This is a genomic window from Mesorhizobium sp. B1-1-7, assembly GCF_006442705.1.
GTDB classification, from domain to species: Bacteria; Pseudomonadota; Alphaproteobacteria; order Rhizobiales; family Rhizobiaceae; genus Mesorhizobium; species Mesorhizobium opportunistum.
Window position 1 is genome coordinate 1 of the sequence record NZ_VFWQ01000030.1, and the last position, 43,106, is coordinate 43,106.

The window sequence follows — 43,106 nt, forward strand, 5'->3', positions numbered from 1 at the left end:
TGGAGCGGGTAGCGGGAATCGAACCCGCGCGTTCAGCTTGGGAAGCTAGTGCTTTTCGTTGGCTTTCAATGCGTTGCATGTAAAACAGGTCAAATCACGCCTTAAACAAAACAATGGCTTAGCTGCCGATTGTAAAACCATTTCGCGCTCATTTCTCACCGGCCAGCATCGCCGCCGCGCCCGAATTGCCCGGCAGCGTGATGCCGATGGCGACGTCGCGCGAGCCGCACATCGGGCAGCGGACCTTGCCCTTGAGGTCGGAGACCAGACAGGCGCGGCCGCGCGTGATCATGAAGGTCATCAGGTCGAGATCGTAGCGGAAGCCGCATTCGCGGATGCTCTTCAGGCCGGCGCGGCGGCCCCAGGTGCAGCGGAAGTGAATGCGCCCGCCGGCCTGCCAGACGTCCCTGACCGTCTCGATCGCCATGCCATCGATCAGCCCCGGCCGGGCGGAGGCAGGCCCGGACCCGACATCGGCGCGGCGTGCGGACGCGCGTAATCGATCGGCCGATCCCTGAGCAGGTTCGCCGCCTCGTCCATCTGCCGCTTCAAGTCGCTGATCGCATCGTAATGCGGCCGGAAGGGCGTCAGCGACCTCAGCGCGTCGTCAAGCGCCATGTGCAGCTTGAACATCTGCTGCTCGATCAGAGCGAGGTGACCTTCCGAAATGGCATCGTGTCGGCGCCGGCGCGGCATGTTTTTCGTTCTCCAATGGGCGAGAACGAAATAAGAACAAATTCCTTTGCCAATCGTCAAGCCCCGTCAGTCTTCCTCGCGAAAATCCTGCAGCGAGGCGTGGCGCAGGTCTTCCTCGCCGCGCAGGTGCTTCACGCGGCCGACCAGGCCCGGCCTGACCCATTGCGTCGCCGGCCGCTTTTCCTTGATCACAGCCTTGGGCGGCGGCGGCCCGGAGCGCTCCTGGACGCGCTGCCATAGCCGTTCGCGCATCTCGCGGCCCACGGTGATGAAGGCCGAGCCGACATAGCGGCCGGTGCCGCGATCGGCCATGAGAGCGAAGGCGGGCTTTCCGGGCTCGCGCTCGACGCCGAGCAGGTCGAACTCGTCGACCGCATAGGCCTTCGTCTTCAGCCATGCCGTCGAATTGCCGCTGCGATATTTGCTGTCCTTGCGCTTCGACACCATGCCCTCTAGCCCGGCCTCGTCGATCAGGTGGAAGATCGCCTTGGCCTCGCCGGGCAGCGCTTGACTGAACTGGATGTGCTTGCCCTCCGGAATCAGCGCCGCCAGGATCTCGCGCCGGTCTTCCAGCGGCATGTCGCGCAGATCGTGGCCGTTGAGGTGCATGAGATCGAAGGCGACGAAATAGAGGTCGTGCTGGCGCCGCGTGATCGCCTTGCGCAGCGCGCCGAAGTCGGACACGCCGGCGTCATTCAGCACGATGATCTCGCCGTCGATGATGGCGCTTTTGACATCGAGGTCGGCGGCTTCCCTGGCAAGATCGCGGTATTTCGATGTCCAGTCGAGGCCGCGGCGGGTGAAGATGCGCACGCCGCCGGCATCGCGCACGATCTGCGAGCGGTAGCCGTCGAACTTGACCTCGTGGCTCCAGCCGTCGCCCTCCGGCGGCTTGTCGACCAGCGTCGGCAGCAATGGCGGAATGAACTTCAGACCCATGCACTCGTACCCAACAACGCGAATCAAGCCGCGGCGGCCAAAACCGTTCCGGAACATTTTAGGTAAAATGCATGTTGGAAGGGTTATGAAAAACGATCCAGCCTGTCGCGACGCACTAACCCTCATCCGGACCACGATCGAAGAGCACTGCCCGCCGGGCGTGCTGCCGAGCGAGGAAGCCGTCAACTGTCTCTACGCCCCGACGATATTCGGCGAGGCAGAGGCGATATCGAGAGCGATCGTCGCCACGGTCGAAAGACTGACTGCCGAGAACAAAAAAGCCCGCCCCGGCGAACCGGAGCGGGCTCATGATGGCGAGTGAGGCGGCGTTGCCGGGCGCGGATCACTTGGCGCGGGCGATTTCCTTGGCCAGATCGCCAATGTCGCGGCGCAGGTCGGCCACCTCGTCGACGAAGCGGCTGCCGACCTCGGCCAGGCGATAGAGCGCCTGGCGCTGCTTTTCATTGTCGGCGCGGCCGGCGCTCAATTCGAGCGTGTAGCCATCGATAGAGGATGCCAGCTCCCTGACGGCGCTGTTATCGACGAGAGCGCCGGCGACCTCGACCTGACGTTCCGCCGGCGTCGCCGTGCCACGGCCGAAGCGGAGGCCAAGCATGGCCAGCAAGCCGAGCAGCGCCAGCCCCACGAAGTTGGCGATGGGAACCAACTGTTCGGCCGGAATGCCAAGAATCATCAATGCCTCCGCTGCGCAGCACCGACATCAGCCCATGCTCGAAAAAGGTTCCACATCTCGATCGTCATGAAGGTGAGGTAGACGACAACCCCGGTTCCGGAGCCGTGCGCCGTCAACACGGCAACCAGGACGCCGAGCGCGATTTGACCCCAGAACACACAGGACGCGACGGAGGCTCCCGCCCTGAAATGCGGCGAGTAGCGGAAGCCCTTGAAGGTGCCGTTGACGATCAGCGCGCCGAGCCGCAACAGCCCGGCCAGAAGGCAGACATTGGCCCAGAAGAACTCGTCGCCATAAGTCGCGATGACGGCCATCGACGGCGAGCGGTCGAAGGTGAGCGGGTCGAGCGCCAGGCACCCCGACCAGCCGAACAGGGCACCGGTCATGATCCATTCGGTGACACGCATCCCGAAATGCTGGCGGATGCCGCCGGCGATGCGCAGCACGATCACGTCTTCAGCTCCGCCCGCCGGCCGGCGCTCGCCTGGGTGTGGCGGTCGCATTCGGCGGGCGTGTAGAGGCCGATGGCGCAGCCTGGCGCGACCGTGTGGTCGATCCGGTTCTGGTCGGCCAGCGTTTTCCCTTGAGCGCCGGCGAGGCTGCTACCGATGGCCGAGCGCAGCCCCGGAACACCGTTGACGCCGGAAGTCCCACACCCCGCCAGCATCGACGCAATCGTCAAGAGAGCGGCTGGCCTCAATGCCTTTTTCAATCGCATCCTGGTTGTCCTTTTCTATTCTGGCGCGCAGCTCGTCGGCGCCCTGGTGCTTGATGAGATGGTAGCCGCCGATAACGGCACCGGAGATAGCGAGCGCGATCGTCGCCCAAGCGACGATGCCGGCCAGCGGCCGCGGGACGCCGATCAGGCCGGCGATGATGGTGATGAGCGCGCTCACAGGAATATCCACCACATGCCGGCGATGCCGGCCGCCAGGCCGACAAGGAAGCCGGCGATCACCGGCAGCGCCTGTTCGATCACCGCCTCGAATACCTCGCGCATCAGCGTCGAGCCCCGCTCTGGAAGGCTTCGACGCCCTTGGCCTCACCGTGGCGCGAGACAAGCACCAAGGCCCCGGCGATGCCGGCGATGCCTGCCAGCCAGACCCAGCCGGGAACGTCGCTTGCGATCGATGTCAAGGGATCGATGTAATCCTTGGCGGCAGGAATGTTGTCGAGCGCGCCCTTGAGCAGCGCGCCGGCCGCCGCCGGAATGCCGACGATGTAGCCGCCGATCTTGGACAGCCAGTTGGCCTTCACCTCCGGCACCTTATCGCGCACGACCTCCGGCGCGGCATTGGCGCGTTCCGGCGCGATGGCGCGCGGCTTGGCCTTCTGCAGGGCAAGCAGCATGTCGTCGTCGATGCCATCGCCGGCAGGCAAGCTGTTGTCGGCGCGGAAGGCGCGAATGGCGGTCGCCGTCATGGTGCCGATCTTGCCGTCGACGCCGCCGACCTCGGTATAGCCGAGATCCTTCAGCTGCTGCTGGACGCGCGTGATCGTGTCCTTGTCGACGACGACGGCCGTCGCATCGGCCGGTTGGTCGGCCGGCGCGGCGGCAGGGATAGCGGCCACCTGTGCCGCCGGCGAGAATGGCGTGTCCCTGATCTTCTGCCATTTGGCGAAGGCCTCCGCCATTTTGGCGTCGTAGCGGTTCTGCTTGTAGCCGGGACCGTTCCAGGTGCGGGCGATGACCGGCCAGCGATGCGCGCGCAAATCGTCGTCGATCTTCCAGGCGACCAGCAGCCGTACCGTCGCCTCGAGGTGATTGGCTTCCGAAGCCATGAAGGCGCTCACCATCGCCTGCGGCGAGGTATAGCCGGCGTCGCGATGGTTTTCGGCCAGGATCTGGGTCGAGCCCCACGACGCCGACATCAGCGCGATCGTCTCGTCGATCGCCATCGCCTTCACCAGGCGCGGATAGCTGTCCTTGGGATAGGGCTTGGCGCCCCACTTCGGGTAAGCGAGGCCGGCCTTGACCGCAGCGTCGCGCTTGGCGCCCTTGCCGAGCAGCCGGTAGAAGACATGCGGCTCGAACAGCATCTTCGGCCGGCCGGCCGCGTCGAAGCCGGATCCGGCCGCCTCGACGTCCATAAAGGCGTGCAGCTCATCCTCGCCAACGCCGATTTCGGCGCCGATGCGCGTGATGTCGATGTCATGCAGGCGCACGGCCGCGCCCTTGAACGAAGTGTCCATGGGAGATTCCTTGGGTTGTGGAGCGATTGGTTTCAGATTAGGGAGCTAAACAGCAGGTCACTGCGCGCTGGAGCTTGCTCGATGACAAAACTTTGGCTGACGTACGCTTGGGTAGACAATGAAGCCGAGGAGGTCGACTTTATTGCTCAACAACTGCGCTCACTCGGCATAGACGTCCATCTTGATAGAACGCACCTGGTCAGAGGACAGCGTCTATGGCCGCAGCTAGCTGACGCTATTAGCAACCCAGCAAAAACGGATGCACTAGCCTTCTATGTTACCGAAAATAGCTTGCGCAGCGAACCCTGTCGTGAGGAGCTGAACTATGCTCTCACCAGGACGCTTGACGCTCGCACCGCAGGTTTCCCGATAATCGGCATCTTCCCTAGAAAGATCTCGCCCGAGTTGATCCCACCGGCCATTCGGTCGCGCATCTACGTTCATTTGACCGAATCTGATTGGGACAAACGGATCCTGGAAGCTGCCATCAGGGTTCCACCCGGACCAGGTGGGCGGCACATAGCGCCCTTCCATTTGGCATGGGTCAAAAATCGTGGGGGCCAGTACATACTTGAGGTGCGACCAAGAGCGGGAAGGTGGTACCCGTTCATCTTTTTGCTCAAAGAAGCCGAGCGCGTTCTGTTACAACTCGGAATGCACGGCCCATCTGGAGAGCCCCCCGCAGGCTCCATGACTTCTACAGCTGAACTGCGACCTCACGAAGGATATTCTGGCATTGAGATTCACCAGGCGGTCGACGCAACGATGAGCGCATACTTGGTCTTCTCGGGTCTGCCGAGCCAAGTCGTTTTCGGACAGCGCGGACAAATGTATTCAGTGGAGCGGGCCGGCAATTGGTGATGCGCGATGAATCGACCGCGGTGCGTTGACGTTGTGCCCTAGCATGTAGAGTGCTGCCAGCAGTAATTCGAATGCCGGCGTTAGGACGATGATCTCTTCAAGGCTCCATGCCAAGATCATGGCGACCCCGACAAAAACGCCCTTCCACAGGTCCGATGTCAGCGCGGCCTTTGCGATCTCACGCATCGCAATCCAGACATAGGCAATGTATGCCAGCAGGCCGACCAGGCCGAAGTTCACCGCAACCCACAGGATTGAGTTGTGCGGGTTCCAGGTGATGCTGTTGTCCATCTCGACAAGATAGACTGAGCGTGGCGCGCCGATGATCGGGTGAAGCCTCAGCGCATCTACGCCGGAGTCCCAATATTCCAGCCTCGCCATCAGCGATGAAGAGCCCGGAATGTGCGGGATCAAATCCTGTCCTAAATACAAGGCGGCCATCCCAAGGCCGCATAGAGCCGCCAAGATCGTTGCCATCCTGACAGCAGGCACCTTCCGACGAAACAGATAGATCACCGTCACCGCCGCCAGCATGACGATGCCGAACCGGGATAAGGTCAGAGCCGTCATGACGCCGAATGCAGCGGCAGCAAACGGCAACCCGGAAAATAGTGTCACCGCGAAGAGAAACACCATGAAAACGGCGATGTAGTTCGACAGTCCAAGCAGGGTCCGCGCCCTGTTTTTCAGATCATAGAAAGCCGTATCGTTGCCACCATCTTTCGGCGAGAACGCTTCTCTTCCTGCCGGTGCCGCCGGCTGTACGGGCTGCGACGCTGGCGGGACACTTTGCGCGACTGGGGCTTGAACTGCCGGAGCGGGCTCGACGGTGTTCGCCGCCCTTTCGGCAGCATACGTTGCCTCGACGTTGGATGCGTCCTGTCCGGGCAGTAGAAACACGCCCTTCGGTGCGAAGCCGATCATCAGCAGCATGATCAGCGCCGTCAGGGCACCACCCGTCACCATGGATCGGAACGTCAGCCGATCCGTCAGTCCCTCCCCTCTGATGCCCAGGATGGTCAGACCGGCGAACATGGGCGGCATCCAAACGGCCAGATCAGCCTTCCACTGGAAAGATGGGTCGTGAAAATTGATCAGGAACTGAACGACGATGATGGCGCCGAGCGCCAAGAGCGGAAAGGCCGCCGAGGGCAACCGCAGAGTGAGCTGCGAACGATCCAGAAACAGAAACGGCAGGAGCAATATGCTGATCGGCAGCGTGACCTTCCAAAGCCACACGCTGCCCAGAAAGATCGCTCCGACGAAAAGCGCCGTCACCCAGATTCGAAAGCCCATTTCCGTCCTCCCGCTGGAGGCCCAGATACATGTGCGCGATAGGGTCGTAAAGCTTTTCTGATTCCGTCTATTCGATGAAATCGCATTGGCGGCTGGTCCCTGCAAAATGCGCTTTCATCTCGTCATAGTTTGCGAGGACAGCGCGCTGTCCGCCCTCACGCTGTCGCTTGAATTTGCTCACTACGGGTTTGAGGCTGGAGAGGCCTAGGAAGTCGAGAACGGCGGGAAAGTCGGCGGCGATGCGCTCATAGGTGATGTGAAGCGATGGGAAGCCGCCAGCTATTCTGGCCAGTTCGGCGTTTTGTCGCTGCCAGACATCGAAATACTGCGCCGCTTCGGGCGGGTTTCCCTCGACACTCGTGATCCGATACCGGCCGGACTGCGATGTCCATTTGTTGTTGGCTGCCGCAAGCTTCAGCGAGATATACTGATCCAGCATGTTCTCGCGGGAAAGGCGGATGAGCTTGTATTCGAAACGCTCTAGGCCTTCAACGATTTCAGGGTGCCGTTCTATGGCTCCGAGCGGAAGCTTGAAGCCTACCGCTGCGCCGGGCAGACGGTTTACGATCTTCTCTAAATACGCGGTCGGGGTTGCGCATCGACTGTTGCAGAATGCAACCGCTCGGCCTTTGACTATATCACCGATCCGGCTGACTTTCGGCGCGAAAAGCTCGCCTTCGCATGTGGCATCGGGATGATCATCGATCAATCCAGCCAGATAGCTCGACCCCTGTCGGCCTAGAAATAGAATTGCGAACTTGTTTTTCTGCATGGCAAGTGAGACATACAGCAAGCTATTTGGTGCGCAACCAGCGTGAGGTCAGTTATGCTCAACAAACTGCAAAATGTCTGCAGCGACGCCATTCGGTGGCTCAAAGGCGATCGCAGGATCCCCGAATATCATGGTGACGGGCGATCCAGCGATAGGGCCGGGCTGAAGGCGATCAAGGAAGGCAAGACGGTGATAATCGAAGGCGAGATCTACGAATTCAAGCCGCGCCGCTAGTTGATCGGGCCAAGCCACTGCCCCTTGAAGTAGGTGAATGCAGCGCTCCCCTGGACGGTCAGCGTCGTGGCCGTGGTGCCGAAGGCGAACAGCTCATAATAGTCGGTTCCCGAAGCGTCATCATAGCATGTGACCGTTGGATCGAGCACGCCGGTCCCGCTGGAGTGCAGGAAGGCCCCGCACTGAAGTATCGCCCCGTTCTTGTAGATGGCGCAGGCGAATGTTCCTTGGTCGCCTATGCCGGCGCTAAAGCGCGCCGATGCCGCGATGGCGATGCGGCCCTTCGGTGGCGTCCAGCGGTTGTTGGTCACTGCGTCGAAGTAAGCGCCGATATCCTGGGCTTCGGAATTCAATGCTATCTTGGTCCACGTCGCCGTAGCAATGCCCGTCTGGTCAGCCGACTTGGTGACTGAGCACCGCGGCGGCGCCCAATAATTGCGGAGCGTAGACCCGCCAGAAGCTACCGTGATCGCAAGGGATGTCTCGCCCGCAGCCAATCGGTTGCGTTCACCAATGGTGACGTTCGCATTATCCAGATTGACGTGACCGAGCTGACCATCCGCAATGTCGTTGTCATCAATGATGTGATCACTTCCAACTCCAACAAGGGCAATAGCATAATTGGCGCCTACGAATCCTCCGCCAATTTCATCAAGCGGATTGATGGTGTTCCTGTACAGACGGATGTTGGTACATCCCGACAAAGTCACAAGAGCGCCGGAGCCGCCGGTATAGCTGCCGAGATACGATGGCGTTTCCGCCCAATTCTCCTCTACGATCGCTCCGGTAACGCCGATCAGATAAATGCACTCCGCAAGTGCTGACGTGTTGTTATTGCGGATGACAAGCTGGCGCGCGCCGGTCTTGAGCACATTGACGATGATGCCATTGGCACCGTTCACCGTGTTTTCTATGATTGTGATGCTGTCGCCGCCATCGAAGATGCGCAGACCATTGTCAAACCAGTTGCGACGCAACGTGCAGGAGAAGATGCCTAGCGTGCTGCCGCGACTATCGAAGTTGGCCCCCATGCTAAGGCCGGACGCAAAGACACCTTCCATAATCCAGTTCGATAGGTATTCCGAACCTGTTGGCAAATAACTTATGCCGTACGACGTCGGATTAGCAGCGGTCGAGATTGCTGAGAAATGTGCAAAGCCCCACCAGGTATTGTTGTTGGCAATGCCGGTCGATGGCGCGATGTTGATAGCGTTGCCGTTGTTGTTGCTGATGCCTGATGTGAAGGCGCTGACGCCATACAGCTTGATGTTGCTCGACACTGTGATCGGCGCATCAGTCGGGTAGATTTCCGGCAGAAACAATTCGCCAACGAAAAGCTGCGCGACCGCGACCGCGACTTGCAGCGCAGCGACGTTGGCCGATCTGCTCGCTGATGCCGCGGCGCCATAGAACCTGGCGCTATGGCGATCAAACCTACGCTTCCACGCTCCGACGGTTGCCGCAATGGCATCTGCCTTCGCATAGATGCCGCCAACCGTGTCAACGGCTATGTGGGCCGAGTAATCGCCAAGCGTCCAATCCCAGTCGCTGCCGTCAAAATGGCCTGTGGTCGCAACGGTTGTGTCAAGCGCTTTCAGCGAAGCCAGGCTAGAGACCGGAATGACGCGACCGCCCTCAAAAGAAGTAAGCAGCTCGCGGATCTCTGATTTCTTCGGACTGTACGGTCCTGACGATGGCACACCATCGATCACATAATCACGAAAGATAGACGCTGCAGTGTCGACCAAAGCGGCCTCCTTTGAATTTATTGCTCGAAGCGAACTGATGAAGTGGCAGGTCAGGTGACCGTCACCGATCCCGTGGCGACACTCGCCGACTCGATGCCGGAGGCGTTTGCGGCCTTGATCCAATAGAAATAGGTGCCGGCGGCGAGGCCGCCGTCCTGATAGGAATCGTTGGTTGAAGGCGGCCCGTATTCGGTGCGGACGAGCACGGCCGTGCCTTCGGTGTTGACCGTGTTGCGTCGGATGTTGGCCGCCACATAGTTCGCGCTGTTCGGCGACTTCCAGCCAAGGTCGACGGTTCCCGCGCCCCCGGTCTTGGTTACGTTGGTCACCACGCCCGGCGCCGTCGGGTCGGCAACCGGCGTGACTTTCTGGCTGGGCGTCCATGCGCCTTCGCGGCCGGTCAGCGTCACGAAGCGGACCTGCGCCTCGTATTGAACTCCATCCGAAAGCGCGTTGGTGTTGGCCGTAGTGGCATCGTTGCTGATCGCCACCACGGTCCAATCGCTGTCGGAAACCTTCTTGTACTGGCCCTGGATGATGAGCGCATCGGACGGCGCCGCGTCGAACGCAAGCACGCCATAGGGAACCTGGGCGCTGCCAACGGTGATGCGCGATACGCCAAAGGAGAAGCCGGAAGGCAGGGGAATCGTCTTGTCGACCGTCGTCTCTTCCGAGATCGGCGCCGTGCCTTCCTCCATCATCGCATCCCAATCATAGGCCTGCGATGGCATAGACTGGACCTGCAGCGAAACGCCGGTCAGGATCTCGCCCTCGCCGATGTTGAAGCGGAAGTCCTGCACCTCGAAGACCTCGTCGATGCCGAACAGCGGATAGGTGATGCGCACGAAGCGCTTGCCGAAGGCGGCCAGCGCCCGAAGATTGCACTGGAACACGCCGACCCATGACGGGTTGGCGCGGTAGGCAGCGAGCTTCATGAGCCGGCGGGCCTGGCCGTGCGACGGCGCCATGTTGAAGGGGAGGTCCTGCGGAATCTCGCCGCGGAGTGCGACATCGTCTTCGTCGATCCACTGGTCGGCATCGGTCGACTGATAATCGTGGAAGGGCGAGGTGAAGGTGGAGCGGATGATGTTAGCCGTCGTCAGCACGTCGCGGCCGCGCGCGACTTCCGAGAACCCTGTTATGGCGTCGGCGTCGAGGATGACGGTCGGATCTTCCCATGTGCCAATATCGAGCGTCAGGCCGCCGTCGGCCGTCGGCACCAGCCTGCCGTCGCAGGCGGCCGTCATGCGCGAGAGGACGTCGGCCGGGCGTTCGTCGAGCTTGTAGGAGCCCCAGATGCGGTAGCGCTTCTCGGTGCCGCCGGATTTGAGCGGCACGGCCTCATTGCAGCGGTTATATGCAGCAAGCCAACCAGCTGCCGCCAACGGCGTGTCGATCACGCTTGCCGGAAGGCGCATGCCGTCCGCGTGGACGATATAGTCGCGCGTGATGTCCGCCGCGTTTTCGGACCAGATATTCGTGCCGGTGCCGAGGCTGTCGACAAGCGAACCGCGCGCCACGACACGATAGAGCGTGTTGGTCAGGTTCGGAAAAATATCGGTTATATCGTTGGAGCCGACGGCCTTCTGGATGGCAAACAGGGAAGATACACCGTCCCCGCGGTGACTGGCATCCCACTCGGGAAACTGAGCCGTGAGGGTCGTATAGGTTGTCTCTGTCGACAGGCCCAGACGCGACCGGATCTGCACCTTCGAATTATATGGCGCGGACGTGACGACATTGCTGCCGTTTACCGTGGCCAGGTTGTCGTCAATCCAATACTCCTCGATCGCATCGAGCTTTCCAGTGCCGAGAACGATGACCTTGTAGAGATCGCCATTCTTGCTCTCGACGAAGGCCCACGGTCCGGAAGCCTTGACGCGCCCATAGTGGCGCACACGCGGCGCAACGGGGTTCTTGACCGACGTCTGCACATCCTGCGGCTTGGGAGGGTCGGGACGGAACAGTGAGCTGGCAAGGTAGGACAGACCAACGGCAACGCCGATCTGAATGGCGCCGACGATCGCGCCGACGGCAATGCCCAGCGCGGCGCCACTGACACCGATCGAGGTGAGGGCCAGGAGAACAAGGCTTTCGAGGCCCATTATTCGACCCTCCAGGCCTTCCAGAACCTGTCGACAGGGACGGCTATCGCGCCTGTGTCATGGCGCGAGAACCAGCAGTCGCCGGCATGGATCGCAGGGCACATCACGCCCTTGTTGCTGAAGATGAGGCCGACGTCGCCCGCGATCGGCGTCGCCGTTTTCCTGAAGCCGCCGGCGCGAGCCGCCCGGTTGACGAGCACCGCAAACATCTGCGGAACCGCAAGCCATTCTGCTGCATCCTCGGCATTGCGCAATTGTCGCCCGAAAGCCGACACCGGCGACACGCCGGCCATCCGCCGGACCCAGCGGTCGATCGTTCCGCCGCAGTCGGTGATGCCCTTCTCGTAAGGACGCTGCATCTCGAGGGCGATGTAATCGCGCACCGCCTGCAGCCGCTCCGCCTCGGTCATGTCAGTAGTCCGGATAGGTGACTGTTTTCATCAGGATCGAACTGACGAAGCCGAAGAACTTGTCGCCCGGCGAACGAGCCTGCTGGTCGCGGTCGGTGTAGCGGCCATAGGGCGGGCGCGAGCGGTTGAAGAAGGCGTTCTCGGCGACGATGGCGATCGACTGGACGGAACCCTGATCATCCTGCGCTTCCGAGCGGCTGACCTTTGGCGGCTGCATGAAACCCCAGAAAATCGGGATCGGATTGCCGACCGGCTGCCAGTCCGGATCGAACAGCTGCAGGTAGACGGTCATCAACTGCTGGTCGACCAAGGGGGTGTCCTGCAGCGCCTTGGCGAGGAAACCGAGCGCCTGGTCGGGCAGGCCGCTGACCGAAACCGTGACGCTGTCGGAAGCACCGTTGCCGGAGAGGCCAAGCCCTTCGACCTGCGCCATGCCGCACATCGGCAGGTAGGTGTTGCCGCCGACGGGTAGCCTCGTGTAGCCATTCCAGGCGTATTCGGCGCCGGAAGCGAAGTCGAACTTCACCAGGATGCTGACATGGACGTTGCTGGCCGTCAGCAGCGCCAGCTGTTCGGGCGTGAAGAAATCCATCACACGTCCTCGATGAACTGAACGGTCGGCGTGCCGAACTTGCGCAGGCTGAGCTCGAGGTCCATGCCGTCGTCGTTCAAGAGCCGCATGCGGCAGACCGGATCGTCGAAATCGAGCCGGTCGCCGGTGGCGACGGCATCGCGCAGCGGCGGCCGGATGGTCATGGTGCCGGTAACCGGATCATAGCTGCGGATCCGATAAAGCCTTTCTCCGACCGAGAAATGCTGGCCCGGCTGAATGTCGCCGGCATAATTCACGACAGCCGTCAGCGTGGTGGCGCGGATGTCTGCATCAGCCGCGGCAATGACGTCAATCACGGCACCGATCGCATAACCGGATCCGTCGCTAAAGAATGCACCGTCGCTGTGCGGAACCGGCTCATACAGACCGGCCGCCACCGCTCCCTCCGGAACCGGCTGCCAGGCCCGGCAGAGCGGCACCACGATCGAGCCGAGCCGCCCCTCGAGCAAGGCAGCGATGGCCCGGTGCGCCAGCACCGCATTGCGCTTGTTGACGACGATCGATCCATAGGTCGCCTTCCAGATGCCGGCATCGCTCGCCACCACCTGCGTCGCGCCGCTGACCGACGCCGGGCCGGCGAGGGAGCGCGGCGCCAGGTCGAAGGAGACGTCGCGCGCGACCAGGACGTCGCAGGGCCAGCGGATGCTCACAGCGACCGGCTCTGCGCTTCGGCGAGATAGCCAGGCATGCCCTTGCGCACAGCCTTCGTGCTCTTCTGCACCGCAACCTCGACGATGGTGCCGGAATGGGTCTGGATGCGCTGGTCGGCGATCTGCGACATGCGGCCGGAATCGTCCTGAAGAACGACGCGCACCGTATCCTTCGAGCCGCTGCCTGTGCGTGCGCCGCGAGGCAACACCACTTCGCCGCGCTGCAGAATGGCCGGCACCTCGCCCGGCTGCAGGCCGCCGGCGACACCGCCGCCATGCATGCGACTGGCGACGGAGAAGGTCGACGCCGGAACCGCGCGGCCGTGGCCATAGCCATCGACGCCGGCGACGCCGCCGGAATGCAGGATGCCCGGAATGAGCAGCCCGCCAAGCAGGCCGCCGCCACCGCCAAGCCCGCCGAGAAGACCGCCGAAACCGCTCGACGGGAAGAGGGCGTTGAGCGCCATCTCCTCTAGCTTGTCGGCGATCTTGCTCAAGACGTCGGCGAATATCTCGCCGGCATCCTTGCCGGCACGAAGATCGTCGATGATGCCGCCTAGCACGCTGCGGCCAAGCTCGTTGATCTCCTGCTGCTGATCGACGATCTTCTGGTTCGTCTCCTTGAGCTGGTTTCCGGCCGCAGACGCCTTGGCATAGTTTTCGGCCAACGTGGAAATCTGGGCGGCCAGCTCCGGGGTGACCTCGACCCCTTTGGCATGCGCCTCCGCCAGCAGTTCCGCCTCGATGCGCGCCTTTTCGGCGGCATATCCGTAATCCTTGATCAGCGGATTGAGCTTCGCCTGCGCCTCATACTCGGCGTTCAAGGCATCGATCCGCTTCTGGATGCGATCGGTGGACCCTTCAAAAAGGTCCTGGGGCGTTTTGGCCGTCACCTCGGAGCTGGCGCGGCGCTGCGCATAGGCGATGGCGTCGTCGACTGTACGGCCGCCGCCGAGGATCGTCGGATTGGCTTTGATCGAGGCAGAGGAGATCAGGCCTGCCAACGGCGTTCCGGGCGCCGCGCTCAACACCTTCGCTGCATCGCCAGCGCCAAGGAAATGCGCCAACTGCAATGCCGCTTCGTCGACATGCACGCCGGCGGCCTGAAGAACCCTGGCGTTCTCGGTCGCATACTGCCTGATGAGACTGTAGGAAATGTCGGCGTTCTTGCGCAGGTCGAGGATGGCCTGTGTCGACAGGGTGGCCGCCTGCTGCGGATAGTATTTCCTAAACAGGTTCAGCCACGTCGATTCGATGAACTGGCCGACACCAGAGGCGCTTGAATTGGGATTGTCGCCGCGTCCCTCGGCCTTGTCGACCCGCTGGACGAACGCATCGATCGCCGACGTCAGGCTGCTGATCGATTGCCCCACATCTTCGAATGAGGGGCGGGCGTCAGGCACCGGGGCATTCGACGGCAAAGGCCCGGTTGGCCCCTGGAAGCGCGGATCGCGCGGATCGAAGATGTCAGGCTCAGTCGCCCTGACAAACGATTTTCTCGCCTCGTCGGCGTTCTTTGCCGCCTTCTGCCAATTGTCGGCCAGACCATCGACCGTATCGGAAAATTTCTTGAGATCGGGCAGCGGCAGGGCTTGATAGACCTGATTAAGGGCCGCCTGCAGCTCCTTCACTTCCTTGGTGCTGTCCCGGTTCTCGCCGATCGCCTTCTGCAGTTCGGCGAAAGCTTTCTGGATGCGGGCGAGACCATCCTCCTGCGCGCCGGAGGCTCCAATCTCGTCATAGAGGTTGGCAACTTGCGCCGTCAGCCCGACCAGTTCCTTTTTCGCGTCGGCGAAAAACGCTTCGATGGTCAGGTTCGTGGCCGATTTGGCATCGGACAGGTCGAGCGCCTTGGCGCGGGCTTCGGCGTAGTCACGAACGGCCGGCAGCGCGTCGCCCCATTTCTGGGCGACCTTGTCGATCAGCTCGGCCTCCTGCTTCAGCGTTTCGGCGCTCTTTGCGCCACCGCTGGTCACGGAGGAAAAATATTGCACGGCATAGCCGATCAGCGTGATCGTCGCGATGGTCGCCAGTGACACCGGGTTGATCAGCGACGTGAACGCGCTGCCGAGAGCCTTTACGGCGCCGGCAGCACCAGCCTGGCCGATGACCTGGTTGATCTGGGTGCCCTGCTGCAGCGCGATCGTCAGCGGTGAGGCACCGCCCTTCAGCTGCACGGCGATGTCCTGCAGCTGCGAAGCAAGGTTAGCGGTCTGCAGCGACGATCCCTTCATGGCCGTCTGGATATCCTTGGCGCCGCCCTGAATCACCGTGAAGGCGCGCTTTCCGCTCACCGCGGTCTTGTCGAACGCGCCGGCCGTGCCGTTGCCGAGCTGGTCGAACTGCTGTTGGATGGCAGTCGTCGTCGCCTTGGTGTCGCCGGTCAGCCGCTGCAGTGCGCGCTGGATCTGCCTGGTATCGGCAGAGATCGACAGGATCAGGTCTTCGGTATCGGCGGCCATCTCTCGCTACTCTTTGATCCAGTCCCACAGTTCATCCCGTTCCTTGGCCGTCAGGGCCTTGTCGGCGTCGGGATCGTTGGCGGCCTGGTAGCCTTCGAGGGCAGCCAGGAACTGCCACATGCTCATGCGTCTGACTTGCTGCGGGCTGAAGCCGAGGACGGCTCCGTTGCCGTAGATGGCTCCGAACCGGAACTTGCCGTTGGGGAGTTCGGCGGTTCGCTCTGATCCGGAGCCTCGGATTTTTTTCCGATTTCCTCCTCCGGCGCGCCGGCGACGGCGGCGCCCAGGACGAGCTGCGCCAGCACGAGACTTTCGAGCGGCGGGCGCGACTGGACGTAACTGCGGACCAGCTTCAGCGCCTTGATCGGCTCCAGTCCGCCGCCGATCAGGCCGAGCCGGATGACATTGGCGATGTCGCCGACGCGCCAACGGCCGGTGACCAGGCGGTCGAGAACCACATAGGGGCCTGCATCGCAGGCCTCCTGCAGTTCCTCGAGCTCGCCCCACGCCAGGCGGAAGCGATAATCGCCGTCGGCGAAGGCTTGAGTCGTCGAGGCGTCGCGGCTCACGAAACGACGCGCACCATGGCGCCGTCGGACTGCAGCGACACGTTGGCGGTTGCCCGCTGCGCGTTCGGCGCCGTGGCGGCGAAGCTTTCGACATGCATCGAGCCGGTCCAGGTGATGGTCTTGGACGGGAACTCCCATTCGACCTTCACATGCACGGAATCGACGCTCTCCCAGGCGTTGAGCCAGGTCTCGACCGATTCCGATGCCAGCACGCCTTCGCCGCTGATCGACATCGACAGCGAGGTGGCGTCGCGGCCGAGCCAGTCGACGGCATCCGGATCGTCGCAGTCTGGAAGCTGGAATTCGTTCAGCGCCTTGGTCAGCGTCATCGAACGGGACGTGAAGCCGCAGGGAACGGCGAAGACCTCCGGAGACGCGCCGTCCCCGAGCATCACCTTGACCTTGCCGCCCTTGATTGTGGTCGGGGCTGCCATAGCATTCTCCTGTTGTTTGTGGATCGGCGCGAACGGATGCGTCGGCAGGCGCGCCCCTGCCAAGTTTCACGGTTGTTCCGCGAAGGCCTCGAAGCTCATGCGGGCCCGGTTCGTCAGCCCGTCCGGGTCTTCCGAGAAGACCGTCTGCCGATGCTGGAAATAGACCAGCGCGTTGTCGGTCAGCGCCAGGTCGGTATCGCGCAGGGCGCCTCGCACGGCATCGCTGATGCGCTTGGCCTCCGGAAAGCCGACGGCGCGCGACCAGACGTTGATGTCGAGCGCGATCGAGAAGCCGGTGATGCAGTCGGCATCGTCCGACAGTTCGTCCATCGGCCCGAGCGTCACATAGGGAAATATCGCATTCGCCGGCACGCGGTCATAGACGCGCTGGCCGATCAGCGCCGTCACGCCGGCGACGGCCTTCAGGCGGGTGACGATCGCCCCTTGCAGTTCGAGACTTGGCGACGTCATCCGGACCTCTCGACAGCGTCGATCAGCTCTTCATTCTGGTCCGTCAGACTTTGTTGGTCGGCCTTCGCCTTGCGGACGGCCCTGTTGACGGCGCCGGCGATGCGGCGGCGCAGAGCCTTCCTGTAGGCGCGATAGGTCGGAAATATGTGCGGCCGTGCCGCCATCTTTACCGTGCCGAATTCGAGGAACCGCCAGATGAACTCGCCGAAGATCCCGGTGGCGTTCGGGTCTTTCGTCGCGATCAATTCATTCCCGGTTTTCGTCGTCTTCACCTTGCCGCCGATCCTGCGATCGGCGGGGCGATTGGAGAGGCGATCAGCCTCGATCGTGCTCGCATAACGACCGGTGTTACGCGGCGCGCGAGGCCTGATCCTGTTGGCAAGTTCCTTGGCGCCTTCGAGCTGCTCGCCGGCAACCTCTTTCTCGACGTTCGGCAGAAGCGCATTGAGCCGCCGATAAAGCGCCTCGCGGCCTTCCCATTTGACCTTGGGTCTCATGCGGCAACTCCGGATTCGACCGTCAGATAGACCCATGCCGGATCCGAGACGCCGTCGACCGCGGCGATCGCATAGACGGTGCCGAGCCTGGCATCGCGCATGCGCCAGTCGGTCGTAATCTGCCTGGTCTGCGAGGACGAGCGCACATAGACGCCGAAGATGTTGCGCCCCTCGAGGCGTGCGGCGATGACGGCTTCGGAGCCGCCGCGGCTGCGCAAGTCCGCCCGGCACTGGAAGCGCTCCTCGAAATCGCCGGCAACGGTGTTGCCGTAGCCGTCGTCGACGGCGGAACGGGCGTCGAAGGCGACGCAATGGCGAAGCGAGCCGGCGTCAGGTTTCGCCATTGTCGACCTCGCCCGGCGCGCGCTTCGGATTGGCCGACTTCACCGCCTTGCCGGCGCCCAACGCCGCATCCGCGCAGGCGCGGGTGACGTTGAGAACCATGCCGGCCTTGTAGGCCGTCGTCGACTGGGGAATCGGCTTCCAGTCGAAATCGGCGGTGAAGCGCACCCACATCAGTTCGCGACACCGGGGAACTGGTAGTCGAGCGTCAACACCGACGCTGACTTTGCGAGCCCGATCAGGCAGACATACTCGCCAGCGCCGACATCAGCGGCGGGGCAGATTTTGCCAGGGGCATCGGAAAGATAGTAAGCGGCGCCGGGCGTGAGTGCCGCACCGGGGGTAATATCGCCGGACTTCTGGTACTTGATCGGCTGGTTGAGAGCACCGCCGTTGAGCGCCGTGCCGATCGCCTTGCGGGCTTCCGCTGTGGCGGAGTTCGAATCGGCCAGCATCAGCTTTTTCGTGGTGCTGTTGAGGTAAATCTGGTCGCCGGCGGCGATGACTTCGCCGGCGGAAGCGGAATCGGTGCCAGCATTGGTGCCGGCAACGACATTGGCAGGGGTGATGACGAGATCGGCCATGGGAATGGTCTCCGTTGAGGGGTGAGGGGGCTACCAGCGCCGGTATGGCGACAGAAGGTATTGCGAGCCGAGCGGAAGCTCTGTCACCAGGTCGCCAAAAGCGACCGCTTCGCGATTTGCGTAGAGGTGGCCGACATGCAGCATGATCGCCGCTTTGATCGGCTCCGGCACCGCATCATAGCCGGCGATGTAGCGGATCCTGACCGAGTCATGGTCGAGCCGGGCGGTCGGCCAGCGCTGCCCGTAGACCGGCGCCAGCTGGTCCTCGCCGACAATCCTGTAGGAAGTGTCGTCGGCCGTTGTGTCGACGCCGTCGGCGTCGAAATATTTGACCGAAACGATCTGCTTGACGGGCGGGCAGCGAAGCGAAATGCACTCGCCTTCGTGATGATGGAAATCGTTGAAGCCGCAGAAGCTGGCGCGCCGCATCTCCAGCGTCTGCACGCCGATCGAGCGGCCCAGCCAGCCGGCCGGGCCGTCGATATTGCCCTGCACGGCCGCGATCAGGGCCGTGATGAGGCTGTTGTCGTCGTCAAAATCGACATTGAGACGCGCCTTCGCCTCGTTAAGCGAGACGACAGGCGAAGGCGGCGTGATGACGACGACGTTCATGGTCAATCGACCAGGATGTGGAACAGGCCGGTCTTGGCCGCGCCGCCCTGTGCCAGCACGATCTTGAGCCTGTCGACGATGCCGATCTTGTCCTGAATCGCGGTGCCGCCCGCAGCATAGAGCGAAGCAACGCCGGCTTGCGAACTGACAGGAGCGCGCGGATAAACCGCAACCGAGGCGTTGACGTTGGACTGGGTCCAGACGTTCTCGCCGGTTTCGTCGCACGTCATGGTGAAGTCGACCCCATCGGTGTAGCCGTTGGTGCCGTCCTTGACGTAGATGATGCTGTGGATCTTGCCAGCCAGCCGAGGGCTTTTGACGGTGGCGTTGCCACTCCCGTCCGTCGTGACGGGGACTTTGAAACGTCGCATGAAAGGTCTCCTTTGGAGGTCTGGCGCGAAGCGCCGGTGAAGAGCGGGGGGCTTATGCCTTCCGCTTGGGCTTGGCCGAACTCTTGGCCGGGGTCTTCGGAGCGGACTTCACGCTGCCCGAGATCGGAGTGCGCTTCGGCTGGAAATCGGCGTTGGTGATGCCTTCCTTGACCTCTGCGGCCGGTTCTTCGGCAGCCGTGGTTTCGGAGGCGACATAGCCCTTCCTGGCCAGGTCCTTATAGCGCCGCTCGTCGACCTCGATCTGCTGGCCGACAGTTGTGATGACGCCGTCGGGACCCATGTGCGGCTTGATGACGGTCGTCTTGATGAGATCAGACATTTTCAGTCTCCATGGGTTGGAGAGCCGACGCTAAAAGCGCCGGCCCCCGTAAATGCGCGACGGTCAGATCAGAAGCCGCCGTAGACGAAGCTCTGCGGGCGGAAGACCGCCAGCGCCAGGCGCTCTTCGGCGCGGATCGTCACCATGTTCTTGGTGAAGTTGTCGCCGTCTTCGGTCGACACCTGGACGTTGGCGTCCTCACGGTCGAAGACCTGCGCCGCCAGGTTGAAGGCGCCGACCATGAACTGACCGGCCGGCATCGCGTTCGTATCGACGACGGGCAGACCCCACATGCTCGGCTGCAGGTTCTGGCCGGGATTGCCGAAGATATAGCGGCCGTTATTGTCCTTCAGGGTCTCGATATCAGCCCAGTCGATCGGGTTGAGCACGATGCCGGACGCGGCAAATTCGGCAATGCGGACCTGCAGGATGGCGCGGCGAAGAATGTCTACCTGCTGATCGTCGGCCTTGACCAAGCTGGTGTCGAACGCCGTTGCCTGCGGGATCAGGCCCTCCAGGTTCTGGCCGGTGCCGTCGCCGGCGAGCAGCTGCTGCTCCTCGACATACTGCAGGCCATAGCGAAGGCGGCCGTCGATGTAGGACTGCAGAAGCGGGATGTCCGACAGCACCTGCGTGGATGCTTTGATCCAGTGAGCAAGCGTTCGCACCGGCGTGTCGACCAGGTCCATCGACAGGTCGGACTGCGGCTTTGACGCGCCTTCGGCGACTGGCGCCGCCATATTCTGGAAGCCGGTTTCCTGGACGAACTGGATCAGGTTCGACCCTGTGCGTCCCTGCAGCAGAAGATCGCGCACCGTCATGCGCCGGTTTGGCGGCGTGATGATGCCGGCCAGGCGGTCCGGCGCGATCGCGTTGCCGACGCCGCCCGTGCCGGTCGTGGAACTGGTGACATTGGTCACTGCGGCGTTCATCGTGATCGACTTGAAGGTCATGCGGGCGGTGCCGCGCCCTTCAGCCTGCAGCTTCTTGAACGTGTCGCTGTCGGTGAAGCTGGCGCCCGTGCTGCGCAACAGGTCGAAGTCGCCGCCGGCGCGCCTGGCCTGCTTCTGCTCCATGTCGAGCAGCCGCGCGTGGATGGCGGCGTTGCCTTCGACGATCTTTTCGATTGCCGCTTTCGTTTCGGCGGCGACGGCACCGGCAGCCTTGGCTTCGCCGTTGGCTTTTTCGACCAGCGCCTTCAATTCGTCGTCGCGCGCGGCGAGCTTGGCGAGCAGTTCCTGAAATTCCTTGTCCATCTCTTGTTTTCCCTATTTGCCCAGACGGGCCATGAATTGCTGGAGAGACGCTTTCGCGTCCGGTGACAGGCTTCGCGTCTCTTCCTGCCCAGGCTCACCCTGGAGCGCGCCCTTGCCGCGCGAGACGAACGCGGTCGCAAGGGCGTTGGGGAAGCCTGCCTCGCGCAGGACCTCCTCGATCTGTGAAAGCTGCGGAGTATCGCCGGCGGCGAACATGCGGCGGGCGTTGGCGGCGGCGCCGAGCCGGGGCGACGAAGCGCCGAGCCGCTGGAGGGTGTCCCGCATCGTGCCGATGCGATCGGCCATGCCGCGCTTGACCAACTCGGCGGCGCCGAACATACGGCCCTTGCCGTAATTGTCTCGGACGGTCGCCTGCGACACACGGCGGCCAGCGGCGACGGCATTGATGAAGGCGCCCTCGGCTATGTCGACACGCTGCTGCAGGTAATCGTGGGCTTCTTCCGACAGTGGATGGATGTTTGCCGTCTCGGCCTTGTAGATGCCGTTCTTCGCCCGGATCAGCGTCGGCTTGACGCCCTCGTTTTCGAGCATCTTGGAAATGTCCTGATGCACCGAATAGACGCCGATCGAGCCGGCCTCGCCGCCGGGCGTCACAACGACCTCATCCGCCTGGGAGGCGAGATAGTAGGACGCCGATGCGCTGAGGCTGTCGACCTGCGCGACGATCGGCTTGACGCCACGTGCATTGCGGATCTCGGCGGCCAGTTCATCGACGCCGTAGGTCCCGCCGCCGGGGCTGTCGTGCGAGAAGACGATCGCCTTGACCGCCTCGTCGGCCAGTGCCGCCCGAAACTGTTGCGCCAGCGCCTCTGTCGAGGTGCCGCCGCTGATATCGGACATCATGCCCATGCGCTGCGAGATCACGCCATGGACGGGCAGAATGGCGATGCCGCCGCTTGCGGCTGGCGCATTGTCGGTCCGGCGGTCGCCGATCCTCGCTTGCAGCTCGTCGTCGGACAGCGTACCGCCACGCGCCTTGAACATCAGGAAACTGGCGATGGTTTCCAGCTTTTCCGGCTGCATGGCCCAGGGTTGGCCGGCGAAGGCCGCAAGGATGCGCAGATAGAGCATGGGAATCCCCTCAGGCGGGTTTCTTGGCAGGTTCAGGCTTTGGCTTCGGCGCTGGCGGATGCCCGAAGCCGTCCGGCGTCTGTGTCGGCGGCACTTTGCCGAGCAGTTCGAGCGGGACCAGGTTGGATTGCACGGTCAGAATGTCGCCGCCGGGCAGCGGCGGATCGTTCTCGCGCTTGCGCATTTCGTTGCGTGTCTTGAGGCCGTTCTGCGCCTGGACGGAGTAAAGGGCCGCGCGGCCGGCGCTGTCGGCCCGCAGGAGCGCGTCGACATTGTGCTCGACATAGAATTTGGCGCGCTCCGCGGGCGTCAGAAGCTGCTTTTCGATCGCCTGCTCGATGCGCTGTAGTTCAGGGCCGAGATAGAGCGTCAACCAGGCAAGATTGATCTGCTCGACGCCGGAGCCCCACATGGTCTGACCGGCGGCCGCGTGTCCGATCAGGATCGGAAACATGCCGAACCAGCGGCAGATTTCCTCGACGTGAAAGCCTCGTGTTTCCAGCAACTGGGCATCTTCCGGGCTCATGCCGAGCGCCTTGAAGTCGAAGCCCGGCGGCAGCGGCATGACCTTTCCCGAGCGTTGGGAGCCGGAGAACTTGTCGAACAGCTTGACCAGGTCCTCGCGCTGCTCCTGCGTCGTGCGCGCACCCGGCGAATCGACCGCGAAGCCGGAAACCTGCAAGCCATGCGCGAATGTGCGGCCGGCGACCTCGTCGGCCGCCAAGGCCGTGCTCAACGTTTGCCTGCCGTATGAGATCGTCGACAGGCCGGTCATGCCGCCGGCGCCAAAGCCGCGCAGGTGAAAGACCTTGTCTTCGCCCCATCCTTCCTGCGGACTGTGAAAGCCGGTAACCGAATCGGCGAAGCGGTAGCGGCGCTCGCCGCTGCGCGGATCGCGATAGACCGTGACGCAATCCGGGTTGAGCGGGATCAGCGCGACCAGCTGATCGCCATTGTAGACCTTCTCGGCATAGGCGTTGCCGCGCAGCTCGAGCGCGGTGTATTGCCCTTCCCAGAATTCCAGCGCAGTCTGGTCGGCGTTCGGCTGGTCATGCAGCAGCGCATAAAGACGGCTGTCCTGGACGAGCGAACCGTCCTTTTTTTGGTGCACCTTCAGCGGCAATGAGGCCTTGGTGCGCGCATTCAGGCGAATGCAGGCCCAGGCAGTGGCCAGTTGCAGCACCGCATCCGGAGAAGTGGCTTTGCCAGACCAGGTGCCATGGTCATGGTGCCAGCTCGCCGGATCCGTGAGCTTGACCTTGCGGCGGCCGAAAATGCCGTCCCAGATACTCATGCGTGCATGACCGGGCTTTTGAGGTAATCGCTCAAGTCGAGAACTCCCGTAGCTTCCGGATTCCAGCTCATCAGGATCGCCGCGCAGAGCATGGCAATCACCGGGTCGATCTTGGTTCGGCCGGCCGCCTGCTTGGTGGCCATGTTGCCGTTGCCCTTGACCTCGATCTTCACGTTGCCGACCGACCAGGCCATCATTGCCGAGCCGTCATGGCTGATCGAATTGTCGCTGAGCTTGTGTTCCAAGCCCCACAACGCCGGCGAGAGGGCCGGGCCCTGGCGCAGGCGGTGCAGCATCGGGCCCTCAATCTGCTCCAATGCGAGCGCATCGACGAAAGCCGCGATGTTGTTCGGATCGAAGCCGACGGCGTTCTTTTCAGGCATCAGGCCGGCGTCGCGCAACCGAGCGGCGATGGCGGCGATCCGCGCGATGTATTCGGACACCTGGCAGAAGGTAAGCGACCCTTCCGCTTCGAAGTCACGCAGCCGCGGCGCGATTTCCTTGCGTACCTCGAGCACCTTCGGGTGCGCAAACGCATGGGTCCAGACCAGCCAGCGCCGCGTCACCTTTTCGCGGCCGATGACACAGGCGCCGAACAGGTCGTCCAGGCCGCCGCCATCTGCTCCCATCACTGCAACTTCGGAACGCTCGATCAGCGATTCCAGCGTCAGCGTTTCGTCGGCGCAGCCGTCCCAATATTCGGCGCCGCGCCAACCCTCGTCTCCAAGGCCGACACCGATCTCGATGTTGAGATGCTGGCTTGCCCATATCTGCTCGGTCTCCTTGGTGGCCGAGCCGTTATTCTCATAGTCCGCCGCGAGCCGTTGGGGGTCGATAGATCGCCCGATGTTGGGCAGCAGATACTTCCAGTTTCGGCGGTCGCGCCAGAACGTCTGGTCGCGCTGCTGGTCTGGCGGGAATTCGTACAGTACGGGCAGGAGGATCGGTTCGCTGCCGCTCTTGCCGTCGCGGATCTTGCGAGCCTTGTCGAGTTCGGTCTTCCAGATGCCGGCCGGCTGTTCGTCCGACTGGGTGGTGATCATCAGAAGCTGGCCGCCTTGCATGGTGATGCCGCCGCCTCTGATCTGCTGCATCACCGCCGCGGCCTTCGCTTTCTTGCCGAGCTCGTGCACCTCGTCGATGATCGTCAGGATCGGAATTTCGCCGGTGACGATCGAAGTGTCGAAGGATTTGACGTCGAGCTGCGTGCCGGTTTTGCGGCGCTCGATGCACTTCAGGTGATCCTGCACCTTGAAGATGGCGTCGAGCCGTGGATCGAGCCGGATCATGCCCTGCGCTTGGTCGAAGCACCGCTCCGAGATGTTCTGGCTGGGCGCCACGATCAGCATTTGGCGGTTCGGCGCTTCCTCCATGAAGAGCGCCGTCAGGCCGAGCGCGGCGACATAGGTCGTCTTCGAGTTCTTCTTCGGGACCATGCACAGCAGCTCCCAGACGAGGCGCTGCTTGGTCTCCGGATCCTCGCTGGCGAGGAAGGCACATAGGATATCGCGGAACCATTCGCCGCAAGCTTCCGACAGCGGCGGATTTCCCGGCACGTCCGGCAGCTTGAGCCGGTTGAAGAACGCCAGGGCCTTCGCCGCTTTGGCCTGGTTGAGCGGCACGTCGGCCATGGGCGTCTGCCCGGCCTTGATGCGCTCCCACCAATCGGGGCAGGCGAACCGCGGCAGCGCCTCAGTGACGTGCATTCTGCGCAGCTTCGCTTTCCAGCTCGGCCATCAGGTCGGCATCGGCCGCATGGGCGCGCTGTTCGTCGATCATCTTCTTGCCGACTTTGTCCCTCGAGGCCGACGTCTCGCCGTCGCTGCTCTTGCCCATGGAAGCCTCGATCGACATGCGGTCGTTGCGGTCGATCATGGCTCCGAGTTCGCGCAGCGCCGTGACATTGCCGGCGTTCGCCTGCTCCAGCGCGATCTCGAACCGCCTGGCGTCAAGGCGATCGCGCATCGCGTCGCGTTCCTTCATGTCGGCTCTAAAATACCGCTTCAACGTCGCCGGAGAGACGCCAAGCGCATTGGCAATCCGCTGGTTTGCCCAGCCCAAAGCCAGCAACAGCTTGACTTTGTTGCGATCTTTTTCGGTCGGCTCATACGGGGGACGGCCCCGGTTGCCGAAGCCCTCACGAACCGGATGACCGAAGAGGTCGAAATTCGGCTCCATGCGAAAAAAATCTCCAAATGGGGGAGCCGCGGGTCCGGGCGGGATGGGCTTCCAGACTTTCGACCCACCCCCCCAGGTCGGTCGAACGGGTCAGTACCAGACCCCTCGCTGGTCGAGGCTCGCCTGCTCGGCCTTCTGCGCCTCGCTGTCGTGCCATTCCTTCGAGACCGCCATCAGGTTGGCCTCGTCCCAGAACAGCTCTTCGTTGCCGCGATGCTCTTTGTCGTGGTGGATGACCGGGCTGTTCGGGGCAGGGTGCTTGCCGATCAGCAGCACGCCTGTCTTGCGGCAGGTGTAGAGGTCGCGCACCAGGATGCGCTCACGCAACCGCTGCCAGCGCTCGGTCTTGTACCAGCGCCGCCAAGGCGCTGCGTTACTGCTCATGCCGGAATCTTGTCCATCGCGGGGAAGCTGGGGTGCTTCGCCTGGGGCTGATGGCGCGGTCCACCTTTCGGCGTGCGACTCTTTCAGCTCGTCCTGGGGGAGACTCGCTAATCCAGTTTCGTGACTTCCGCAAGGTCGAAGCCGATGGCCGTCTTGCGTCCGAATATGTCGACCTCGACAGACACCTTGCGCTTGTCGCCGAGCATCAGCACCACAGCCTCGAAGCCGGCGAACGGACCGCTGTCTATCGCCACCTTGTCGCCTGCCTTAAGCGCATTGGTCAGCACTGCGAACGCTGCCGGATCATTCTCGATACGTGCTTGAAACTTCACGATTTCCTGCTCTTTGATCGGACTTGGATTGTCGCATCCACCGATCGGACCGAGCACGCCTTCGATGGTGCGAAGGCCTGCCCATGTCACCGGGCAGGACACCACTTTGACGAAGATGTAGCCAGGGAAGGATGGCACTCGGACAGGGTCAAGAGACTGATGCTTGCGACCGCCACGACGCTTCGGCTCGGCCTCCGTGTGCAGCATGACGCGCTCGACGTTTGCCACTCCGAGCGACTTATCCACAGCAATGTCGGCCCGATCCTCGACGCGAAGCACGTACCAATGCGCCTCCGGGCCATCCAACCCGGCCGCTGCCAGCAGCGCCTGGTCGCGCCGGCGCAGTGCGATTCGCCGATCGCTCTTCTGCCAGGCGCGGTCGACGTTCATCACTTCGCCGGTCGAGCGGTCGATCCAGACATGTTCCCGCTCACTCAGCCGCTTCACGTCCGCCCGCATCATGGTTCCCTCGCACCGCCTGTTCGAAAGCTTCCAGTCCACCCGGTCCGCCAACCGGGAAGTAGACGCCACGCATCGTTCCGGGGTCCGGCAGCCACGGCCAGCCGCGCAAGTCGTGCTCGGCCTTCCATGCCTTCCAGACATCGCTGTTGACCGGCACGAACTCGCAGAGCCTGCCGAGCTCCTCTTCGGCCTGTCCGTAGCCATGAATGCCCATGCCGCGCGTCTCGGCCGCATGGTGCAGTGCGTTGACCATCGGCCAGCCGCTGCGCATCAAATTGCCCTTTTCCAGCGTCGCCCGGTCGAGCCTGCCGTTTTCTATGGCGCTCTCTTCCCAGGGCTTCAGCTGAGTCGGCGGCGCCTTCGGTCCCGTCACCAGGTCGCGCATCCGCATTGCCGCCCACACCGGCCCGAAGGCCGGCGCATATGTCGGCTTGTCCGGCGGCGCCACCTTCGGTCCGAGCCGCTGCCAGCGCTTCTCGGCGAGGTAGATCGCGAAGGCGCAACGTCCGCCAGACGCCTTCTCGGCGGCGAGGTATTCGGCCATGCGATCGGCTGCGGCGTCGCGTTCCTCAGCCGTCAGCGCCATCGCCTCCTTCAGCGCCGTGCGACCGCTGTCGGCGACGAAGCTCGGCCAGTTGGGGTGGACGCGCTTCAGCCAGCGCTCGACGGTTTTCTGATCTTCTGGCTCGCGTCCGCGCTCTCTCTCTGAACTACTGTCAGTAGTTACTGAACCATCAGTATTTACTAGTGTTGGTTTTGCCGTCGACGGATTCACCGTCGACGGGTTTTCAGTCTGCGGCAATGATGCAACACTTGGTGCTACGCCGCTGCTTTCACGCAACTCCCTCGGCTCATCGAAGATTACCAGCGACAGCTTGCCGAAGCGGCCATCCTCGCGCTCCTGCTCCTTTTCGGCATAGCCATGCTGCACCAGCTCGTTGACGATGCGACGCGCCTTGTCACGTCCGCAGCCGCCGCGCCGGGCGATATCGCCGAGAATGACAGTCCAGTTGTCCGGCTTGGACAGCAGATAGCCCAACAGCCAGCGCGCCTCCATGGAAAGGCGCGCGTCCTCGAAAACGTGGTTCGGAACCGTCGTATAGCGGGCATTGCGGACGCCGCGCCGTATCGTGGCTTCGTCGCTCACTCCGCAGCCTCCAGCGCCAGCTCGCGCCGCACGTTGCATTTGGCGAGCAGCTGGATCATGCGCGGCGGCACGCTGTTGCCGACCAGGTGATACTTTTCGGTCTTGGTCAGCCGCCGCGTCTTGCCGTCGATGGTGATCTCGTCGGGAAGCGCGCCGGGCCTGAAGCCGTGCGCGGCGGCGCCTTCCTCCGGCTCCAGCATGCGGATGCCGATGTCGTCGATGTAGTGCGGAACACCCTTCACCATGACCTCGACAAGGCCGTAGCGGGCCTTACCGGTCAGCGCGCCGAGCGGCTGGCGCACATCGTCATCCTGCTTGCCGGAGCCGAAATAGTGCTGGAGGAAACCGAGGATCAGGTGCGAATGGCCGCCGCCTTTACCACCACCGGTCGACATGGCGGCAAGCGGTTCTTCGATGGAGCGGCCAGCGACGTTGCTGCCGTACATGCTGCCCAGTGTGGCGGCGACCATTGCGGTCTTGCCGGAGCCGCCCACCGTCACAGTCGGCGCAGGCTCGTCTATGTCTGCCCCGACGCTGGCGCCGAACTGGCGCTGCAAGCTGACGGCAGCGACGCCCTGCGTCGAGCCGAGCGTCACGATGGTCGACAACGGATCCTCGGCGGATCGCCCGGGCTCGCCCGTGTTGTGTTGCGCCAGGAAGGCCGCCACCATGGCATGCTTGCCGCCGCCGGCCACCTGCGCACCGATCGGCTCTTCGATATCGAGACTGCGCGGCGCCTGGCCCTCGCGCTCGCCATAGCCGGCCTGCACCAGGCTCGCCGCCACAACCGCATGCCGCGGCGCGCCGGCCATGACCGTATCCAGCGGTTCGGTCGGCATGGTGCCGTCGCCGTTCTGGTTGAACTTGGTCAGATGCGCCGCAACCAGCACACGGTCTTCCTTGCCCGTCGTGGTGCCTAGCGGTTCCTCGAGGTCGCGCGGCGAGGATTGCGCGGCCCGTCCGCCGGCACCGACGATGGTCGCTCCCATGATGGCGATGCCGGACGAGGTGTGCAGCGTATTGACCGGCTCCTCGACGGATTGGACGCCGTTGCGTCTGGCTGCGCTCTGCTGGTCGGTTCGGATCAGCGCCGGCGCAACAACCGACATCTCGCCGCGATGCGCCGTCGTCAGCGTCCGCAGCGGCTCGGTCGCGTCATGCACCCGATCACCGCCCGAATGCGTGATCGGCACGATGAACGGCTTCGCCGCCTCGACCACATAGCGCATGACGCCGCGCGCGGTGCGCCGCAGCGTCGCCTCCGCCAGCGGCTTCTTGCGGCCGAAGATCGACTTCACCGGCAGCGACCAGTCGATGATCGTATGCGCGCCGATCCACGGCTTCAGCCCGAGCTGCCTGGCCACCTTGCGCGGCGCATGGGTGCGCTCCGGCCACGCGATCGGCCGCCCGTCGCTGCAGGCTTCCATGATGTCGGTGTCGGCTTTGCTGGGCTTGGCGCGTTCCAACGGCATCGCTGCCGCGATGCGCTCGACCTCCGCCAGCAGCATCTCGCGCACCACAGGCGCAAGCTTGCGGGCAAGGGGATCGACGCGGGTATCGAGAGGAGCCGTCATCGTCAAATCCTGTCGATGATACTGAGCAGCGTCGCAGTGGCGCCGGCCATCGGCATGGTGCCGGCGAGATTGCCGCGATGCCGCTCCTTGGCCATCGTATCGGCCAGCACGTCGAGATAGGCCTCGCCCTCTCCGAAGGCGGCGCGGCGGCAGCATGTGACGAAGACGTCGCGCCAGCGCATCAGCGTGAACACCGGAGCAGTAAGCAACACATTCGCGCGCGCCGCGTCGTCATCCGCATCGCGCATCGCCTTGACGTAGCGGTCGAGCGAGTTTCCGGTCACTGCCGCAACGCCTCGATAACTTCGTCTGGACTGATGCAAATCTGATCAGCCAAAAGGGCCATCAGTTCCGGCTCTTCACCGTCCTGCGTCAGGATAATCGTCCGCTTACCGGCGCCAGCCATCCACCCGAGCTCGAGGTGAGCCGAGCGACCGCAAGGGAGCAAAAGCACACCCGTATCGGCCCAGCGCATGGCCGAGAAGTCAGCATTGAAGCCTTGCGCCGCCCGTGGATGCGTCAGAAGCGCATGTCGATATTCAGCAGCTGTGAAGGGCGGCGCGAGCGCAATGTCCTTCCAGCCGAAGCCGGTCGAATTGGGAGGGTTGCGGAAGTCATAGACCTGATGACCGTTCTGACGAAGCAGATCGACCATCCAGGGCTGATGAGGATTGCGCCAAGACGAGGCAAGGTAGATGCGAGCCATTATTGCCGAACTCCTGTTTCAGTGCTTTTCCCGTGAAACGTCAGGCCGCGACGCGGCCGTTTGCGCGGTGGCGGCGCGCCGAGCGCCGGCCGGTAAAAGGCTCGGGCATCGAGCCCAGCCCAGTCGCAGATGGCGAAGACCTTTTGCGCGGCGATGTCCTGCCCGGCCATGATGCGAGACAGGTCGGGTGAGGTGACGCCGATCTCGTCGGCCAGCGCGCGCCAGCCCCGGCCGTCATATTCCAGCATCGGCCGCAGCTTGCGGCCGAGCGCGGCGGTGTCATAGGCGGCAAGCGCGCCGCGCCGGATCGGCCGGCCCTCGCGCGCCTTCAGCTCTTCGGCCCGATCGTCCATGCGCATGCGCTTTTCCAGCGCCCTGCGCAGGCGCGCCATGGCGCGCACGATGGAGGGATCGGCGTTCACTCCGCCGCCTCCACCTGGTCGCCGTCTTCGCCATCCTCTTCCCAGCCGTCGAAGAAGCTTTCGGGCAGTGCCGCAGGCTTGCTCTCCTCGATCTCCGGGATGCCGAGCATGTCGAACATGGTCGGGATGGCGCGCTTGGCTTCCGCCTCGCGGCAGTAGCGGACGCCGTCGCGGAAATAGGTGTCCGATAGCTCGGAGGCCTGCCCGCGACGGCCCTTCAGGATGGCGCGGTAGGGCACCGTCATCAGCCCGCCGAACGGGTCGTAGACGATGTCGCCGGGGTTCGAATAGCGGTCGATCAGCCGGTCGACGATGTCGAACTGCAGCGGGCAGACATGCTTTTCGAGGTTGCGGAACGCCTGCTCGCCGTTCAGCGTGCGCATGCGCACCACGTCGGTCCACACGCCCGGATCGGCCGACGGCGGATCGAGCGTCATGTAGGTCTTGGACAACGCGTCGCGTGCCGCCAGCTCCTCGCCCAGCTGCACGTGCTTCTCGAAATCGTAGATCGCGCCTTCGAACTGTTTTTGGAACAGCGCCCGCAGCGGCTTCGGCCCCAGCCGCACAAGCTCGCCCGTGGTCAGCAGCCGGTCGCCCGACGACGGCCAGAAGGCATGCGCGTCGAGCTGCCAGCGCGCCAGCGTATAGCCGCTGCCCGGCACCTGCGCGCGCCGGTCGCCGTCGCTCCAGCGCATGGTCAGATCGTCGCTGCGATCGTCCTGTGTCTGGCCGCGCCGCTTCGTTCCGGCGGCATAGACAAGCGGCTTGTCATGCACCACCGGCTCGTCGGCATAGCCGCGCGACAGGTCGCTCTGCGGCCGGCGGAAGAGCAGCACGTATTCCGGACAGCCGACGCCCATCTTGGTGGCGTCCTTCATCATCTCGGAATAGGTCAGCCGATAGGTCTGGTTGTTCTCCTTCACCACGTCGGTGACGACGGTGATCATGCCGCAATACTGGAAACCGTGCTGCAGGTAGTGGAAGATCGCTTCGGCATGGAAGGGCGAGACGGTCGGCACGCCTTCGCCGGTCACCGAGCCGAACAGCACCCGGTCCTTGACGTGGATGCAGGCGAGCCGGCCGGGCTTCAGGATCCGGAACAGCTCCGGCGTCAGGAAATGCATCTGCGCCCAGAAATGGCCGTTGTCGTCGGTGTGGCCGAAATCGTTGTAGCTCGCCGTGTATTCGTAGTGGTTGGCGAACGGCACCGAGGTGATGATCTCGCCGACGGACGCCGATTGCGTCATCCGCGCTTCCAGCACCGCATCGTTGTGCGCCACCACGAAGCTGTCGCCGCGCTCCTCGCGCCGGGCGACGCCGATCGAGCGCTGCAGCACGTCGTCCAGCGGCAGGCCGTCGAGCCCGTAGCGGCGGATGATCTCGGCCATGCGCGCCATCAGCCGCTCATGCTCAGCCCACTTGCCCTCGAGGTTGCGGCGCACCTCGCGCTCGGCTTCGGAGAAGATGATGTCGATGCGGCATTCATGGCGCTGGCCAAAGCGCACGATGCGGTGCACCGCCTGGATGAAATCGTGGAACTTGAAGCCGACGCCGACGAACACCGCCCAATGGCAATGTTTCTGGAAATTGTTGCCGGCGCCCGACATCTCCGGCTTGGTGGCGAGATACTTGAACTTGCCGTCCTTGAAGCCGATGGCGTTGGTTTCGTTCGCCTCCAGCCCCTGCGTGCCGTAGATCGAGCGCACGCCCGGCACCATCGCCTCGATCGCCCGCCGCTCGTCCTCGAGGTCGTGCCACAGGATGCAGTGCGCCTCCGGATCCTGGGCAAGCAGCTTGCCCATCCGCTCGATTCGCGCCGCCAGGCTGTCGCGCTTGGCCGCGCTGGCTTGCGTGACGCCGAGCGCGGTGTTGCGGATGAGCAGGCCTTGCCCGTCGCGGTCGTAGCCGGCCGTGCTGTGATCGATTTCCACCTCGTGCCAGTTCACGGCGACCTTCGGCAGCACATAGCCTTCGTCGGAGAAGCCGAGATCGGACGGCGACTGCAAAAACACCGCCCAGCTGTGCACCCACAGCCAGAATTCGTCTTCCTTGTGCGGGAACAGCGTCAGGTCGCCGGCCGATTCCGAATTGCGCTGGAAGAAGCGCGTCAGCGCCTGGCCGGTATCCATCACGCCAAGGAAGCCGGCATAGTGGATCAGCTCCTTGGTGCGGTTCGGCGACGGCGTCGCGGTGGCCACGAACTTGAACCGCACGGCCTTGAACAGCGGCAGGAAAGTCTGGAAGGTTTTTGTCCCGTAGCCGCGCAGCACGGCCGCCTCGTCGAGGCTGGCGGCGACGAAGTGCGTCACGTCGATCTTGCCGGCGAGCACGCTCTCGTAATTGGTCAGGTAGATTGTGTCGTCGCCGACGATCTCGGCATCCGAGCGGATGAATTTCAGCTTCACCGCGCAGGTGCCGGCAAAGCGTTCCTCCGCCTCGGCGAAGAACTCATGCCGCACGCCGAGCGGAATGACGATCAGCCGCAGGCCCGGCGCGAAGCGCCCGACCAGGCGCATCAGCTCGATCTGCATGAAGGTCTTGTGCAAGCCGAACGAAGCGAAGATGGCGCGGCTGCCGCCCTTCAGCGCCCAGCGCACGATCGCCCGGCAATGCGGCGCGCCGGCCTGGTTGATGTCGTCGAGCGCGACGTCGAATCCGTCGGCCTTGGCGAGCTGCATCTTGCGGCGCAGGAAGTCGAGATACGGATCGTCGACCGAATGGGCAAGGGGCGCGTTCATGCCTGCACCGCCTTGCGTGGCCGGCGATGCTTCTTCGGCAACGGTCCATCGGCCACCGGGGCAAGGTCGGCCGCCACGATCGGCGCCAGCGCATCTCGTCGAGCGACTTCATCTGCGCTCAGATCATCGCCGCGCGCCTTGAGTTTGTTCCATTCAGCATAGTCGGCAAGCGCGTCGCGGAAGCCGCGCTTGTGCGATGCCGGAGCCACATTCACGGCATCACCGTCCGATGCGGCATCAACCAGCGCACTGAGTTCGCCGAGGCGTTGGGCTCCACCGACAGTGAGTTCCTTGCCCGCCCAGATCAGCCCTTGTTCATTAAGACTGTCGAATAGCGGTCCAGAGACTTTGATTCCGCCCGTAACGGCACTCAGCAGCTTGAATTCGGAGAGTTCGTCGGCAGTGACCGAAGGACGGTCAGAAGAAGGTGCCGTCTCTCCGGCTGTCGCGTCCATTATCTCAGACGTTGCAGATGCCGACCGCCCGGCATCGGGCCTACTCGCCTCTCCCGGCATGGGATCGCCTATCGCGGCGCTGGTCCCACCGTTGTCCTCGGAGGCTTTCGCTTCGGGATTCGCTTCAAACCCCCAATGCGCCCAGCCGGGGCGCGGCTTGCGGCAGAACAGTTCGATGCGGGCGATGCCGGGGAACAGCCGCTCGATCGTTTCGGCGAAGAAATCCGGCTTGGCCGAGTGCTTGCCCTTGCGCTCGCGATGCACCGTCTCCGGCTGCGAGCCGGGCAGGGGTGCTGCGACGTCGCCGCGGCGGCCGATCAGCAGGATCTCGTGGCGGTCGCGGCCCCAATAGCCGGTGCCGGCCACTTCCTTGTCCCACACCCAGTGATGCACATAGGTGAAGCCCAGCTCGGCCAGCAGCCGCAGCGCGTCGAGCAACATCGGGTTGGTGGCCCAGCAGAAGAACACCGCATTGTCGGTGAAGGCATCGAGCGTCTTGAACAGCGCGATGATCTCGTCGGTCGTCATCGTCGGATAGTGATTTTCGGCGCTCTTCTCGCGGCCGGTGACTTCCGAGCGCACCGCATAGCGCCAGGGCGGATCGGCATAGCCGACGCTGTATTGGCGATCGAGCTTGCCCGGCGCGCTCGCCTGTCCCCTGGCGGCGATCATGTCCATATGCGCCAGCCGCACCGTGTGGCGCAGCCGCTGGCGCGCCTCGCGGATCGCCTTGGCGCGGGCGATGATCTCCTTCTCCTCGCGCGCCAGCACCTCGCGCTGCGCTTCCAGCGCCAGGTCGGATATCGCCTCGCCGGCATGCACCGACACTCGACCGTCGCGGATCGCCTCGACCAGCTCCTGCGCGCCATGGTCGCGGATGCGCTTGGCGGCGGCGACCGCGCGCTCCGAGATCGACAACTTTTCCGCAGCCTTGCGGGTCTGCAAATTTGCAGGCCCGGCCGTTGCCTGGTTGATGCCACGCTCCCAGTCGACGATCTGCGCCGCCACCATGGCGCGCTGGCTTTCCGAAAGGTGCCGGCGATGCAGATTGTGCGACAGCACGAAGTTCAGCGGATCGTCGCCGTCATAGTCGCAAAACACCGGCTCGACCTGCGCGAACAGGCAGGCCGCATAGCGGTTGCGCCCGTCGAGGATCCTGCCGTCCAGCATGACGATCGGCACGCGCTGCCCGAATGTCACGATGTCGTCGGCCAGCTCATGGATTTCCCGCTCCGGCAGCATCGGGAACAGTTCGGCGAGCGGATGAGGGAGAAGCTCCATTAATCGACCCTCGCCATGCTGTCGCCCGGCTTGCCGCCGGCGGCGATGTGCGCGTCATAGATTGCGCGGCGCTCGGCGGCCGGCAGCGGTTCGCCGGTGTCGAGATCAACGAAGCCGCAAGCCTCGCCTTCGTCGAGCAGCATGTCGTAGGTCGGCGCGCATTCGGCGCAGAGCGTGCCGGACATGTCCGGCCAGGTCGGCGCACCGTCATCGATCGGGTTGCCGCAGGCGAGACATGGGAGGTTGTCGCGCTCCATCACGCCACCTTAGCGATGCGATATGTGCCGCCGCGGCCTGCGCCCGGCCGGGCGATCATCCTGACCAGATCGGCGCTGACCAGTTCGGCCAGGCAGTCGCTACCAAGGCCGGCGCTTACCTTTGCGGCTATGGCGAAGTCGCGGACACCGCCGCTGACGACACCGACGCTGTCGGAGGCACGGCGCATGGCGTTCCATAGCCGCGCGGCCATTGGCGAAATGCCGTGCTCGCGCGCGAACACGTCCGGCGAGAAACCGGTATCGTCGGCCGGCTCGTCGAGGATGGTTTCGAAATGCCGCTGCACGAATGCGGTGACGCTGACGGCGGCGGCGCGCGCCGCCGCTTCCAGGCGTGCATTCATCGCCCGGTCGCAGCGCACCGAGAACCGGTAGAAGGCATCCGGGCGGGCGACTGGATCGGGCATGGAAAGGTTGCCGCCCATCAGGCTGAGACCTTGCGCCGCGCGCGGTAGAGCGAGCTGATGCCTTCGTCGATTTCACGCACGGCGGCGCGCCTGGCCGCCGCTATATCGGCGCGGCCAGCGATGACTGCGGCGATCGAGGTGACTGCCTCGCTGGTTTCCTTGTGCACATCGGCCAGGTCATCGACACTGACCGCGGCGGGCGGAGCCGGATCGAGCGGCACCAAGGTGTAGCCGAGCATGTTGGCCAGCTCCTCCACCATCATCGGAGCCTGCAACTGGCGATCCAGCGCCACAATCACGGCGGCGTTGATGAAGTTCGGTTCGGAGCGCGATCCGTATTTCGACAGCATGTCGGTCGGCACGCCGGCGACATGCTGGAAAACGCCTGGCCCACCGGCCAGCTTGATGAGCTGTTCGGTGCGCGCTTTTATGCGCAGCCGGTCTTCGGGCGACGTGAGGAAAAGCGCTGGATCTAGCTTCGACATGGCAAACTTTCGGCAAAGCAAAGCCGTCAAGGAATTTCTCTGCCGAAAAGATTCCGTGCCGGTCGGTGAAGGATGATTCAGTGTGCGGGCGTTACTTCACTGGAGGCCCGCAGCAAGATGCACTCATGGTCCGCCGCTCCTGAATCGGTTTGCCGCCTGGCGGGCGTAGCCCGGCACATCGGCGAGGTCTTCGATGTCGTCAGCGCCGCGCGCCAGCAGCGTCGGCACGCCGATGGCCTTGCCGGCTTCGGCAATGGCCCAGGCCAGCGCCTCGCTCTCGCCGCGGCCGCGATAAGCGGCGATCAGCGACAGGATGAAGCGCGAAGCCTCGGAAAGAGCGACCGCACCGGATGCGGCGGGGGCGACATCCGGCGCGGTCCTGGCCTGTTGCGGGGCATCGCCACAGGTTTCGGTGAAATGGGAAAAAGCCGCCGAGGCGCGGAGGGCAGGCGCCTCGGCGGCAGACGCGCGGTCAGGCTCTTGGGAAGCCGGCGCGGAACGTGGGATCAGGCGGTCGTTGAAAGCGGGCGCGGCGAGCGTCATGCGGCGCTCTCCCGTTCGGGCGGCAATTCAGAAGCCAACCTTTCGAGAAGCTTTCTGGCTGGCCCGCGCGGCTGCATCCCATTCTCCCAATTGGAGATGGTGCTCTGATCGACGCCAAACATGTCGCCGAACTGAATCTGTGTCAGACCGAGCCTGGCTCGGATTGCGCGGACATCTATCGCCTGTTCCATAGCAACCAACTATGGGAAACTCATAGTTTTATGTCAATGAGTTTCTCATAAAAATTTCTGGCAAACTCAGAACATGGAATTACACGAACGATTGGTGGCCGCGAGAAAGCAGGCCGGGTTCGAAACGGCAGTGGAAGCTGCGGAAGCCGTGGGCGTGCCCTATGGCACATACTCCGGTCATGAGAACGGCAGCTCCGGCTTCAGGCGCGACAAGGGCGAGATCTACGCCCGAAAATTCAAGGTGCGATTCGAGTGGCTGATGCTCGGCACCGGCCCGATGGTGGACCTGGCTTCGAAGTACCGGGAATTGCTTACGACCTTCGACAGTCTTCCTCCCGATCTGCAAGCGTCTTACGCCGATGTTCTGCGCAAGCTTGCAGAGCCTTACCAACACAAAGAGCCTGATCTAGAACGACCTCCGGCAAAAGCAAAATCAGCTTGAGCGCTCTGTCCCTATCGACAATTTGCCGCATTTCGTGAAGCGAGACACCCTCGGCCAGGCTTCTTAGATGCTCGATTGTATCGGCCTGCCGCGTCTTCCCACGCGGCTTGTAGTGGATCATTTCCCCCTGGCCTCTCTTCCTGTGTTTGCTGTCATGTTACTCGCTCTCAATTCGTTCTTGCACGAATTCCATTCCGATTAACAGATTATATCAAGCTGTAATAATGAGCATCCGCGCCTGTGGATAACTGGTAGCACGCCGTGGGACATTTATAGCACATGGTGCACCGATTACAGGTTGCAAACCTTTCGGCCATAAGTCGCAGCCATGGCTGCGGAAGATCGCCTCACAATTCATGTCCGGATCACGCCTTCTCTGCTCAAGCGGATAAAGCTGGCGGCCGTCAGCAACGAGCGCAGCCTCAATGCGGAGGTCACTGCCAGGTTGGAGCGGTCGTTCCCGCTCGAGGCAGACGATCGCGACGCCGTTCTCAAGCTTTTGGCCGATGCTGCTGCGATCATCGACAAGGGCAAGGCGCGGTAGTTCATCGGTTTTGCTCACGGTTGGAGCGATCAGAAAACCGTCAATGGAACCCGCGGTCAACGAGGGTCGCCGGTATCCGCCCATTGAGGCTCCTGACAAGTACCTTCAGGAGATCGCCGGTGTATCAGGGGTTTGCGAGCGTCTGCCATTGCAGACGGCATGATTCGCCGATCGTTTTCGGCGGCGCCGCGATCTTTTTATGAGTTTCCCATAGACGCTATTGACTGATTATGAGTTTCCCATAATATCGGCTTCCTCGCAATTCCGCGATGGAGGCATCCCATGATCACCTATCAGGAACACCAGGTCGTCGGCGCGCTGAACACGCCGCTTGTCCCGCTTGACGATCGCCCGATCGTCGAGCGCATGGCCGACAAGATGCTCGAGATGGGCATGAACGGCATCGCCGTCACCGCCGACAGCCTGGCCGAGCATTCCAACTTCACCCGAGCCGAGATCGGCGCGCACGGCTCCGAGGCGTCCGACCTGGCAAAATCGCGCGCCGTGCGCGACCGCCGGCTGGACTGACGGCCATGAGCAACGCCGACCTTCTGATCGCCGAGGCGGCGAAGTCGCCGCAGCATGAGGCGTGGATCACGCGCCAACTCATCGCGCAGCGCCGGCCGTCCGAGATCCTGGCCGACCTGCGCCGCGCCATCGACCCGGCCAAGCTGATCGCGGAAGCCGGCGGCGATGGCCCGGCCGGGCTCACCGTCGCCTGCCTGGTCATGTTCGCCTTGCCCTTCGTCCTGCTCGGCTGGGTGCTGCCGTCATGACCAAGCGTCACGTCGATCTGCCGGCAGGCTACGAGTTCATCAGCCTGCCGCCCCACTGCGAGCCAGTCATCCGCTGCGTCAACTGGCCCGAATGCATGTGCGGCGACGACTGCACGACATCGGCAAGCCCGCGCGCCGACTGGTTCGCGCGGCTGTCGCTCGCCGCCATCGTGCTCGTCGCCATCGGCCTGCTCATCGCAGGGCTACGCTGATGGCTGACGTGTTCAACGGTCACATCGATAGACCAGCCTTCGAAAAGGCTCTCCGCGAAGCCTTTGGCGGCATCTCGGCTGAGATTGCCACCAATCCAGTTCTGGCCTGCCAGGCCCGCGCGACCGAAGTTGCGGTGCAGTTTGCGCTTTTCGTTGCTGATGAACTGAACGCCGGAACGACCGCCGACATCCTCCTTGATGCGGGGTCCAGGGTGATCGGAAATATGGTTGAGAACTTCGCCCGTGGCTTCGAAGGCGACGAAGGCGAAGACATCGTTGCGACGATCATCGATCGCGTACGATGGGCGACAACCGAGGACAACGATGACGACGTCGTTGAGGTTACACGGCCTCAAACGCTTGGCGGAAAGGCCTGAATATGGCTGACAAATCCGCCATCGAATGGACCGACGCGACGTGGAATCCGATTGTCGGCTGCTCCATCCTGACGCCCGGCTGCACGCACTGCTATGCCATGGGGATGGCCGGCCGCATCGAGGCGATGACGGCGGCGCTCAAAGCGCAGGGCAAGTTGGGCGCGCCGCACTATGACGGCACCACGAAGAAGGTGAACGGCAACACCGTCTGGACCGGCAAGCTGGCGCTGGCGCCGGCAGCCATCCTGACAGAGCCGCTGGCCTGGCGCCGGCCGCGCCGCATCTTCGTCAATTCCATGGGCGACCTGTTCCACGAGGACGTGCCCGACGCATGGATAGACGAGGTGTTCGCAGTGATGGCCGTGACGCCGCATCACTCGTATCAGCCGCTGACCAAGCGCGCGACACGGGCGCGGCGATATCTTTCGGATCCGGCAACGAAACGGCGCATCTATAGCATTGCATGCGACCTGGTGATCAAGCGCGAGCTTCAGGTCATTCTGATCGCGCCGGGAATGGACCAGCGCGATGCGCCTCCCGGTCCTCGGATCTATCTCGACCAATGGCCTCTCCCCAACGTCTGGCTCGGCGTCTCCGCCGAGCGCCAGCAGGAAGCCGACGAGCGCATCCCCGAGCTGCTGGCGACGCCGGCCGCGATCCGCTTCGTCTCCGCCGAGCCGCTGCTCGGGCCGATCGATTTTTACAAAACCAGCGGCTCCATGCCTGCCGAAACGCACCCGTGGAGGAACGGCCCAATCCTGCAAGGCATCGACTGGATCATCGTCGGCGGCGAGAGCGGACCCGACGCGCGGCCGATGCACCCGGACTGGGCGCGCGCGATCCGCGACCAATGCGCCGCCGCCGGCGTCCCTTTCTTCTTCAAGCAATGGGGAGAATGGGTGCCAGGAGAATGCGCCAACAAGGCCGCGACACGCACCGAGCGAACGGCGTCGCTCTGCGATGACGACTGGCTGCGCCCGAAATGGAGCTACAGCACGATCACGCCGCGCCAGAGTGAGGAAACGCATCGCGACGACGAGCCTGACGTCTACCGCCTCGGCAAGAAAGCCGCCGGGCGAAAGCTCGACGGCGTCGAGCACAACGCCATGCCGGAGGCGCGCTGATGTCACGCCTCGTAATCGCTCCCGACCTCGAGCCCTTTCTCTACAATGGCGGTGCCGCCGACTTCTTCGAGTGGGCCGACCATTCGGCCAACAAGATCGCCGAGGCCACGAATCCGCGTGAACGCGCCGCTGCAGAGTTGATGCGCGTCTTCTGCGTCGCCGCTGTCGAAACAGGCAACCGGTTGAAGGATGATGGCATCGACGAGCGCGACATCTTCCTGATGATGGCCCGCGTGGCCAACATCGCCGTCGCTTCGGCCTTGATGTCGTGCCTTAAAGACGAAACCCCAACGCATCTGCTGGCCGAGCTGCTGGCCAGCCAGGCCAGAGAAGCAGTCGACATCATGGCGCCGGGCAAGACGCTTGCCAGCAACAAGGATGTCCGCTGATGGCCGAAGACATTTTCACCGGCGACGACATCGAGATCATCGTCACGCGCAAGCCGAAAATCAGCATCGACTGGAGCCGGCCGTACGGCGATGACGATCCGCTGGCCGACCTGCATGACCAGCGCCAGCCATGCACGATCTGTGGCGCCTCTATCTGGTTGATGGGGCATCACAACCTCGTCGTCGACTACGAGGCACGCACCGCGCGGTTCGACGGCACGCAGGCGATCAATTGCTATGGCTGCCGCGGCAATATGCCGGGGCTCTATACCTACGGGCCATACACCAATGTCAGCGAACGCGACTGGCGCCAGCTGTCACTGGCCAACGCGCTTGTCAGAGCCATCCGTAGCGAGGCGCGCCATGGTTGACGTCGCCAAGCCGCTCTCGGATCGTTTCAAGCTCGACGCGCTGATCGATGATCTCGCCGACGACCTCAAGGCTTTGCGCGAAGGCCGTATCTCGGTGCGCGACGCCAGAGCCCGCGCCCGACCTCGCCAAGCAGATCCTGCGCGGCGTCCACTATGTCGTCATCGCCCAGAAATGCCTCGCCGACCAGGCGAAGCTGGTCTCGCCGCAGGAGGGGCAGTAATGGCCATCGAAAAGCACGCCGGCCAGCAGCAGATCGTCTGCGAATGCGGTGCCAGCCAGCGCCGCACCTATCAGGCCGACGAATTCGACGTGATGGTGTCAGACGCCCGAGGCGAGGGCTTCGTCATCGCCAAGGTCGCCGGCGAGTGGACCCACACCTGCCAGGACTGCGCTCGCCCCGGCGCAAGGCAGCGGAGGCTGCTTTGATGCCGCGCCGGCCGGCCCTCCGTCCTGCCGACCTGGTCAAGGCCCTGTCTGCCCTGCGGCAGGCCGGGGTCGAGCCGTGTTCGCTCGACGTGCTGCCGGACGGCACGCACCGCTGGCACTTTACGAAACCCGCCAATGCTGATGAAGATGACCTCGATCGCGAGCTGGCGGAGTTCGACGCGAAACATGGTCATGGTTGAACTGAAGGGCCTTCACACCGTCAAGGCCAAGGGCAAGGTCTACCATTACGCCTGGCGCGGCGGCCCGGCGATAGCCGGCGAGCCGGGCACCCCGGCGTTTCAGGACGCCTACAACGAAGCCATCGCCAGCCGGGCGGCGCCCGATTCCAACAAGTTCTCCGCCTCGATCATCCGTTACCGCGCCAGCGCCGACTACAAGAAGCTGGCCGAATCAACGCGCCGCAACTGGGGTCCGTGGCTCGACCGCATCGCCGATCATTTCGGCGCGCTGTCGGTGCGACAGTTCGACCGGCCGGAGAAGATCAGGCCGAGGATCCGGGCATGGCGCGCCAAATTCGCCGAGACGCCGCGCGCCGCCGACTATGGCATGCAGGTGCTGTCGCGGCTGCTGGCTTCCGAGGTCGACCACGGCAAGATTGCCTCCAATCCCTGCGAGGGCATCAAGCAGCTCTATTCCGGCTCGCGCTCGGAGATCATCTGGACTGATGCCGACATCGCCCAGGTAAAGGCCGCCTGCTCGCTCGAGGTCGCGTTTGCCGTCGACCTTGCCGCGCATACCGGCTTGCGCGCCGGCGACCTGGTGCGCCTGTCATGGTCGCATGTCGGCGAGGACGCCATCATCATCACCACCGGCAAAAGCCGCCACAAACGCGAGGCAGTGATACCGCTCTATCAGGAGCTGCGCGACGTGCTGGCGCGCATCCCGCGCCGCTCGCCGGTGATCCTGACCTCGAGCCGGGGACGCCCCTGGGTCAAGGACGGCCTAGGCAGCTCCTTCCTCGACGCCAAGAAGGAAGCATGGACCGACGGCGTCGACCTGCATTTCCACGACCTGCGCGGCACGGCCGTGACGAAGTTCTATATCGCCGGCATGACAGAGCGCGAAATCGCCGAGATCATGGCCTGGGAGGAAGACACCGTCTCCCGCATCATTCGCCGCTATGTCAGCCGGACAGCCGCCCTAAAGGAGCGGATCAGGAAGCTCGATGCGGCCAGAAAGAGAACAAAGGCTGTAAAACCGCCTGTAAAACCGCCTCTTTCCAACAATCGCTAAATCAGGCGCAAAGCCTTGCGGAGCAAGGTGGAGCGGGTAGCGGGAATCGAACCCGCGCGTTCAGCTTGGGAAGCT

At 63.5% G+C, this 43,106-nt stretch carries 59 protein-coding genes; 16 read left to right on the forward strand and 43 right to left on the reverse strand.

Features of this window, described 5'->3' with window-relative positions; genetic code table 11:
• Positions 1-148 precede the first annotated feature (148 nt).
• From FJ978_RS31280 to FJ978_RS31290, 3 genes are all read right to left on the reverse strand, one after another.
• Positions 149-427, reverse strand: coding sequence for a hypothetical protein (locus FJ978_RS31280; RefSeq protein WP_140576654.1), 279 nt, complete (start codon positions 425-427; stop codon positions 149-151).
• Between the two features lie 8 nt (positions 428-435).
• On the reverse strand, positions 436-696 hold the full coding sequence (locus FJ978_RS31285; protein WP_140576656.1) for a hypothetical protein: 261 nt from the start codon (positions 694-696) through the stop codon (positions 436-438).
• A gap of 66 nt (positions 697-762) precedes the next feature.
• Positions 763-1,635 carry an ATP-dependent DNA ligase gene (locus FJ978_RS31290; protein ID WP_140576658.1) on the reverse strand — a complete coding sequence of 291 codons (873 nt, stop codon included), beginning with the start codon at positions 1,633-1,635 and terminating at the stop codon, positions 763-765.
• A gap of 85 nt (positions 1,636-1,720) precedes the next feature.
• On the opposite strand from FJ978_RS31290, the gene FJ978_RS31295 reads away from it, so the two are divergent.
• Complete coding sequence (locus FJ978_RS31295; RefSeq protein WP_140576660.1) at positions 1,721-1,957, forward strand: hypothetical protein; 237 nt, start codon at positions 1,721-1,723, stop codon at positions 1,955-1,957.
• 21 nt (positions 1,958-1,978) lie between these two features.
• On the opposite strand, the gene FJ978_RS31300 is transcribed toward FJ978_RS31295, so the two are convergent.
• From FJ978_RS31300 to FJ978_RS31320, 4 genes are all read right to left on the reverse strand, one after another.
• Positions 1,979-2,329: a hypothetical protein gene (locus FJ978_RS31300; RefSeq protein ID WP_140576662.1), complete on the reverse strand. Its 351-nt coding sequence runs from the start codon at positions 2,327-2,329 to the stop codon at positions 1,979-1,981.
• A complete protein-coding gene (locus tag FJ978_RS31305; protein ID WP_140576664.1) occupies positions 2,329-2,781 on the reverse strand; it encodes a hypothetical protein in 453 nt (150 codons plus the stop codon). Before FJ978_RS31305 ends, FJ978_RS31300 begins: the two co-directional genes overlap by 1 nt.
• Before the next feature lie 150 nt (positions 2,782-2,931).
• Positions 2,932-3,225 (reverse strand): hypothetical protein, encoded by a 294-nt coding sequence (locus FJ978_RS31315; RefSeq protein WP_140576667.1) that lies wholly within the window; start codon positions 3,223-3,225, stop codon positions 2,932-2,934.
• A 103-nt stretch (positions 3,226-3,328) separates the two neighbouring features.
• Entirely contained in the window at positions 3,329-4,522 is a 1,194-nt protein-coding gene (locus FJ978_RS31320) for an N-acetylmuramidase domain-containing protein (RefSeq protein WP_140576668.1), read from the reverse strand.
• An 81-nt stretch (positions 4,523-4,603) separates the two neighbouring features.
• Between FJ978_RS31320 and FJ978_RS31325 the strand changes: the two genes are divergently transcribed.
• Positions 4,604-5,383 (forward strand): toll/interleukin-1 receptor domain-containing protein, encoded by a 780-nt coding sequence (locus tag FJ978_RS31325; RefSeq protein WP_181180448.1) that lies wholly within the window; start codon positions 4,604-4,606, stop codon positions 5,381-5,383.
• On the opposite strand, the gene FJ978_RS31330 is transcribed toward FJ978_RS31325, so the two are convergent.
• Entirely contained in the window at positions 5,357-6,679 is a 1,323-nt protein-coding gene (locus tag FJ978_RS31330; protein ID WP_140576671.1) for an O-antigen ligase family protein, read from the reverse strand. The genes FJ978_RS31325 and FJ978_RS31330 overlap by 27 nt on opposite strands.
• Before the next feature lie 67 nt (positions 6,680-6,746).
• The gene (locus FJ978_RS31335) at positions 6,747-7,451 is read right to left on the reverse strand and encodes a hypothetical protein (protein ID WP_140576673.1); all 705 of its coding nucleotides are present in this window, start codon (positions 7,449-7,451) and stop codon (positions 6,747-6,749) included.
• Positions 7,452-7,505: 54 nt separating this feature from the next.
• Here FJ978_RS31335 and FJ978_RS31340 point away from each other — a divergent pair, with 54 nt between their 5' ends.
• Entirely contained in the window at positions 7,506-7,685 is a 180-nt protein-coding gene (locus tag FJ978_RS31340; RefSeq protein ID WP_140576674.1) for a hypothetical protein, read from the forward strand.
• Here FJ978_RS31340 and FJ978_RS31345 read toward each other — a convergent pair.
• The 34 genes from FJ978_RS31345 to FJ978_RS31510 all read right to left on the reverse strand — a co-directional run bounded on the left by FJ978_RS31345 (position 7,682) and on the right by FJ978_RS31510 (position 36,924).
• Positions 7,682-9,433 (reverse strand): hypothetical protein, encoded by a 1,752-nt coding sequence (locus FJ978_RS31345; RefSeq protein WP_140576676.1) that lies wholly within the window; start codon positions 9,431-9,433, stop codon positions 7,682-7,684. The two genes, FJ978_RS31340 and FJ978_RS31345, sit on opposite strands and share 4 nt — an antisense overlap.
• A gap of 50 nt (positions 9,434-9,483) precedes the next feature.
• Positions 9,484-11,538: a fibronectin type III domain-containing protein gene (locus FJ978_RS31350; RefSeq protein WP_246678236.1), complete on the reverse strand. Its 2,055-nt coding sequence runs from the start codon at positions 11,536-11,538 to the stop codon at positions 9,484-9,486.
• The gene (locus tag FJ978_RS31355) at positions 11,538-11,948 is read right to left on the reverse strand and encodes a hypothetical protein (RefSeq protein WP_140576679.1); all 411 of its coding nucleotides are present in this window, start codon (positions 11,946-11,948) and stop codon (positions 11,538-11,540) included. The genes FJ978_RS31350 and FJ978_RS31355 overlap by 1 nt, the downstream gene beginning before the upstream one ends.
• Position 11,949: 1 nt before the next feature.
• Positions 11,950-12,540: a hypothetical protein gene (locus tag FJ978_RS31360; protein WP_246678237.1), complete on the reverse strand. Its 591-nt coding sequence runs from the start codon at positions 12,538-12,540 to the stop codon at positions 11,950-11,952.
• Positions 12,540-13,211: a hypothetical protein gene (locus FJ978_RS31365; RefSeq protein WP_140576683.1), complete on the reverse strand. Its 672-nt coding sequence runs from the start codon at positions 13,209-13,211 to the stop codon at positions 12,540-12,542. Before FJ978_RS31365 ends, FJ978_RS31360 begins: the two co-directional genes overlap by 1 nt.
• On the reverse strand, positions 13,208-15,673 hold the full coding sequence (locus FJ978_RS31370) for a phage tail length tape measure family protein (RefSeq protein ID WP_140576684.1): 2,466 nt from the start codon (positions 15,671-15,673) through the stop codon (positions 13,208-13,210). Before FJ978_RS31370 ends, FJ978_RS31365 begins: the two co-directional genes overlap by 4 nt.
• Before the next feature lie 122 nt (positions 15,674-15,795).
• A complete protein-coding gene (locus FJ978_RS31375; protein WP_140576686.1) occupies positions 15,796-16,242 on the reverse strand; it encodes a gene transfer agent family protein in 447 nt (148 codons plus the stop codon).
• Entirely contained in the window at positions 16,239-16,676 is a 438-nt protein-coding gene (locus tag FJ978_RS31380) for a phage tail tube protein (RefSeq protein WP_140576687.1), read from the reverse strand. Before FJ978_RS31380 ends, FJ978_RS31375 begins: the two co-directional genes overlap by 4 nt.
• Before the next feature lie 66 nt (positions 16,677-16,742).
• A complete protein-coding gene (locus tag FJ978_RS31385) occupies positions 16,743-17,147 on the reverse strand; it encodes a DUF3168 domain-containing protein (protein ID WP_140576689.1) in 405 nt (134 codons plus the stop codon).
• Positions 17,144-17,644, reverse strand: coding sequence for an HK97 gp10 family phage protein (locus FJ978_RS31390; protein WP_140576690.1), 501 nt, complete (start codon positions 17,642-17,644; stop codon positions 17,144-17,146). Before FJ978_RS31390 ends, FJ978_RS31385 begins: the two co-directional genes overlap by 4 nt.
• Complete coding sequence (locus FJ978_RS31395; protein WP_140576692.1) at positions 17,641-17,988, reverse strand: head-tail adaptor protein; 348 nt, start codon at positions 17,986-17,988, stop codon at positions 17,641-17,643. Before FJ978_RS31395 ends, FJ978_RS31390 begins: the two co-directional genes overlap by 4 nt.
• Positions 17,975-18,160 carry a hypothetical protein gene (locus FJ978_RS31400; protein WP_246678238.1) on the reverse strand — a complete coding sequence of 62 codons (186 nt, stop codon included), beginning with the start codon at positions 18,158-18,160 and terminating at the stop codon, positions 17,975-17,977. Before FJ978_RS31400 ends, FJ978_RS31395 begins: the two co-directional genes overlap by 14 nt.
• Positions 18,160-18,570: a hypothetical protein gene (locus FJ978_RS31405; RefSeq protein ID WP_140576695.1), complete on the reverse strand. Its 411-nt coding sequence runs from the start codon at positions 18,568-18,570 to the stop codon at positions 18,160-18,162. The genes FJ978_RS31400 and FJ978_RS31405 overlap by 1 nt, the downstream gene beginning before the upstream one ends.
• Before the next feature lie 30 nt (positions 18,571-18,600).
• A complete protein-coding gene (locus tag FJ978_RS31410; protein WP_140576697.1) occupies positions 18,601-19,182 on the reverse strand; it encodes a head-tail connector protein in 582 nt (193 codons plus the stop codon).
• A gap of 2 nt (positions 19,183-19,184) precedes the next feature.
• A complete protein-coding gene (locus tag FJ978_RS31415) occupies positions 19,185-19,553 on the reverse strand; it encodes a hypothetical protein (protein WP_140576699.1) in 369 nt (122 codons plus the stop codon).
• A gap of 52 nt (positions 19,554-19,605) precedes the next feature.
• A complete protein-coding gene (locus FJ978_RS31420; RefSeq protein ID WP_140576700.1) occupies positions 19,606-19,893 on the reverse strand; it encodes a hypothetical protein in 288 nt (95 codons plus the stop codon).
• A 68-nt stretch (positions 19,894-19,961) separates the two neighbouring features.
• Complete coding sequence (locus tag FJ978_RS31425) at positions 19,962-21,149, reverse strand: phage major capsid protein (RefSeq protein ID WP_140576702.1); 1,188 nt, start codon at positions 21,147-21,149, stop codon at positions 19,962-19,964.
• A gap of 12 nt (positions 21,150-21,161) precedes the next feature.
• Positions 21,162-22,241: a S49 family peptidase gene (locus FJ978_RS31430; RefSeq protein ID WP_140576704.1), complete on the reverse strand. Its 1,080-nt coding sequence runs from the start codon at positions 22,239-22,241 to the stop codon at positions 21,162-21,164.
• Between the two features lie 10 nt (positions 22,242-22,251).
• On the reverse strand, positions 22,252-23,535 hold the full coding sequence (locus FJ978_RS31435; RefSeq protein WP_140576706.1) for a phage portal protein: 1,284 nt from the start codon (positions 23,533-23,535) through the stop codon (positions 22,252-22,254).
• Positions 23,532-25,241 carry a terminase TerL endonuclease subunit gene (locus FJ978_RS31440; RefSeq protein ID WP_140576707.1) on the reverse strand — a complete coding sequence of 570 codons (1,710 nt, stop codon included), beginning with the start codon at positions 25,239-25,241 and terminating at the stop codon, positions 23,532-23,534. Before FJ978_RS31440 ends, FJ978_RS31435 begins: the two co-directional genes overlap by 4 nt.
• Positions 25,228-25,713 (reverse strand): AraC family transcriptional regulator, encoded by a 486-nt coding sequence (locus FJ978_RS31445; protein WP_140576709.1) that lies wholly within the window; start codon positions 25,711-25,713, stop codon positions 25,228-25,230. Before FJ978_RS31445 ends, FJ978_RS31440 begins: the two co-directional genes overlap by 14 nt.
• A 90-nt stretch (positions 25,714-25,803) precedes the next feature.
• Positions 25,804-26,097: an HNH endonuclease gene (locus FJ978_RS31450; RefSeq protein WP_140576710.1), complete on the reverse strand. Its 294-nt coding sequence runs from the start codon at positions 26,095-26,097 to the stop codon at positions 25,804-25,806.
• A gap of 107 nt (positions 26,098-26,204) precedes the next feature.
• Entirely contained in the window at positions 26,205-26,819 is a 615-nt protein-coding gene (locus FJ978_RS31455; protein ID WP_246678239.1) for a transcription termination/antitermination protein NusG, read from the reverse strand.
• A gap of 40 nt (positions 26,820-26,859) precedes the next feature.
• Entirely contained in the window at positions 26,860-28,038 is a 1,179-nt protein-coding gene (locus tag FJ978_RS32930; protein WP_181180449.1) for a helix-turn-helix domain-containing protein, read from the reverse strand.
• Positions 28,035-29,612 (reverse strand): hypothetical protein, encoded by a 1,578-nt coding sequence (locus tag FJ978_RS31465; protein WP_181180450.1) that lies wholly within the window; start codon positions 29,610-29,612, stop codon positions 28,035-28,037. Before FJ978_RS31465 ends, FJ978_RS32930 begins: the two co-directional genes overlap by 4 nt.
• 2 nt (positions 29,613-29,614) lie before the next feature.
• Complete coding sequence (locus tag FJ978_RS31470; RefSeq protein ID WP_140576712.1) at positions 29,615-29,896, reverse strand: hypothetical protein; 282 nt, start codon at positions 29,894-29,896, stop codon at positions 29,615-29,617.
• Positions 29,893-30,318, reverse strand: coding sequence for a hypothetical protein (locus tag FJ978_RS31475; protein WP_348640334.1), 426 nt, complete (start codon positions 30,316-30,318; stop codon positions 29,893-29,895). Before FJ978_RS31475 ends, FJ978_RS31470 begins: the two co-directional genes overlap by 4 nt.
• A complete protein-coding gene (locus FJ978_RS31480) occupies positions 30,318-30,740 on the reverse strand; it encodes a hypothetical protein (protein WP_140576715.1) in 423 nt (140 codons plus the stop codon). The genes FJ978_RS31475 and FJ978_RS31480 overlap by 1 nt, the downstream gene beginning before the upstream one ends.
• Positions 30,737-33,478, reverse strand: a complete 2,742-nt coding sequence (locus FJ978_RS31485) for a DNA methyltransferase (protein ID WP_140576716.1) — start codon at positions 33,476-33,478, stop codon at positions 30,737-30,739. Before FJ978_RS31485 ends, FJ978_RS31480 begins: the two co-directional genes overlap by 4 nt.
• On the reverse strand, positions 33,475-35,214 hold the full coding sequence (locus tag FJ978_RS31490) for an MT-A70 family methyltransferase (RefSeq protein ID WP_140576717.1): 1,740 nt from the start codon (positions 35,212-35,214) through the stop codon (positions 33,475-33,477). Before FJ978_RS31490 ends, FJ978_RS31485 begins: the two co-directional genes overlap by 4 nt.
• Entirely contained in the window at positions 35,214-35,471 is a 258-nt protein-coding gene (locus FJ978_RS31495) for a hypothetical protein (RefSeq protein WP_140576719.1), read from the reverse strand. Before FJ978_RS31495 ends, FJ978_RS31490 begins: the two co-directional genes overlap by 1 nt.
• Positions 35,471-35,896 (reverse strand): hypothetical protein, encoded by a 426-nt coding sequence (locus FJ978_RS31500; RefSeq protein ID WP_140576721.1) that lies wholly within the window; start codon positions 35,894-35,896, stop codon positions 35,471-35,473. Before FJ978_RS31500 ends, FJ978_RS31495 begins: the two co-directional genes overlap by 1 nt.
• A gap of 17 nt (positions 35,897-35,913) precedes the next feature.
• On the reverse strand, positions 35,914-36,381 hold the full coding sequence (locus FJ978_RS31505) for a hypothetical protein (protein WP_140576722.1): 468 nt from the start codon (positions 36,379-36,381) through the stop codon (positions 35,914-35,916).
• Between the two features lie 123 nt (positions 36,382-36,504).
• Positions 36,505-36,924, reverse strand: a complete 420-nt coding sequence (locus FJ978_RS31510; protein ID WP_140576724.1) for a hypothetical protein — start codon at positions 36,922-36,924, stop codon at positions 36,505-36,507.
• Positions 36,925-37,188: 264 nt separating this feature from the next.
• Between FJ978_RS31510 and FJ978_RS31520 the strand changes: the two genes are divergently transcribed.
• The 13 genes from FJ978_RS31520 to FJ978_RS31575 all read left to right on the forward strand — a co-directional run bounded on the left by FJ978_RS31520 (position 37,189) and on the right by FJ978_RS31575 (position 43,031).
• Positions 37,189-37,557 (forward strand): helix-turn-helix transcriptional regulator, encoded by a 369-nt coding sequence (locus FJ978_RS31520; RefSeq protein WP_140576727.1) that lies wholly within the window; start codon positions 37,189-37,191, stop codon positions 37,555-37,557.
• Between the two features lie 328 nt (positions 37,558-37,885).
• Positions 37,886-38,101 (forward strand): Arc family DNA-binding protein, encoded by a 216-nt coding sequence (locus tag FJ978_RS31525; RefSeq protein WP_140576729.1) that lies wholly within the window; start codon positions 37,886-37,888, stop codon positions 38,099-38,101.
• A gap of 282 nt (positions 38,102-38,383) precedes the next feature.
• Complete coding sequence (locus tag FJ978_RS31530) at positions 38,384-38,629, forward strand: hypothetical protein (protein WP_140576730.1); 246 nt, start codon at positions 38,384-38,386, stop codon at positions 38,627-38,629.
• Between the two features lie 5 nt (positions 38,630-38,634).
• Positions 38,635-38,877, forward strand: a complete 243-nt coding sequence (locus FJ978_RS31535; protein WP_140576732.1) for a hypothetical protein — start codon at positions 38,635-38,637, stop codon at positions 38,875-38,877.
• The gene (locus FJ978_RS31540; protein WP_140576733.1) at positions 38,874-39,089 is read left to right on the forward strand and encodes a hypothetical protein; all 216 of its coding nucleotides are present in this window, start codon (positions 38,874-38,876) and stop codon (positions 39,087-39,089) included. The genes FJ978_RS31535 and FJ978_RS31540 overlap by 4 nt, the downstream gene beginning before the upstream one ends.
• Positions 39,089-39,466 carry a hypothetical protein gene (locus FJ978_RS31545; protein ID WP_140576735.1) on the forward strand — a complete coding sequence of 126 codons (378 nt, stop codon included), beginning with the start codon at positions 39,089-39,091 and terminating at the stop codon, positions 39,464-39,466. The genes FJ978_RS31540 and FJ978_RS31545 overlap by 1 nt, the downstream gene beginning before the upstream one ends.
• 2 nt (positions 39,467-39,468) lie before the next feature.
• Entirely contained in the window at positions 39,469-40,590 is a 1,122-nt protein-coding gene (locus FJ978_RS31550; RefSeq protein WP_140576736.1) for a phage Gp37/Gp68 family protein, read from the forward strand.
• Positions 40,590-40,979 (forward strand): hypothetical protein, encoded by a 390-nt coding sequence (locus FJ978_RS31555; RefSeq protein WP_140576738.1) that lies wholly within the window; start codon positions 40,590-40,592, stop codon positions 40,977-40,979. Before FJ978_RS31550 ends, FJ978_RS31555 begins: the two co-directional genes overlap by 1 nt.
• The gene (locus tag FJ978_RS31560; protein ID WP_140576739.1) at positions 40,979-41,350 is read left to right on the forward strand and encodes a hypothetical protein; all 372 of its coding nucleotides are present in this window, start codon (positions 40,979-40,981) and stop codon (positions 41,348-41,350) included. The genes FJ978_RS31555 and FJ978_RS31560 overlap by 1 nt, the downstream gene beginning before the upstream one ends.
• 47 nt (positions 41,351-41,397) lie before the next feature.
• Complete coding sequence (locus FJ978_RS32935; RefSeq protein WP_181180451.1) at positions 41,398-41,571, forward strand: hypothetical protein; 174 nt, start codon at positions 41,398-41,400, stop codon at positions 41,569-41,571.
• Positions 41,571-41,777 (forward strand): hypothetical protein, encoded by a 207-nt coding sequence (locus FJ978_RS31565; protein ID WP_140576741.1) that lies wholly within the window; start codon positions 41,571-41,573, stop codon positions 41,775-41,777. The genes FJ978_RS32935 and FJ978_RS31565 overlap by 1 nt, the downstream gene beginning before the upstream one ends.
• Entirely contained in the window at positions 41,777-41,977 is a 201-nt protein-coding gene (locus FJ978_RS31570) for a hypothetical protein (RefSeq protein WP_140576743.1), read from the forward strand. The genes FJ978_RS31565 and FJ978_RS31570 overlap by 1 nt, the downstream gene beginning before the upstream one ends.
• Positions 41,964-43,031 (forward strand): site-specific integrase, encoded by a 1,068-nt coding sequence (locus FJ978_RS31575; protein ID WP_140576745.1) that lies wholly within the window; start codon positions 41,964-41,966, stop codon positions 43,029-43,031. The genes FJ978_RS31570 and FJ978_RS31575 overlap by 14 nt, the downstream gene beginning before the upstream one ends.
• Positions 43,032-43,106: the final 75 nt, after the last annotated feature.

Excerpts from the sequence above, each read along its gene's own strand:
- FJ978_RS31280 (WP_140576654.1), bottom strand. The coding sequence starts at position 427 with ATGGCGATCGAGACGGTCAGGGACGTCTGGCAGGCCGGCGGGCGCATT.
- FJ978_RS31285 (WP_140576656.1), bottom strand. The coding sequence starts at position 696 with ATGCCGCGCCGGCGCCGACACGATGCCATTTCGGAAGGTCACCTCGCT.
- FJ978_RS31290 (WP_140576658.1), bottom strand. The coding sequence starts at position 1,635 with ATGGGTCTGAAGTTCATTCCGCCATTGCTGCCGACGCTGGTCGACAAG.
- FJ978_RS31295 (WP_140576660.1), top strand. The coding sequence starts at position 1,721 with ATGAAAAACGATCCAGCCTGTCGCGACGCACTAACCCTCATCCGGACC.
- FJ978_RS31300 (WP_140576662.1), bottom strand. The coding sequence starts at position 2,329 with ATGATTCTTGGCATTCCGGCCGAACAGTTGGTTCCCATCGCCAACTTC.
- FJ978_RS31320 (WP_140576668.1), bottom strand. The coding sequence starts at position 4,522 with ATGGACACTTCGTTCAAGGGCGCGGCCGTGCGCCTGCATGACATCGAC.
- FJ978_RS31325 (WP_181180448.1), top strand. The coding sequence starts at position 4,604 with ATGACAAAACTTTGGCTGACGTACGCTTGGGTAGACAATGAAGCCGAG.
- FJ978_RS31330 (WP_140576671.1), bottom strand. The coding sequence starts at position 6,679 with ATGGGCTTTCGAATCTGGGTGACGGCGCTTTTCGTCGGAGCGATCTTT.
- FJ978_RS31335 (WP_140576673.1), bottom strand. The coding sequence starts at position 7,451 with ATGCAGAAAAACAAGTTCGCAATTCTATTTCTAGGCCGACAGGGGTCG.
- FJ978_RS31340 (WP_140576674.1), top strand. The coding sequence starts at position 7,506 with ATGCTCAACAAACTGCAAAATGTCTGCAGCGACGCCATTCGGTGGCTC.
- FJ978_RS31350 (WP_246678236.1), bottom strand. The coding sequence starts at position 11,538 with ATGGGCCTCGAAAGCCTTGTTCTCCTGGCCCTCACCTCGATCGGTGTC.
- FJ978_RS31355 (WP_140576679.1), bottom strand. The coding sequence starts at position 11,948 with ATGACCGAGGCGGAGCGGCTGCAGGCGGTGCGCGATTACATCGCCCTC.
- FJ978_RS31360 (WP_246678237.1), bottom strand. The coding sequence starts at position 12,540 with ATGGATTTCTTCACGCCCGAACAGCTGGCGCTGCTGACGGCCAGCAAC.
- FJ978_RS31370 (WP_140576684.1), bottom strand. The coding sequence starts at position 15,673 with ATGGCCGCCGATACCGAAGACCTGATCCTGTCGATCTCTGCCGATACC.
- FJ978_RS31380 (WP_140576687.1), bottom strand. The coding sequence starts at position 16,676 with ATGGCAGCCCCGACCACAATCAAGGGCGGCAAGGTCAAGGTGATGCTC.
- FJ978_RS31385 (WP_140576689.1), bottom strand. The coding sequence starts at position 17,147 with ATGACGTCGCCAAGTCTCGAACTGCAAGGGGCGATCGTCACCCGCCTG.
- FJ978_RS31390 (WP_140576690.1), bottom strand. The coding sequence starts at position 17,644 with ATGAGACCCAAGGTCAAATGGGAAGGCCGCGAGGCGCTTTATCGGCGG.
- FJ978_RS31395 (WP_140576692.1), bottom strand. The coding sequence starts at position 17,988 with ATGGCGAAACCTGACGCCGGCTCGCTTCGCCATTGCGTCGCCTTCGAC.
- FJ978_RS31400 (WP_246678238.1), bottom strand. The coding sequence starts at position 18,160 with ATGTGGGTGCGCTTCACCGCCGATTTCGACTGGAAGCCGATTCCCCAG.
- FJ978_RS31405 (WP_140576695.1), bottom strand. The coding sequence starts at position 18,570 with ATGGCCGATCTCGTCATCACCCCTGCCAATGTCGTTGCCGGCACCAAT.
- FJ978_RS31410 (WP_140576697.1), bottom strand. The coding sequence starts at position 19,182 with ATGAACGTCGTCGTCATCACGCCGCCTTCGCCTGTCGTCTCGCTTAAC.
- FJ978_RS31415 (WP_140576699.1), bottom strand. The coding sequence starts at position 19,553 with ATGCGACGTTTCAAAGTCCCCGTCACGACGGACGGGAGTGGCAACGCC.
- FJ978_RS31420 (WP_140576700.1), bottom strand. The coding sequence starts at position 19,893 with ATGTCTGATCTCATCAAGACGACCGTCATCAAGCCGCACATGGGTCCC.
- FJ978_RS31425 (WP_140576702.1), bottom strand. The coding sequence starts at position 21,149 with ATGGACAAGGAATTTCAGGAACTGCTCGCCAAGCTCGCCGCGCGCGAC.
- FJ978_RS31430 (WP_140576704.1), bottom strand. The coding sequence starts at position 22,241 with ATGCTCTATCTGCGCATCCTTGCGGCCTTCGCCGGCCAACCCTGGGCC.
- FJ978_RS31435 (WP_140576706.1), bottom strand. The coding sequence starts at position 23,535 with ATGAGTATCTGGGACGGCATTTTCGGCCGCCGCAAGGTCAAGCTCACG.
- FJ978_RS31440 (WP_140576707.1), bottom strand. The coding sequence starts at position 25,241 with ATGCACGTCACTGAGGCGCTGCCGCGGTTCGCCTGCCCCGATTGGTGG.
- FJ978_RS31445 (WP_140576709.1), bottom strand. The coding sequence starts at position 25,713 with ATGGAGCCGAATTTCGACCTCTTCGGTCATCCGGTTCGTGAGGGCTTC.
- FJ978_RS31450 (WP_140576710.1), bottom strand. The coding sequence starts at position 26,097 with ATGAGCAGTAACGCAGCGCCTTGGCGGCGCTGGTACAAGACCGAGCGC.
- FJ978_RS31455 (WP_246678239.1), bottom strand. The coding sequence starts at position 26,819 with ATGAACGTCGACCGCGCCTGGCAGAAGAGCGATCGGCGAATCGCACTG.
- FJ978_RS31465 (WP_181180450.1), bottom strand. The coding sequence starts at position 29,612 with ATGACGGCTCCTCTCGATACCCGCGTCGATCCCCTTGCCCGCAAGCTT.
- FJ978_RS31475 (WP_348640334.1), bottom strand. The coding sequence starts at position 30,318 with ATGGCTCGCATCTACCTTGCCTCGTCTTGGCGCAATCCTCATCAGCCC.
- FJ978_RS31485 (WP_140576716.1), bottom strand. The coding sequence starts at position 33,478 with ATGAACGCGCCCCTTGCCCATTCGGTCGACGATCCGTATCTCGACTTC.
- FJ978_RS31490 (WP_140576717.1), bottom strand. The coding sequence starts at position 35,214 with ATGGAGCTTCTCCCTCATCCGCTCGCCGAACTGTTCCCGATGCTGCCG.
- FJ978_RS31495 (WP_140576719.1), bottom strand. The coding sequence starts at position 35,471 with ATGGAGCGCGACAACCTCCCATGTCTCGCCTGCGGCAACCCGATCGAT.
- FJ978_RS31500 (WP_140576721.1), bottom strand. The coding sequence starts at position 35,896 with ATGCCCGATCCAGTCGCCCGCCCGGATGCCTTCTACCGGTTCTCGGTG.
- FJ978_RS31505 (WP_140576722.1), bottom strand. The coding sequence starts at position 36,381 with ATGTCGAAGCTAGATCCAGCGCTTTTCCTCACGTCGCCCGAAGACCGG.
- FJ978_RS31510 (WP_140576724.1), bottom strand. The coding sequence starts at position 36,924 with ATGACGCTCGCCGCGCCCGCTTTCAACGACCGCCTGATCCCACGTTCC.
- FJ978_RS31520 (WP_140576727.1), top strand. The coding sequence starts at position 37,189 with ATGGAATTACACGAACGATTGGTGGCCGCGAGAAAGCAGGCCGGGTTC.
- FJ978_RS31525 (WP_140576729.1), top strand. The coding sequence starts at position 37,886 with ATGGCTGCGGAAGATCGCCTCACAATTCATGTCCGGATCACGCCTTCT.
- FJ978_RS31530 (WP_140576730.1), top strand. The coding sequence starts at position 38,384 with ATGATCACCTATCAGGAACACCAGGTCGTCGGCGCGCTGAACACGCCG.
- FJ978_RS31535 (WP_140576732.1), top strand. The coding sequence starts at position 38,635 with ATGAGCAACGCCGACCTTCTGATCGCCGAGGCGGCGAAGTCGCCGCAG.
- FJ978_RS31540 (WP_140576733.1), top strand. The coding sequence starts at position 38,874 with ATGACCAAGCGTCACGTCGATCTGCCGGCAGGCTACGAGTTCATCAGC.
- FJ978_RS31545 (WP_140576735.1), top strand. The coding sequence starts at position 39,089 with ATGGCTGACGTGTTCAACGGTCACATCGATAGACCAGCCTTCGAAAAG.
- FJ978_RS31550 (WP_140576736.1), top strand. The coding sequence starts at position 39,469 with ATGGCTGACAAATCCGCCATCGAATGGACCGACGCGACGTGGAATCCG.
- FJ978_RS31555 (WP_140576738.1), top strand. The coding sequence starts at position 40,590 with ATGTCACGCCTCGTAATCGCTCCCGACCTCGAGCCCTTTCTCTACAAT.
- FJ978_RS31560 (WP_140576739.1), top strand. The coding sequence starts at position 40,979 with ATGGCCGAAGACATTTTCACCGGCGACGACATCGAGATCATCGTCACG.
- FJ978_RS32935 (WP_181180451.1), top strand. The coding sequence starts at position 41,398 with ATGATCTCGCCGACGACCTCAAGGCTTTGCGCGAAGGCCGTATCTCGG.
- FJ978_RS31565 (WP_140576741.1), top strand. The coding sequence starts at position 41,571 with ATGGCCATCGAAAAGCACGCCGGCCAGCAGCAGATCGTCTGCGAATGC.
- FJ978_RS31570 (WP_140576743.1), top strand. The coding sequence starts at position 41,777 with ATGCCGCGCCGGCCGGCCCTCCGTCCTGCCGACCTGGTCAAGGCCCTG.
- FJ978_RS31575 (WP_140576745.1), top strand. The coding sequence starts at position 41,964 with ATGGTCATGGTTGAACTGAAGGGCCTTCACACCGTCAAGGCCAAGGGC.